The 44,883-nt window shown below is 58.8% G+C and carries 39 protein-coding genes; 24 read left to right on the forward strand and 15 right to left on the reverse strand.

From position 1 onward, the window contains the following. Window positions 1–100 precede the first annotated feature (100 nt). A complete protein-coding gene (locus J2D73_RS17825; protein ID WP_207883554.1) occupies window positions 101–2,212 on the reverse strand; it encodes a hypothetical protein in 2,112 nt (703 codons plus the stop codon). A gap of 335 nt (window positions 2,213–2,547) precedes the next feature. Between J2D73_RS17825 and pheS the strand changes: the two genes are divergently transcribed. The 6 genes from pheS (at window position 2,548) to J2D73_RS17855 (ending at window position 11,299) form a co-directional block, all read left to right on the forward strand. After that, on the forward strand, window positions 2,548–3,621 hold the full coding sequence (gene pheS / locus J2D73_RS17830; RefSeq protein ID WP_207883556.1) for a phenylalanine--tRNA ligase subunit alpha: 1,074 nt from the start codon (window positions 2,548–2,550) through the stop codon (window positions 3,619–3,621). A 3-nt stretch (window positions 3,622–3,624) separates the two neighbouring features. After that, on the forward strand, window positions 3,625–6,087 hold the full coding sequence (pheT, locus tag J2D73_RS17835; protein ID WP_207883558.1) for a phenylalanine--tRNA ligase subunit beta: 2,463 nt from the start codon (window positions 3,625–3,627) through the stop codon (window positions 6,085–6,087). An 88-nt stretch (window positions 6,088–6,175) separates the two neighbouring features. Further along, window positions 6,176–7,324: an ATP phosphoribosyltransferase regulatory subunit gene (locus J2D73_RS17840; RefSeq protein ID WP_207883561.1), complete on the forward strand. Its 1,149-nt coding sequence runs from the start codon at window positions 6,176–6,178 to the stop codon at window positions 7,322–7,324. A gap of 113 nt (window positions 7,325–7,437) precedes the next feature. Beyond that, complete coding sequence (locus J2D73_RS17845; protein WP_207883563.1) at window positions 7,438–8,727, forward strand: adenylosuccinate synthase; 1,290 nt, start codon at window positions 7,438–7,440, stop codon at window positions 8,725–8,727. 104 nt (window positions 8,728–8,831) lie between these two features. Next, the gene (locus J2D73_RS17850; protein WP_207883565.1) at window positions 8,832–10,820 is read left to right on the forward strand and encodes a hypothetical protein; all 1,989 of its coding nucleotides are present in this window, start codon (window positions 8,832–8,834) and stop codon (window positions 10,818–10,820) included. Next, window positions 10,817–11,299, forward strand: a complete 483-nt coding sequence (locus J2D73_RS17855) for a hypothetical protein (RefSeq protein ID WP_207883567.1) — start codon at window positions 10,817–10,819, stop codon at window positions 11,297–11,299. Before J2D73_RS17850 ends, J2D73_RS17855 begins: the two co-directional genes overlap by 4 nt. A 411-nt stretch (window positions 11,300–11,710) precedes the next feature. Here J2D73_RS17855 and J2D73_RS17860 read toward each other — a convergent pair whose 3' ends face one another. The 9 genes from J2D73_RS17860 to J2D73_RS17900 form a co-directional block, all read right to left on the reverse strand. Then, on the reverse strand, window positions 11,711–12,559 hold the full coding sequence (locus J2D73_RS17860) for a Tim44 domain-containing protein (protein WP_207883620.1): 849 nt from the start codon (window positions 12,557–12,559) through the stop codon (window positions 11,711–11,713). 188 nt (window positions 12,560–12,747) lie between these two features. Then, window positions 12,748–14,091 (reverse strand): TldD/PmbA family protein, encoded by a 1,344-nt coding sequence (locus tag J2D73_RS17865; protein ID WP_207883569.1) that lies wholly within the window; start codon window positions 14,089–14,091, stop codon window positions 12,748–12,750. Beyond that, window positions 14,088–15,353: a M16 family metallopeptidase gene (locus tag J2D73_RS17870; RefSeq protein ID WP_207883571.1), complete on the reverse strand. Its 1,266-nt coding sequence runs from the start codon at window positions 15,351–15,353 to the stop codon at window positions 14,088–14,090. The genes J2D73_RS17865 and J2D73_RS17870 overlap by 4 nt, the downstream gene beginning before the upstream one ends. Before the next feature lie 38 nt (window positions 15,354–15,391). Further along, window positions 15,392–16,792, reverse strand: a complete 1,401-nt coding sequence (gene thrC / locus J2D73_RS17875; protein WP_207883573.1) for a threonine synthase — start codon at window positions 16,790–16,792, stop codon at window positions 15,392–15,394. Window positions 16,793–16,841: 49 nt separating this feature from the next. Beyond that, window positions 16,842–18,047, reverse strand: coding sequence for an L-dopachrome tautomerase-related protein (locus J2D73_RS17880; RefSeq protein ID WP_207883574.1), 1,206 nt, complete (start codon window positions 18,045–18,047; stop codon window positions 16,842–16,844). Between the two features lie 286 nt (window positions 18,048–18,333). Beyond that, the gene (locus J2D73_RS17885) at window positions 18,334–19,620 is read right to left on the reverse strand and encodes an Hsp70 family protein (protein ID WP_207883576.1); all 1,287 of its coding nucleotides are present in this window, start codon (window positions 19,618–19,620) and stop codon (window positions 18,334–18,336) included. Window positions 19,621–19,674: 54 nt separating this feature from the next. Further along, complete coding sequence (locus J2D73_RS17890) at window positions 19,675–20,466, reverse strand: EAL domain-containing protein (RefSeq protein ID WP_207883578.1); 792 nt, start codon at window positions 20,464–20,466, stop codon at window positions 19,675–19,677. Window positions 20,467–20,657: 191 nt separating this feature from the next. Then, window positions 20,658–21,686, reverse strand: coding sequence for an isocitrate/isopropylmalate dehydrogenase family protein (locus tag J2D73_RS17895; RefSeq protein WP_207883580.1), 1,029 nt, complete (start codon window positions 21,684–21,686; stop codon window positions 20,658–20,660). Between the two features lie 73 nt (window positions 21,687–21,759). Continuing rightward, the gene (locus tag J2D73_RS17900; protein ID WP_207883581.1) at window positions 21,760–23,565 is read right to left on the reverse strand and encodes an aminopeptidase P family protein; all 1,806 of its coding nucleotides are present in this window, start codon (window positions 23,563–23,565) and stop codon (window positions 21,760–21,762) included. A gap of 250 nt (window positions 23,566–23,815) precedes the next feature. Here J2D73_RS17900 and pqqA point away from each other — a divergent pair, with 250 nt between their 5' ends. From pqqA to J2D73_RS17935, 7 genes are all read left to right on the forward strand, one after another. Continuing rightward, window positions 23,816–23,896 (forward strand): pyrroloquinoline quinone precursor peptide PqqA, encoded by an 81-nt coding sequence (gene pqqA, locus J2D73_RS17905; protein ID WP_010666882.1) that lies wholly within the window; start codon window positions 23,816–23,818, stop codon window positions 23,894–23,896. Window positions 23,897–23,974: 78 nt separating this feature from the next. Continuing rightward, complete coding sequence (gene pqqB / locus J2D73_RS17910) at window positions 23,975–24,877, forward strand: pyrroloquinoline quinone biosynthesis protein PqqB (RefSeq protein WP_207883583.1); 903 nt, start codon at window positions 23,975–23,977, stop codon at window positions 24,875–24,877. After that, window positions 24,874–25,611, forward strand: a complete 738-nt coding sequence (gene pqqC, locus J2D73_RS17915) for a pyrroloquinoline-quinone synthase PqqC (protein ID WP_207883585.1) — start codon at window positions 24,874–24,876, stop codon at window positions 25,609–25,611. The genes pqqB and pqqC overlap by 4 nt, the downstream gene beginning before the upstream one ends. Before the next feature lie 9 nt (window positions 25,612–25,620). Beyond that, a complete protein-coding gene (pqqD, locus tag J2D73_RS17920) occupies window positions 25,621–25,905 on the forward strand; it encodes a pyrroloquinoline quinone biosynthesis peptide chaperone PqqD (RefSeq protein ID WP_207883587.1) in 285 nt (94 codons plus the stop codon). Then, entirely contained in the window at window positions 25,902–26,987 is a 1,086-nt protein-coding gene (gene pqqE / locus J2D73_RS17925; protein WP_243430073.1) for a pyrroloquinoline quinone biosynthesis protein PqqE, read from the forward strand. The genes pqqD and pqqE overlap by 4 nt, the downstream gene beginning before the upstream one ends. A gap of 231 nt (window positions 26,988–27,218) precedes the next feature. Continuing rightward, window positions 27,219–27,560 (forward strand): helix-turn-helix domain-containing protein, encoded by a 342-nt coding sequence (locus J2D73_RS20910; protein ID WP_243430074.1) that lies wholly within the window; start codon window positions 27,219–27,221, stop codon window positions 27,558–27,560. Between the two features lie 93 nt (window positions 27,561–27,653). Continuing rightward, the gene (locus tag J2D73_RS17935; RefSeq protein ID WP_207883589.1) at window positions 27,654–29,072 is read left to right on the forward strand and encodes a glycine-rich domain-containing protein; all 1,419 of its coding nucleotides are present in this window, start codon (window positions 27,654–27,656) and stop codon (window positions 29,070–29,072) included. Window positions 29,073–29,237: 165 nt separating this feature from the next. Here the strand turns inward: J2D73_RS17935 and J2D73_RS17940 are convergent, their stop codons facing one another. Genes J2D73_RS17940 through J2D73_RS17955 form a run of 4 tightly spaced genes read right to left on the reverse strand, consistent with a single transcriptional unit; the run spans window position 29,238 to window position 33,506 of the window. Beyond that, on the reverse strand, window positions 29,238–29,816 hold the full coding sequence (locus tag J2D73_RS17940; RefSeq protein WP_207883591.1) for a DNA-3-methyladenine glycosylase I: 579 nt from the start codon (window positions 29,814–29,816) through the stop codon (window positions 29,238–29,240). Further along, window positions 29,813–30,316: a GNAT family N-acetyltransferase gene (locus tag J2D73_RS17945; protein ID WP_207883593.1), complete on the reverse strand. Its 504-nt coding sequence runs from the start codon at window positions 30,314–30,316 to the stop codon at window positions 29,813–29,815. Before J2D73_RS17945 ends, J2D73_RS17940 begins: the two co-directional genes overlap by 4 nt. Further along, window positions 30,316–31,227: a 50S ribosomal protein L11 methyltransferase gene (locus J2D73_RS17950; protein WP_207883595.1), complete on the reverse strand. Its 912-nt coding sequence runs from the start codon at window positions 31,225–31,227 to the stop codon at window positions 30,316–30,318. The genes J2D73_RS17945 and J2D73_RS17950 overlap by 1 nt, the downstream gene beginning before the upstream one ends. Before the next feature lie 59 nt (window positions 31,228–31,286). Continuing rightward, entirely contained in the window at window positions 31,287–33,506 is a 2,220-nt protein-coding gene (locus J2D73_RS17955) for a UvrD-helicase domain-containing protein (RefSeq protein WP_207883597.1), read from the reverse strand. 233 nt (window positions 33,507–33,739) lie between these two features. On the opposite strand from J2D73_RS17955, the gene lipA reads away from it, so the two are divergent. The 3 genes from lipA (at window position 33,740) to J2D73_RS17970 (ending at window position 36,678) form a co-directional block, all read left to right on the forward strand. Further along, the gene (lipA, locus tag J2D73_RS17960; RefSeq protein ID WP_207883599.1) at window positions 33,740–34,735 is read left to right on the forward strand and encodes a lipoyl synthase; all 996 of its coding nucleotides are present in this window, start codon (window positions 33,740–33,742) and stop codon (window positions 34,733–34,735) included. After that, window positions 34,735–35,211 carry a type II toxin-antitoxin system RatA family toxin gene (locus tag J2D73_RS17965; RefSeq protein WP_086642983.1) on the forward strand — a complete coding sequence of 159 codons (477 nt, stop codon included), beginning with the start codon at window positions 34,735–34,737 and terminating at the stop codon, window positions 35,209–35,211. Before lipA ends, J2D73_RS17965 begins: the two co-directional genes overlap by 1 nt. Window positions 35,212–35,331: 120 nt before the next feature. Further along, window positions 35,332–36,678: a hypothetical protein gene (locus J2D73_RS17970; protein WP_207883601.1), complete on the forward strand. Its 1,347-nt coding sequence runs from the start codon at window positions 35,332–35,334 to the stop codon at window positions 36,676–36,678. Between the two features lie 491 nt (window positions 36,679–37,169). Here J2D73_RS17970 and J2D73_RS17975 read toward each other — a convergent pair whose 3' ends face one another. Further along, window positions 37,170–38,090 (reverse strand): LysR family transcriptional regulator, encoded by a 921-nt coding sequence (locus J2D73_RS17975; protein WP_207883603.1) that lies wholly within the window; start codon window positions 38,088–38,090, stop codon window positions 37,170–37,172. Window positions 38,091–38,255: 165 nt separating this feature from the next. Between J2D73_RS17975 and J2D73_RS17980 the strand changes: the two genes are divergently transcribed. From J2D73_RS17980 to J2D73_RS18015, 8 genes are read left to right on the forward strand one after another with little or no spacing between them, the layout of a single operon-like run. Further along, window positions 38,256–38,717, forward strand: coding sequence for a lipocalin-like domain-containing protein (locus J2D73_RS17980; protein ID WP_207883605.1), 462 nt, complete (start codon window positions 38,256–38,258; stop codon window positions 38,715–38,717). A 17-nt stretch (window positions 38,718–38,734) separates the two neighbouring features. Next, complete coding sequence (gene citC / locus J2D73_RS17985) at window positions 38,735–39,787, forward strand: [citrate (pro-3S)-lyase] ligase (protein WP_207883607.1); 1,053 nt, start codon at window positions 38,735–38,737, stop codon at window positions 39,785–39,787. Beyond that, window positions 39,784–40,080: a citrate lyase acyl carrier protein gene (citD, locus tag J2D73_RS17990; protein WP_207883608.1), complete on the forward strand. Its 297-nt coding sequence runs from the start codon at window positions 39,784–39,786 to the stop codon at window positions 40,078–40,080. Before citC ends, citD begins: the two co-directional genes overlap by 4 nt. Continuing rightward, complete coding sequence (locus J2D73_RS17995; RefSeq protein WP_207883610.1) at window positions 40,077–40,943, forward strand: aldolase/citrate lyase family protein; 867 nt, start codon at window positions 40,077–40,079, stop codon at window positions 40,941–40,943. Before citD ends, J2D73_RS17995 begins: the two co-directional genes overlap by 4 nt. A gap of 11 nt (window positions 40,944–40,954) precedes the next feature. Continuing rightward, entirely contained in the window at window positions 40,955–42,472 is a 1,518-nt protein-coding gene (gene citF / locus J2D73_RS18000; protein WP_207883612.1) for a citrate lyase subunit alpha, read from the forward strand. Window positions 42,473–42,495: 23 nt separating this feature from the next. Then, window positions 42,496–43,029, forward strand: coding sequence for a citrate lyase holo-[acyl-carrier protein] synthase (gene citX / locus J2D73_RS18005; RefSeq protein WP_207883614.1), 534 nt, complete (start codon window positions 42,496–42,498; stop codon window positions 43,027–43,029). Then, window positions 43,026–43,904 (forward strand): triphosphoribosyl-dephospho-CoA synthase CitG, encoded by an 879-nt coding sequence (gene citG, locus J2D73_RS18010; RefSeq protein WP_207883616.1) that lies wholly within the window; start codon window positions 43,026–43,028, stop codon window positions 43,902–43,904. Before citX ends, citG begins: the two co-directional genes overlap by 4 nt. Beyond that, window positions 43,898–44,830 carry an AEC family transporter gene (locus tag J2D73_RS18015; protein WP_207883618.1) on the forward strand — a complete coding sequence of 311 codons (933 nt, stop codon included), beginning with the start codon at window positions 43,898–43,900 and terminating at the stop codon, window positions 44,828–44,830. The genes citG and J2D73_RS18015 overlap by 7 nt, the downstream gene beginning before the upstream one ends. The last annotated feature ends 53 nt before the right edge of the window (window positions 44,831–44,883 follow it).

The raw sequence follows: 44,883 nt of genomic DNA on the forward strand, positions 1-44,883 counted from the left end.
CGTCCACATCCAGAGCTTGAATCACATCAGACCGATTTTCCAAACAGGCTCTGAGGACGTACGGTAATACGCCCTCACTGGTTGTTTAATAGTTACAAATTTAATGCTTTACTGTGTCGCCGAGGGCGTCAGTCCAATTGGATCCGTTCCACCATACGGGAATGCCTTTAGTGGCAGATGAATTTGAGGTGGAGTAACAATCGGTGCAGTATTCCTGGTCGCCCACGGCTAAGCTGGATACAGGTAAAGTAGAGTAGGTCGCATTTCCAGCATTAATAGATCCGCTTGCTCGTATTGTCGCGGTTACCGCGAAAATCCCGGAGCTTCCAGTTGTGGAATTAATATGTATTGCGCCGTCCGTGCCGCCGTAAAGTGAGCCTGTCTGTGTTCCTGCGGTATTCGTGAACAGAAGTGACTTTCCGGATAGTATATTCGCGTCGGCGCTAAACTGAGCGCTGCCGGCGCCATTTATAGCGAAGCCGCAAATCTGGTACCCGCATAATGCGATACCGTTCGGGAAATTGCCGGGATTGAATTCCATATGTTCTTGTATGGTTCCATCCATGGATAATGTCGAACTGGCATGGCCATCGACCTGTACGCCGAGGTTTGTTGTGATATCGCTGTAATCATTAGTATTGGAGGCGTCATTTGTGTTGCGTGTGTTCCACAAAGTCACTCTCATATTGTGTGAATACGTGGGAAACGCGGAGTCAGCATCCCATCCTGGGCGATTGGACTGGTCGAATTCGGCAATGACCGACTGTGAGCCTGCTGCGTAGGCAGGCCCACCATAGCCAGCGGACGAAAAGGGGCGCGAGGAAATATTTGCCGAGTACCACTCACCTGCGATGTTGAGCATAGTTGCGTTGCCGCCGGCGAGATCCATGTCGTAGCTGTCCGCTGTGGGCGAGGTGCTTCCGCTGTACGCGACGGTTATGCCGTGCATATATGCGGTGTTGCCTGTGGTGTCATTATTCCAGAGATCGTACTCGATACCTTCGCAGCTACGCACCTGGTTGTTGGCGTTGCCTGTGGGATAATTGATATCCCCAGGGGATGCGCTCGGAGTAGGACCGGGAAGCGAGCATATGACGTTTTCGCCAAATGCTTTTGTGTAGACTCCAAACATGATCGCTGGTGCTTGAAAGTTAGACCACACGGTATCCAGCGCGGGAGTAGAACCGTCTATAGTGCTTGTTCCGGGAATTTGATTGGTTGTCGAGGCGGATGCGTTGAAAATACGCCAGCCGTCGGTGCTGATTGCGGTTACGAGCCCTGCGGAGTTCGTCGTGTAGCCCGTGAGTTGGCCTGCATAGGTTTTGATATATCCGCTTGACGAGCCCAGTTCGTTGGTCATCATCCTCACATGCGGATGGCTGATAATCCAGGTGGACCAAGACGAGGGAAGCGGATTTGCGAAGGTGGCGCCGGTTGCGGTAAATGTTGGTGTATGTGTCAGCCCATCCGGAGCTGTGACCGTACTGCCGGTGGTGACGAAAACCGGAGAATTGGTCCCGGCGAACGTGTAGCGCGCCACGGCGTCGAAATTGTCGTATGACGCAATGCCGTTCGCTCCATCAGGTCCTACGCCAGCTTCTGAACCGCGCATGTTCTCAGATTGCATGAACACGCCATCAACTACGCCCATGTCGTCTGGGCCATAGGGAACGTTGTGTACAAAGAGCGGAACGCCGTCGAATTCCTGCGACCCGCCGAGACGCAGATGTGTGGGAGGGAGGTAATCGTCATAGATTGCTGTTCCTGACGAGTCCGTCCCCATTTGCCACCGTTGGTTGGCCGCTATTTTCGGGTTGGCGTACTGTGTGCCTGTTCCGGAGTTTATCGCCCATGTCAGAGCCGAATTCCATCCGATAGTCGAACTGACGGATGCAGCGGTTGAGGTCGTCGAGAGTGGCGCTGTCACGTTGCCAGAGGCGTCGAGAGTGGCGACGCCGCCTGTGGAACCCTTTTGGGACAACGGTATGGCCGCGTTGGCGCTGGCGTTTGCCTGCGTCGCCGTACTCTGGGCCGTGGCGACGGCAGCGGCTGCTTGAGATTCGGCCGTAACCAGACCACCGAGCGTCTGGCCCGTTCCGGCGATAAGTGCGCTGGCGTTGATGGACGTGACTTGTAATGTCGAGGCCGCGCGGGCGGCGTCTGCAGGGGAAAGAAGAAGCGGCAGTCCTATCAATGCGGGCGCGACCCGCATTGATAGCGCCGTGGATGTCGTGAGCTTCACAATGTATCGGTATCTGAAAGGGGGCATCTCGTCGTCCATGATGTGCATTTCGGCATCACCTCCGGGACGTGCGGAAGGAGATCGCGAAACGGCAAAATCATACGCGTCCCGTCATCAGGCCCGGGGAACGACGGTGGACCACAGGGCGGGGCGGCAGAGCGCTTAGGTCGGCTATGCCTGTCGCGCGCCCCGGGCCGACGCAACGCGGCTTTTGGCCTCAGGGCTTTTCTCGGCGGCGCGGAGAGGCTATCCGCCCCTAGACACAGAACGAGGCCCGCGCGGGTCCACAGGCAAGCGAGGTCATAATGAGCGACGACGTAGACACACTTCGTCAGGAATGTCTGGCTGCGCTTTCCGCTGCTTCGAACGTCCGGGACTGGGACGCGGTGCGCGTTGGCGTTCTGGGCAAGTCGGGCAGGTTGACCGAACTGCTCAAACAACTCGGCCGTATGGATCCGGAGGCGCGCAAAGCGGCTGGCGTGCGGCTGAACAAATTGCGCGACGAACTGGGCAAGGCAATCGAGGCCCGTGGGCGGGAAATCGAGACCGAGGCGCTGAATGCGCGTCTGGCAGAGGAGCGCGTTGACGTCTCCCTGCCTGTTGGGTTGACCGAACGCGGCGGTGTCCACCCCGTCAGCCGCGCCATTGAAGAAATCACCGCGATTTTTGGCGCGATGGGGTTTTCCGTCGCCGAAGGGCCGGAAATCGAGACCGACTGGCATAATTTCTCGGCGCTCAACACCCCGGCGCATCACGCCGCGCGCACCGATCAGGACACGTTCTACCTGCCGCCGTCTCCGGGCGGCCCGAACGTCGAGCGGGTTCTGCGCACCCAGACTTCGGGCGTGCAGATACGCACGATGCTCGGACAGAAACCGCCGATACGCATCATCGCGCCCGGCCGCACCTATCGCGCGGATCACGACGCTACCCATTCGCCGATGTTCCATCAGTGCGAGGGGCTCGTTATCGATCGCGAGATTACGCTGGGGCACCTGAAGGGATGCCTGATCGAGTTTCTGCGCGTCTTCTTCGGCAAGCCCAATTTGCCGGTCCGTTTCAGGGCGTCCTATTTCCCGTTCACCGAGCCTTCGATGGAGGTCGATATCGGCTGGTCGCGCGCAACCGGCGAGATCGGCGAGGGAGAGGACTGGCTGGAAGTTCTCGGTTCCGGGATGGTCCATCCGCGCGTCCTCGCAAATTGCGGTCTCGACCCCAGCGAGTGGCAGGGGTTCGCCTTTGGCATGGGGGTCGAGCGTCTTGCCATGTTGAAGAACGGCATCCCGGATCTTCGATCGTTCTATGAAAGCGATGTGCGGTGGCTGCGCCATTACGGCGTCGATCCGCTGGCGCCGGCGATGCTGCATGAGGGGTTCTGATCGATGAAATTCACGCTCTCATGGCTGCGCGACCACCTGGACACGCGCGCCTCTGTCGACGAGCTCTGTTTGGCGCTTAACCGGATTGGCCTTGAGGTCGAGTCAGTCGAGCAACTTGGCGCGGCTTTGGCGCCGTTCCGCACGGCCCGCATCCTTCAGGCCGTTCAGCATCCCAATGCGGATCGTCTTCGCGTGTGTCAGGTCGACGCTGGTCCCGGCATCGGGGAGGTGCAGGTCGTTTGCGGCGCGCCGAATGCGCGCGAGGGGATATCTGTCATCTTCGCGCCTCCTGGCGCTTACGTCCCGGGCCTCGACATCACCATCAAGGCTGGCAAGATTCGCGGCGAGACCAGCAACGGCATGCTGTGTTCGCTGCGGGAGCTTGGTCTGGGCGAGGACACGGACGGCATCGCGGAGCTGCCTGCGGATACGCTGCCGGGCCAGTCCTATGCGGATTTCGCCAACCTGGACGACACAGTGATTGAGATCGCCGTGACGCCAAACCGTGGCGACGCGCTCTCCGTCCATGGCGTCGCCCGGGATCTCGCCGCGGCTGGCGTCGGGACGCTCAAGACGTTTCTCGCGGAGACGGTTGAGGGCGTTTTCGCATCTCCCGTCGAATGGGCGATCAGCTATCCCGAAGCATGCCCGTGGGTGCTGGGGCGGACCGTTCGTGGCGTCAAAAATGGCCCCAGCCCGGATTGGCTGCGCGAGAAGCTTGAGGCGATCGGCCTGCGATCCATTTCGCGTCTGGTGGACGTCACGAATTTGCTGTCGATCGACCTCGGTCGGCCGTTGCATGTCTTCGACGTGAACCGCATCAAGGGCGGCGTGCTGACGGTTTGCCGGGGCGGTGGAGAAACGATCCGCGCGCTTGATGGACGCGACTATATCGTGAACTCCGATGACTGCGTGATCGCCGATGGCGCTGGCGTTCAGTCCATCGCGGGCATCATGGGCGGAGAGGCGACGGAAGTGACCGACGCCACCACCGACGTCTTCATCGAATGCGCTATCTTCGATCCTGTGAAAATTGCACTGAGCGGACGGCGGCTAGGAATCCACTCCGACGCCCGTCACCGTTTCGAACGTGGCGTCGATCAGGCGCTGCCGGTCGCGGCGCTGGAAGCGGCGACGCGCCTTGTCATTGACCTGTGTGGCGGCGAGGCGAGCGAGGTCGTATCGGCGGGTACTCAGCCCGAGTGGCGGCGAGAGGCCAGCTTGCGGTTCAGGCGCGTCGCCGAACTCGGCGGCCTCGCCGTGCCGCCTGATGAGTGCGTGACGATCCTTGGGCATCTGGGGTTCGAGACGTTGCGGCGCGATGAGGACAGCGTGACGGTCGCTGTTCCCTCTTGGCGCAACGACGTGGCGCAGCCGGTTCTGCTGGATCCCGATCCGGGCCTTTCAGCGGAACGACAGGCGGAGCTTGTCGCCAAAGTGGCAGCGATTGAGCCGGAATGCGACCTGATCGAGGAAATCCTGCGTATTAAAGGGCTGGAAAACGTCGCACCGGTCGCGTTGCCAGCGCTATCGCCAGTGCCTGCTGCAGCGATAAGCCCTGCTCTGGGCCGCGTGGCGCGCGCCCGCCGCGTTCTTGCGTCACGCGGGTTGATGGAGACCATCGGGTTTTCCTTCATCTCGCACGAAGAGGCGCTACGTTTTGGCGGTGCGCCTGAAAGCCTGCGTCTGCTTAACCCGATTGCAGCGGATCTGGACCAGATGCGGCCGTCTCCGCTGCCCGGACTTCTTTCGGCGGCGAAGCGCAACGCGGCGCGAGGGTGGCAGGACGTGGCTTTGTTCGAGATCGGCGGAGCGTTCGACGAGAACGGACAGGCGACGGTTGCGGCGGCGCTTCGGGCCGGTCGTACCTCTCGGACGCCCGGCGGCGGCGGCGCGCCGATGACTTTCGCGGAGGCCAAGGCGGACGCGATCGATCTCGCTCTCTCGCTCGGCGTCGCGGCGGAAGCGCTGACGACGACGGCCGATGCGCCGTCCTATTACCATCCGGGTCGTTCCGGCGCGCTTCGCCTTGGTCCGAAGGCTGTGCTCGCCTGGTTCGGCGAGTTGCATCCGTCGGTGCTGAAGGAGGCGGGTGTCGACCTCCCCGTCACGGCCTGCGAGGTTTTCCTCGATCGCATCGCTGATCCGAAGCGTCGCCGCAAAAACGCACCTTCGCTGTCGCCGCTCCAGCCCGTTCGCCGTGACTTCGCTTTCCTTGCCGACAAGGAGACAGCCGTGGAGAGCGTTCTGCGCGCCGTACGCGGTGCAGAGCGGAACCTGATCGTGGGCGTGTCGCTTTTCGACGTCTATGAAGGGCCGAAAGTGCAGGAAGGATCGAAATCGGTTGGCGTCGAAGTGACGCTTCAGCCGCGTGACGCGAGCCTGACCGATGCGGATATCGAGGCTGTTGCGGCCCGGATCGTTGCGGCGGTCGCCAAGGCGACGGGCGCGACGCTTCGCTCCTGAGCCCAACTGTCCGCTCCCGCCCGCCATATTACATGGTCGGGCGTGCCTCGGGCATGACGTTTTCCTGATGCGGTGATATGACCCCGGCATGACGTTCGATCCGCCCCTATCCCCGGCGCTGCTCCCCGCCGGGTTCGTCGATCTCCTGCCCCCTGACGCCGAGGCGGAAGCGGAGGGCACGGAGATTCTGCTCGCCGTGTTCGGCGGGCATGGATACGAGCGGGTCGCGCCGCCCTTGCTGGAGTTCGAAGACTCTCTTCTGACGGCCTCAGGCGCGGCCGTGGCCGATCAGGCGTTTCGTCTGATGGACCCGGATACGCGGCGCATGATGGCGCTCCGACCCGACATTACCCCGCAGATCGCCCGCATCGCGGCCACGCGCCTCGATGGCGCTCCGCGCCCGCTTCGTCTTTCTTACGCTGGGCAGACGGTGGTTGTCGGTGGCGGCGTGGCGGGACAGAGCGAGCGCCAGATCGGGCAGGCCGGGATCGAGTTGATCGGTCCGGACAGCCCGGTGGCCGATGCAGAGGTCGTCTGCGTGGCGGCTGAGGCGCTTTCTCGACTTGGTGTGCCGGGGGTCTCTTTCGACCTCACGATGCCGCTTCTCGTGCCGTCGCTGATCGACGGACTTGGGTTGAGCGCAGCGGCGAGAACGACGCTGATGCATGCGCTTGATCGCAAGGATGCGGCCGCCGTGGCGCGTTACGCGGGATCGGCCGCGAACACGCTCATCGCTCTGCTTAGCGCAGCAGGGGAAGCCGATCAGGCGCTTGCCGCTCTGGACGCAGCGTCGTTGCCTGCGGCGGCGCGGGCTTACAGCGAGCGTCTGAAAGCGTCTGTTGAAGCCGTTCGCGTGCGATCGCCGGAACTGCGCCTGACGGTGGATCCCGTGGAGTTTCGCGGGTGGAAATACCACACCGGCGTTTGCGTCACGGTGTATGCAGCCGGTTCGCGCGAGGAATTGGGGCGCGGCGGGCGCTACCTGTGCAACGATAATGAGCCGGCTTGCGGTCTGACTTTTCGCCCTGGGGCGCTGTTTCGCGCTGCGCCGCGCAGAGCGAGGCCAGACCGTGTCTATCTTCCCTTCGGGACGGATTCCGCCTTCGCGCAGGCTGTGCGAAAAGGCGGACGCGTGACTGTAGCAGCTCTTGAGCCGCACGACCGTCCGGAAGAAGAGGCTCGGCGTCTATCCTGTTCTTATGTCGCGCGAGACGGTAACCTGCTTCCGATCGCCTGATCCCTTTCATTCAACCCTGTTGCGGCTGATCGTCGGCGTTTCTCCAGACGCTGGCGGCGCCGGTATCCACCCGGCCCTGAAGGGGCGGGAGCACATCTCGGAGAAACTGCGTCATGTCCAATGTCACCGTCATCGGCGCCCAGTGGGGTGACGAAGGAAAAGGCAAGATCGTCGATTGGCTGGCCAGCCGCGCCGATGTCGTCGTGCGCTTCCAGGGCGGTCACAACGCTGGCCATACGCTGGTCGTCGGGGATCAGGTCTACAAGCTGTCGCTGCTGCCGTCGGGGTTGGTGCGGGGCAAGATGGGCGTCATCGGCAACGGCGTCGTCGTCGATCCTGAAGCGCTGCTGACTGAAATCGACCGCGTGACGGCGCAGGGGCTGAACGTCACCCCGGAAACCCTGAAGATCGCAGAGAGCGCGCCGCTGATCCTGCCCGTACACGGTGCTCTCGATCGTGCGCGAGAGGCGGCTCGTGGTGATCGCAAGATCGGCACCACCGGGCGCGGGATCGGCCCTGCGTACGAAGACAAGGTTGCGCGCCGCGCGATCAGGCTTTGCGACCTGGCTGAACCTGAGACGCTGGACTGGAAGCTCGACGAGCTTTTGCTGCATCACAACACGCTTCTCGCAGGGCTGGGCGCCCCGACCTTTGAAAAGGCCGATTTGATCGCACATCTTGAACGCCTCACGCCTCGGGTTCTGCCTTTCATGGCCCCGGTCGCGGATTTTCTTGAGAGCGAACGGAAGGCCGGCCGTCGGATCCTGTTCGAGGGCGCGCAGGCGGTCATGCTCGACGTCGATCACGGCACGTACCCGTTCGTCACTAGTTCGAACACGGTCGCCTCGAACGCCGGCACAGGCTCGGGAATGGGACCGTCTGCGGCAGGTTTCGTGCTTGGCATCGCCAAGGCCTATACGACGCGCGTAGGCGAGGGGCCGTTCCCGAGTGAACTGCATGACGATGTCGGTCGTCGGCTCGGAGAGCGCGGACATGAATTCGGCACCGTGACAGGCCGTCCGCGTCGCTGCGGCTGGTTCGACGCCGTGCTTGTTCGTCATGCGGTTCGCGTTGGCGGGGTCGGCGGCCTTGCCCTGACAAAGCTGGACGTCCTAGACGGGCTGGAAGAAATTCGTGTTTGCGTCGGCTATGAACTGGACGGCGAAGTCATTAACCGCTTTCCGCCCGGCTCAGCAGCGCAGACGCGCATAAAGCCTGTCTATGAGACAATCGAAGGGTGGGCTGATTCGACGAAGGGCGCGCGGAGCTGGGTGGATCTTCCGGCGCAGGCCGTGAAATATGTTCGTCGCATTGAGGAGTTGGTCGAGGCTCCGGTGACGTTGCTTTCAACCAGTCCTGAGCGCGACGACACGATTCTGGTGCGCGACCCGTTTGACGCATGAAGTAATGCGCGGGTGAACGCTGCGGTGTTCGCTCCGTAGCATAAGCACTCTGTTAAGATCGCCGCCGTACAGTTCGTCGCGTTGTTAAAGACGCGAAGGGCGGTATGGCGGAGGACGATTTTAGCCCGGATGCAGGCGACGGCCGCGGCACCGATTCCGATCGCATCACAGTTGAAGATCGCTATGTGATCGACGCCACTCGGCGCCTGCCCGATCTGGCCGGGTGTCCGGCTTATGCGGTCAAAGATGCGCTTTCCGCACAGGCGTCTCTTGTCGCGCTCGCTCCACCGGCCTTTCAGCCAGCCCGCGCCGAAGCGTCACAGATGGCGCGCGTCCGCTCGCCCCATCTTCTCGCGGCCCATGCAGTGGATGAAACCAGCGGTTCGATCTGGATAATTTGCGACGCGCCAAACGGGGCGCCGCTCTCGCAGAACACGGGCTGGTCGGAAAGTGCGCTTCTCGAACGGGTGATACAGCCCATCGCCACGGTTCTGCATGCATATAACGCCACGGGAATAACGCACCGGGCAATTCGGCCTGACAACGTCTTCGATCCAGGGGGGCGGGCGCCCGTAAAGCTCGGACCTGGCCTTGCCGCTCCCCCTGCATTCCTTCAGCCAGGGCAATTCGAGCCGCTGTCGTCTTTGCTATGTTCGCCGGCGGCACGTGGGGCGGGCATGATCGCGGATGACGTATTTTCACTGGGCGCTCTTGCAGCCTGGTTGCTCGGTGGAGGTGGCGGGCTCCAGTCTCCGATATATTCAGATGCTGATATAGAAGAGCGTATTGTTCGAGGAAGTTTCGACGTCCTTGCCGGTCATCTTTCTCTTTCACCCGAGGTCGCCGCGATGCTGGCCGCGATGCTGGCGGATGACCCGGACGCCCGCCCGTCGCCAGCAGATTTATTGAATGTCTCGGAACGCAAAGCTTTTACAGCAAGAAAACAGGTTTCAGCAGGCGCTCCAATTCATATAGGGTCGGCACAGGTGCGGACGACCCGAGCGCTGGCGTGGCTCGGCGCTCGGAATCCTGTCGCGCTGGCCAATCTCGTGCGGCGTGGCGTAATCGAGCGCTGGTTGACGCATGAACTCGGGTTGACGGCGGTCGCCGCTCGGATGACCGCGATCGGCAAGAAACTGACGATCACGGAGGATGCCGCCCCGTCGCCGTCCGTCTTGATGGAGATCATCGCGGCTCTTGATCCAGGTTTGCCGTTGCACTGGCAGGGCGAATGGTTCTGGGCAGACGCCATCGGCATGATTGCGACTTCTTCACTCGTGCCCGGTGGTGGGCAGGTTGCGCCGGAATTTCCAAGATTGATATTGGAGGCGGCGCAAGGGGGCGCGCTATTGCGCTTTGCTCAAGCGACGTCGATTGCGAGCCAAAATGTCGCCGCGCAAACTGTTCATGCAGCCCTGCACAACGGGCGGGTGGAACGAGTAGCGGATATCGGCAGGCTGGCTTACTTGCTCAATCCGGGTCAGGCCTGTTTATCGCCGGATTGCGCAGGGAAACGGCTGTCGGCCGCGTGGGCGCTCTTGCAATGGTTAAATGGTGAATTCACACCGACGAACTCTGCGACGAGAGGGCTTCTCGATCGCCAGATGATGGCCTTTTTTCTGGCCCGAGGACATCGTAGCGGCTTGATTGAGCAGCTTGGGAACGAAAGCGGCGACGGTCATTCGCCGTGGTTGAAAGATTTGGCTCTTCTCGCGCAGATGCAATCAAGATACCAGGCCGGCCCCCTTTTGGGAATTGCGCGAAAAATTCTACCGCATCTGACGCCGACCCTGAAGTTGTGGCGAAATCGGACCACGCGAACCCGTCGTGGAGAGGAGCTGGCAGCTGCCGCAGAAAGCGGAGACCTTGCGCGCATGGCGGAGATTATCGCTGATCCGCGTTCGGTCGCAAAAGATCGCTCGGACTGGCTCGTCGCCCAAAACGAAATGCGTCGCTTGACGCAGGAGCAGACCGATTTGGGAAAAAAATTGCCTGACGTGCCTCCGATGCTTCGCGCGGAAATGCTGCAGGTGGCGACGGCCCTGGGCGCCCTTGCAGCCATTGGCTCGCTGTGTCTGGAAGTCATATCGTGACCGTGGCGGCGCGGGTAGGGCACTCCATGAAATGGATCCATGGGTTGGCCTGTGGCGCGGCCCTCGCATGGCTGCCGGGTTATTCGCTTTTGGTGGTAATTCTTTTTCTTCCTTTGATTATAGCATATTTTTTTGATCGATCGCAGGATCATGCCTTGGTTAGAATGATGTTGCCGTATGAGTTTGCGGCGACAATCAGCCCTATGCACCAATTATGGCTTTCAGAAGGGACGGTCGACACAGCGCTTCGTCTTCTGATGGACCCCGTTGTACTAATTACGGCATGGTTGTCTGCAGGACTGGGGTGGTTCGTTCTGGAAGCGGCTCTGCTCTTCGCCAAGCTTTCGAAGCAATACAAGTCCAGCAAAGAAAAAAATAAAATTACCCGCCGTCTCAATGAAATTTCTGACGAGTGGGATCATGACCCCCCCCTGTCTTTTGAAGGCGGGAAGGTCAAGCCGGAAGCTGGACGCAGATAACCTTCAAGGCAGGGATCTGGCTATGATCGCGCGGAAGGCGGAGTGCGTGTTGGAGTGACATGACGCAGCGAACTGAACGCATGAGTTTTTCTGAGTAAAAATCTCGTATCAGAGATAGGACGTCCAGGAAGATAAAACCTGTGCTTGCCCATGTCCCGAGCCCGCCCCCGATAGCTTTGTCTTCGGATGTGCTGCCGTTCTTCAAATACTCAAAACGAAAACTGTTGAAGCGGTGAGTTAGGACAGTTTTGCAGCGATCGCCTGAGCCTCTGGATTGGGAGCTTTACGTTTTAAGTTTCGTCGCAGATCTGGATAAGGCACGCTAGAGCCTGACGAAATAAGGCGTGGCAAACGCATAAAAGATTTAACAACTATCTTGCCTCCCGTAGGCTGCAGGATAGTTGCAAAAAATCACCGTGTTTGCTGAATCGCCGACAGAAGCCATGCACCGCCGCGTGACGGTCGAATGAATGTCCAAAGTTCGGTCAACGTCACCGGTTCGGTCGAACTGCCCTCGACCACGCGTCCGGTCATATCCGTCGTAAGATCGATCAGGCTGTAACGCATCGCTACGGTGGCGTAATCGTATCCATTTTCCGACCATGCTTCGGCAAGGTCGCCTTGGATGAACTGAACGTCAGAGACGATATTGCGCTCGCCACGGCTGGTCAGTCCGCTGAGTTGTTCGTTGAAGTAGCCAACCATTTCGGGCGTCGCCATGCCTTGCAGCGCACGAATATTCTGCTGGCTCCACGCAGATTGAATGTTGAGCAACAGCCTTTGGAAGGCCTGATAGTCCTCGGAGCTTATCTGGAGCGCGCCGCCGCCGCCGTTTCTGGTTGTTGAGAAGGGGGAGGCGCCAAAAGGGGATGGCGCCGAAGCACGACGGCCGACAAACTTTCCAAACAACCAACGCGCAATGATCACGAGTACGGCGATCTGGAACAGAAACCAGATAAAGCTGAAAAGACCGTGGATTCCTCCGAAGAAGCCGTGTCCTGTGATGAGGCCGAACAGTCCTGCGCCCAGCATCCCGCCAACAAACGCGCGGAGAAACGGATGTCGCGCGCCCATCATCGGGGCTGCGCCGCTCCTGTAGGGCGCGCCGTAGCCCGGAATGGCGGAGCCGGTGGAGGCAGGAGGCGCAATGGTGCGGTCCATAGGCATAGCCCCGGAAGGCGCTGTGCGAGTCGGCGCGGGCGCGGACCAAGTTCTGCCGCCTCGACTTCCCATTGATCCGCCGCCGCCCGGACGCGCCATTGACGGTGAGATGGACACCAGAACGAGAAGCGCTGCCGCGAGGGCGGAATTGCGGCGGGAAAAGGCGAACAGTGGAGGTCTCCTCAGGAATTAAACAGGGAACTTCGCGATCGCAGGGGCGCAAGCGTCCGATACAACGTTACGTCCTGTTCGCATGTAATGCGAACAGGACGTTTGCTCCTCGAAGCTCAGGCTCCGGCCACGCTCAGCGCGTCGATCCGCAGGGTAGGAGCGTCCGAGCCAAAGCGGAAACGAAGATCGTTGGCCAATCTTATACGGGCGAACATGTCCAAAAGATTGCCGGCGATTGTGAATTCGGCAATCGGTTCCGCCAGTTGCCCATCGCGGATCATGAAACCTGTGCCGCCACGGCTGTAGTCGCCGGTAATGCCGTTGATGGCGGAGCCCATCATCTCGGTGATGTAAAGGCCCTCCTGGATATCAGACATCAATGCTTCGGGCGTCTCCTGACCGGGCGCAAAGAACAGGTTCGTCAATCCCGGCGAGGGAGCCGAGGAAGCCCCTCGCGTAGCACGGCCATTGCTACGCAATCCCAGTTGCCTGCCGCTGCGGCTGTCCAGCACCCAGGTTTGCAGGACGCCATCTTCGACAAGCGACAGCTTCTCGCAGCGAAGGCCTTCGCCGTCGAACGGGCGAGAACGCGCGCCGCGCCTGCGCGTCGGATCGTCGATGACGGAGACGCCTTCTGCGAAGATACGCTCTCCCAGCTTCGTCTTGAGAAAGGACGTGCCGCGTGCGATCGAAGCCCCGTTGATCGCGCCGCTCAGATGCCCCAGGAAACTGTTTGCGACACGTGGGTCGAAGACGACGGGAAATGCGCCAGTGCGCGGTCGCGAAGGATTCAAACGGGCCACTGCCTTGCGGCCCGCGCTCGTGCCGACGGCGATTGGGTCGCCAAGATCGCTGAGATGTACGGCGGAATCGTAATCGTAATCCCGCTGCATGCCCGTACCTTCGCCCGCCAGAACGCTGATGGACATGGAATGGCTCGTGCGGGCGTAGTGACCGGCGACGCCAAGAGTGCTCGCCAGCGCCACTTCACTACGGCCCCAGCTTGCGCTGGCGCCTGACGTATTGGTTACGCCGTCAATGGCGCGCGCTGCGTCTTCGACTGCGCGCGCGCGGTCAAGAAGCGCATCGACCGTTGGCTCAGTTGCGTCGACAAGATCGAGGTCGTTCTGGTCGATACGCCCAATCAGCGCTGAACTGTCCGGCAAACCGGCATGGGCGTCCTCGGGGAGGACACGCGCCATCGCCAGAGCCTGCTCGACAAGAGCATCGAAGCCGGCAGGATCGAGGTTCGAGGTCGAGACGATGGCTGCGCGACGCCCAAGGAATACGCGCAGCCCAAGGTCAGTGGTCTCCGACCGCTCCAGTTCCTCAGTAGCGCCGTTGCGGACGCCTACGCCCAGCGACGTTCCGCCGATAAATACGGCGTCAGCCGCGTCGGCGCCGCCTTTCTTCGCGCGCGCGACAAGGTCACAGGCGAGGTCAAGAGGCGCATCGGTCATGCGGCGAGTTGCTCCTGAAGCGCGCCGAGCGAAAGCACGCCGCTTACGGGGCCGATGGAGGCCAGGGTTGGGTAGCCGCCGAATATTCGTGTCGCAACACGGCAGACGTCCGCCGCCGTCACGGCGTCGATCTTGCGTACTGTTTCGTCGATTGGGATGAGGCGGCCGAAAATCTGGAGTTGTCGAGCGATTTGCTCGCAGCGGCTACCGGTGCTTTCCAGCGACATAAGCAGGGAGGATTTGAGCTGCGCGCGCGCGCGGGCCAGTTCGCCTTCGCCGACCTCACGCTGGACCTTGCGGAGTTCAGCCATGGTGACGGGAAGAAGTTCGCTCGCCTCCTTCTCTCCCGTTCCGGCGTAGATGCCGAACAGGCCGCTGTCGAGGAAAGGTGCGTTAAAGGAATACACCGAATACACCAGCCCGCGCTTCTCGCGTATTTCCTGAAACAGCCGCGACGACATGCCGCCGCCGAGCAGGGTCGAGAGCAGGAGCGCCGGATAATAGTCGTCGTCGCCGTAGCCAACTGACGGAAAACCCAGCACGATATGGGCCTGATCGAGATCCTTTTCGCGGCGGAACTCGCCGCCGGTATAAAGGCCGGGCAGGCGCGTAGGCAGGCTTGAGGTAGGCAGATCCGCGAAATGCTGCGCGACGAGATCGACGACGCGCTCGTGCTCAAGATTGCCGGCGGCGGCGACCACGATATTTTCTGGCGTGTAATGCGTACGCATGTAGGACATCAGCGTCTCGCGGCTCATCTCGCGGATGAGATCCTCGGTGCCGAGCGTCGGCAGGCCCATGGGCTGCGCGGTAAACGCCGTTTCCTGAAAATGATCGAAGATGATGTCGTCGGGCGTGTCGTTGGCCTGTCCGATTTCCTGCAGAATGACGCCGCGCTCACGCTCCACCTCCTCGGCCTCGAACGAGGAGTGCGTCAGGATGTCGCCGATGATGTCGACGCCCAGAGCAAGGTCGCCCTTCAACAGCTTGACGTAATAAGCCGTCTGCTCCCGCGCCGTGTATGCGTTGATGTGCCCGCCGACATTCTCGATCTCTTCGGCGATCTGCACCGCCGAACGGGAGGCTGTGCCCTTGAACGCCATATGTTCCAGAAAGTGCGAGACGCCGTTTTCTTCCTGACGTTCGTTACGGGTTCCGGTGGCGACGTAAGCTCCGAATGACACCGTCTCGACGCGCTCCATGCGCTCGGTGACGACGGTCAGTCCGGAAGGCAGGCGGGTCTGTTGAATAGGGTCGGTCATGGTGATCCTGAAAGAAGCGGCGCGCCGCCTCGGGGAAATCAACGGGCGTTGTGCAGGGCGCCGATCCGCACGGCGTCTTCCACGACGTCAAGGCGATTGGGGACGACGCGATAACGCTCCTCCCGTTCGTAGAGATCGGCGAGCGCTGGAGGAAGCGCCGGGGTGACGCCGACAGCCGAACGCATCGCGTCGGGAAATTTCGCCGGGTGCGCGGTCGCCATGGCGACCATGGGGCAGCCTGCCTCCCGATATTTGCGGCCCGCAGCGACGCCGATCGCACTGTGCGGGTCGGCAAGGTAGAGGCTGTCTTTGTAGAGACGCTGAATCTCGGCTCCGGTCGCCTGATCGTCAAGGGCGAGGCCTGAAAACAGCTCCCGCGCGGAGGCCCACACTCCGTCAGGCACGTCCATCTTTCCTGTCGTCCTGAAACCGGACATCAGACGTTCGCATGCTGCGGCGTCGCGGTTCAGGAGTTCGAACAACAGGCGCTCGAAGTTCGAAGAGACCTGAATGTCCATTGACGGAGACAGGCTGGGCGCGACTTCTCGCGTGGACATGTCGTTCGCATTGAGAAAGCGGGTCAGGATGTCGTTCCGGTTTGAACCGACGCATAGGCGCCGTATCGGCAGCCCCATCTGACGCGCTGCCCATGCGGCGAGGACGTTCCCGAAATTGCCGGTCGGCACGGCGAACGACACCTCCCGGTCCGGCGCACCGAGCGCGAGGGCGGAGTATACGTAATAGGGAATCTGGGCTGCGATTCTCGCCCAGTTAATGGAGTTGACTGCGGAAAGGCGCATCTCCGTGCGGAACGGAGCGTCCGCGAACATGGCCTTCACCAGATCCTGACAGTCGTCGAACGTGCCTTCCACGGCGATATTCGCGATGTTGGCGTCGAGCACGGTCGTCATCTGCCGCCGTTGAACTTCGGACGTCCTTCCCTCCGGATGCAGGATCACGACGGTGAGGCGGTCGCGACCACGGCAAGCTTCGATCGCCGCCGACCCCGTGTCGCCAGAAGTCGCGCCGACGATGGTTACGCGTTCGTCACGCTCCGTCAGCACATGGTCGAACAGCCGCCCGAGCAACTGCATCGCCATATCTTTGAAAGCGAGCGTCGGTCCGTGAAACAGTTCCTGCACGAACAGGCCGTCCTCGACCTGCACCAGCGGCACGATGGCGGCATGGTCGAACCGCGCGTAGGCGTCGCGGCACAGCTCCAGAAGGGTCTCATGCGAGATGGAGCCTTCAGCGAAAGGCGCAATGACGCGGGCCGCCAGTTCCGGGTAGGGCAGGCCGCGCATGTCCCGCCATTCCTCGGCGGAAAACTGTGGCCAGCTTTCGGGCATGTAGAGCCCTCCGTCATCGGCGAGGCCAGCGAGGAGAACGTCGGAGAAGGAGCGAACTGGCGCGCGTCCGCGGGTGGAGAGATAACGCATGGCTCCAATATAACCCGTCTGGCCTCGCCCGCGAATAGGCGGCGACGTCCTATTTACGCAGGACGTCGGAGGTCGCGTCCGCCGGGGTGTGAAGAGCGTATACTGTTTCTGGCCACACGACCGCCGAGTGTCCCTGATGGAAACGCGGGGCGCGATCGAGTTGCGCCGCCGGAATGATGAGCCGCCCGTCAGGCGCGAGCGCAAGGCCGCCCGGCCATGTCAGACGGGGGTCGGTGATCAGATGATGAGGGATACGACCGGGCGTGTAACTGTCGACGCTGCCTGTAGCGACATCTGACCAGTAGAGCGTTCCGTCGTGACCAACCGCCAACCCTCCGAGGGCGCCGGTTTTGTACCAAAGGGTCGCCGCTTCCTGAAACGCCGCTCCGGTGGACGCGGGATCGTCGAGGAAAGCGGTGTTCACGCGATAGAGCGGTCCGCAATAGGCTTGAACATACAGCCATTTTCCATCGGGGCTGACGGCGATAAGGTTGGCGTCGATGGCGATGGGGCGTCCATCCGGCGCCGCAACGACGCCGTCCCTGGCCTGAATCGGCCGTCCTGCGGTCAGCGCAGGATGATGGTCCATGAAGCGTTGTGCGACGCCGCTTCCCAGATCGATGACGAGAAGACCTGCGACGCCGGAATCGAGTACGTATGCTGTCCGTCCATGGATAGCTATGCCGCCAAGCACGCTGCCCGGGCGCAGTGCAGCCGGATCGATGGACAATACGCGCGTGACGCTGTCGCTGTGCGTGTCGATCTCGACCAGCCGGGCGTCCGCGGTCGGCGGCTTTTCGCGGTCAGGGACGCCACTGTCCACGGCCCAGAGTTGTCCGTCCGGCGCGAGAGTTATTCCGGCCAAAGCCACGAAATGTTCGTCGACCGGGCCGTCTGCGGCGTTCCATGCAGCATTTGGGTACGCCGCAGGCATTTCGTTCTCGCGCGCGATGCTGAGCTGTGGGCCATTGCCGCCGAGCCAGCGTGGAGCCTGCAACGCCACGCGTCCATCTGGCAGGGCCACAACCACGTCCCAAAGCTGGGAGCTGGAGGTAAAAATAGGCGTGAGGTCTGCTGCCGCGGCCTCAGGCGCAATTGGCATAGGCACGGCATGGACGTCCGTTGGGAGTAGTATGGCTACTGCGGCGCTAGCCACGAGCGCCAGAGCGCCCGGAGAGCGGAAGGCTCGTGGGCGTGTGTCGGGCAGCCACAGGCTCGAAAGCCGCCTGATCGGAGACCGGCTGTTCGTGAGCATAGCGGCTTTAGCCGGGATGCTTCCGCATTGATCATGTTGAGGTGGCGAGATTCGCGCCAAGGCGCTCTGATCCAGATCGGCGAGCCTCGCACCGTTACGGCTGAAAAATCTCAGGTCTGAAGGACGCTGGTTCGAGGGGCCCCGCGCCATAAGGCGGTAGCGGAGGAGGGGGGAGCGAAGTCGGGCGGCGAGTCTCATGGCGGGCAATTTCGCCCGCGCCGTTCGGCCTTGGCAACCGTCGTCCGGCGCCAGTCACCGTTGTGCATAAGTCGGGCTTTCGGAATGGTTACGCGTGGTTCGCCAGAGCCAGCCCTTCCGCAACCGAGACGAACTCTCCGCCCAGTTCGACCTTCTCTTCCCCGAAACGACGCGTGAACATAGCCCGGACGGCGGGAACGAAGGACGTTCCGCCTGTCATGAACACTCTGTCTATACCATCCGAATCGATCTGGGCGCGGGCCAGAGCCCGGGAGACGCTGTCTTCAAATTGGGCAAGATCGGGGGCGATCCATTGCTCGAACGCCTCGCGCGTCACTTCCTGCTCGATGGAGAAATTTTTCTGACTGAAACGGAGAGTCGCGCGGTCGGAAGAGGATAGTGCGCTTTTGACGTCGGACACGGCGCGGTAAAGGGTCTGTCCATTCTGCTCGCGAACCAGTTCGATCAGTCGCGCAATCAGCTCCGGTTCGGCGGCGCCGCGCGCCACCTCCGCCATGTCGTTGAGAGTTTTGGGGGTGCGCATCAGCGACAGCCGGTGCCAGCGCGCCAGCGCGGTGTACCATTCGATGGGGACAGGCAACGGAGAGCCGCCCATGACGCGATAGACGCTGTCGCGACCGAGCAGAGGCGAGACCATGTTGTCGATGATCCGATAGTCGAACTGGTCTCCGGCAAGTCCCACGCCAGCGTGGCCCAGAGCTTCGGGAGGCTTCCCGGACGCCGGGTCGAAACGCATGACGGAGAAATCGCTTGTGCCGCCGCCGAAGTCGGCGACCAGCACGGTTGCGGGGCTGGTGAGACGTTGGGCGAATTTCCACCCGGCGGCTTCAGGCTCCAGAAGAGTGGAGACGTCGGTGAAGCCGGCCTGCGAGAAACTCTCGCGCAATCTGCGTTCACCCAGCGCGTCATCCGCGCCGTCTCCGACGAAGCGAATCGGTCGACCAACCGTCACGGCGCAAGAATCGGGGGAGACGCCAGCCTGGGCCATCAACTCACGCAGAAACGAGGCGATCAGACTTTCAAGGGTCATCCGCTGCCCGAATATCTGCGTCTCGCGAAAGCTCGCCTGCGCGAGATAGGACTTCATCGACATGATCAGCCGACTCTCGGCGGGATCGTCGAGATAGGCCTCGATGGCTTCAGCGCCTATCGCGCGCTCGAGGGTCGAGCGGCCTCGGCCTTCCTCATGCCAAAAGCATAGCAGAGTGCGGCATGTCTCTGCGGACGTTGCGTCCGGTCTTTTGAAGCTTGCGGTGCGTGTTGTGCCGTCGGGCTGACGTATGACGACGACGCTGTTCGTCGTGCCGAAGTCGATCCCGATCCGCGTCTTTTCAGAGAATGCGATGTCGTTCATGGGCGGCGGGGATAGAGAGCGTCATTCGCCCTGTCCAGTGTCGGCCTGGTGGCTTTAATCTTCGTCGTGCGCTTTGCCGCGGAACCCGTGGGTGGAGAGGAAGCAGGGCACAGTTTCGGCATGCCCTAGCGCCGTGCCCCGCCCTTCGGCGCAACCGATGTCCGTCAGGAAGGCGAGTGTCTCGGGGCAATCGACGCCGTCTGCGCGGGTAGCAAGTCCGAAGTCGGCGCCGAATCGGACGATGGCGCGGATGAGCGGCGGCTCGGCTTTCGCGACGGTATGAGGCCGCAGGAGAATCTGCCGGTCGAGTTTCAGAGCGCTCAGCAGACCGGTGAAAGCACGGTCTCGTAAGAGAGTGAGGCTGGTCACGCCTGCGCCCAGTCCGGCGAACACCAACCCCACACCGAGGTCGTGCAGGGCCGCCAAAGCGTAGAACAGGTCGTCGTTTTCAGACGCGAGCGTGTTCTCACCAAATTCGAGTTCAAGCCGTGAGGCGTCCAGCTTCGTGGCGGCGAGTGACGTCGCCAGATGAAGGATCAAGTCGTCAGGTGGCGTCTCAACGGAGTCGAGTGGTAACGCAAGACGGCAGTGAGCCGGTAGCCGCGCTGCGATGGAGCAGCCACTTTCAACTATGGACGCCCACAGCGCATCGCTCCGTTTTCGCCGTGCGCTACGCGCCGTCAGTCCGGCGATATCGAGGTGAAGGTCGGCGCCGCTAAGCGTCTTTGTATCCAGGGCAAATCGTGGGGCCAGCATCGGTGAAAGAAAACGATCTTCGGAACCGGTGGAGGTCATGCGGGTGAGGCGTCTACGCGATGATCCGGTGAGCCCGTGGGCGGTCTTCACTGACTTTAGGCTCCGTGTCGCTTATGTGGCGAAAGCCTGTCACGGAAGCGTAACCGTCAGGTAAATATGGCTTATTTTCATCTATTTGGCCGACCAGGGCTGATGATGGGGCAATCAGGCTCCGTATACGACGAAGCCGCGCCGACAGATGTCGACGCGGCTTCAAAGTGGCTTGGCCGTGGCGAAGAAGCTTAGGACACCGCCTGCTTCAGCGCTGCGGTCAGATCCTTCGTTCCGGCGGTGCCGCCCAGATCGCGGGTGCGAACTTCACCGGCGGTGATGACCTTGGCGATCGCGGCGTCGATGCGATCAGCCAGATCCTGCCGACCGACGTGGCGCAGCATCATGACGGCGGCAAGCAGGAGCGCCAGAGGATTCGCAACGCCCTTGCCCGCGATGTCAGGCGCGGAGCCGTGGACGGCCTCGAAGATCGCGGCCTTCTCGCTGATGTTTGCGCCCGGGGCCATGCCCAGACCGCCGACGAGGCCCGCCGTCAGGTCGGAGAGGATGTCGCCGAACAGGTTCGTCGTCACGATAACGTCGAACTGCCACGGGTTTGTGACGAGCTGCATCGCGCAGGCGTCGACGATACGCTCGTCAACCTCAACGCGGCCCTTGTACTCTTCGGCGACCTTCCGGCCCTCTTCGAGGAACAGGCCGCACATCTGCTTGATGATGTTGGCCTTGTGGACCAGCGTCACCTTCTTGCGGCCGTTTTTCAGGGCGTAGTCGAAGGCGAAACGGACGATGCGGTTGCACTCTTTGCGGGAGAGGAAGCCGCCGCTCATCGCGATGGCGCGCGGATCGCCGTCCAGAGGGATCACATGCTCGATCGCCGCATAGTAGCCTTCGAGGTTCTCGCGGACGATCACAAGGTCGATGTTCTCGAAGCGGCTGCCCGGAATGATCGACTTCGTCGGACGCAGGTTCGAATAAAGGCCGAACTCCTGACGCAGCGTGACGTTAATGGACTTGAAGCCGCCGCCTACCGGGGTGGTGAGCGGGCCTTTGATGGCCAGGCCTGTCTTGCGGATGCTTTCGATCGTCTGCTTCGGCAGGGGGTCGTTGACGGCGTCAACGCCGGCCATGCCCGCCAGGTGGGCTTCCCAAGCGAACGGCGCGTCGACCGCGTCGAGGATTTCGACCACCGAATCCATAATCTCGGGGCCGATGCCATCGCCGGCGATCAGCGTGGCGGGGATAGTCTTGGTGTTCGTCATCTATAAGCTCCCTTGCATCCGCCGCCTGTTCTGCCTTGCATCGCGTCGGAGCGCGATGCGCAATCGCGTGTTTTCACTTCCTCTTGATGGGAGAGCAGGCATGCGCGAGCCACGACCGTTCGTCGGATGGCAGAAGCGGCCCAACGCTCGCGAGGACGTGAGCGTGATACGCGTCGAGAATCCGGGCGTCTTCCTCACCAAGAACGTCGATGTCGATCAGACGCTGATCAAAGGGCGCGAGAGTCAGCGTTTCGAATGAAAGGAAGGCTTTGCCGTCCGGACCGATCTCCGGTTCGCAGACCAGAAGCAGGGTCTCGAGTCTGATCCCGAAGGCGCCGGGCCGGTAGTACCCGGGCTCGTTGGAGACGATCATGCCCGGGGCCAGCGCGATAGCGTTAGGCGCCTTTGCGATTCTCTGTGGCCCTTCGTGAACCGAAAGGTAGCTGCCGACGCCATGACCGGTTCCATGGTCAAAGTCGAGTCTGGCCTGCCACAATGCGTAACGCGCAAGCGAATCGAGCGCATGTCCCGTGGTTCCGACTGGGAATACGGCGCGCGCCAGCAGCAGGTTACCCTTGAGAACGCGGGTAAAGCAGGATTTGATCTCCGCTGGCGGCTCGTTCGGGCCGGTCCAGACCGTGCGCGTGATGTCGGTCGTGCCGTCCGGATACTGCCCGCCGCTATCGATCAGGTAGACCATGTCTGCGCCGATCGGTCGGCTGGACTCCGGCGTCACCCGATAATGCATGATCGCGCCGTTCGGCCCTACGCCGGAGATCGCAGTGAAAGAATCGTCGCGATATTCCGGCGCCTCTGCGCGAAAAGCCTGTAGGCGGGCCGCGGCGTCCAACTCCGTGGAGCCAACGGCGGAGCTTTCGAGCCAGTGCAGAAAACGGCAGACCGCCACCGCGTCGCGGACGTGAGCCGTCCGCGCGCCCTCCTGCTCGACGCGATTTTTACGCGCACGCGGCAATGCGCACGGGTCGGGAACGTCGACAGTCTTGGCTCCGGCGGCGGTAAGGGTTTGCTCGAACCAGACGGGCGTTCCGGCTGGATCGAGAGCGACCGTCTTGCCGGATAGTGCGGACAACGCTTCGGTCAACTCTTTCGGTGCACGGATGCCGACCTCATTACCAAGCCATTGGCGAATTTCCGGGCTGAACTTCCGCTCGTCGATGAACAGGTCGACCCGCCCGTCGCGGTGAAGCAACGCGGTGCTGAGGGTTACGGGCGTACTGGGCACGTCAGTGCCACGGATGTTGAGCAGCCACGCAATGGACGTCGTGTCGCTGATGACTGTGACATCGTGCCCTGAGGCGGCAAGCGCCTCCGCCAGTTCCGCCCGCTTTTCGGTGCTGCTGACTCCGGAGAATTCCAGTGGCTGGATAATGGCCGGGGAGAGCGGTTCCGCCGGGCGATCGGACCAGATAGCGTCGATCAGATTGCGGGACGTGGGGACGAGTTCGATGCAGCTGCTTTGCAAGGCATCGCGCGCGGCGCGGCTCATCACGCGCGGGTCGTACCCTATTCGGGCCAACTCGCCCGATTGAGTCTGGGAGGACAGCCAGTCACGGGGCGGGGTCTCCGTGATATGCTGCTTTTCCCAAACGGAGGCGTCGACCTCGTCATCCATCTGGGTGATGTAGCGACCATCGGAAAAAACGGCGGCGTGCTCCTTCAAAATCGCGGCAACGCCGGCGCTGCCGGTGAAGCCGCTGATCCACGCCAGTCGCTCGGCGCTGGCCGGTACGTATTCTCCCAGATACTCGTCGCTCCTTGGGACGATCAGCCCGTCGAGCCCCTCTTCAGCGATAATGGCTCGCAAGGCGGTGAGCCGACGGGCGAGTTCGGTGGTTCGGGCCGGTGAAGCGTCGGGCATGGCGGTGGGTCAACTCCTGGTGCGGCAACAAAACGAGGTCGGGCGGGAAAGCGCCCCGTGACAAGACCCTAGAGCAAAGGGGAGAGGCGTGGCGATGTGTCGGGTCTGACCGTCTTTTCGTTGAGGGTGCTGTGAGCTGTTGAGCGTGGGATTAAGGAGTATTCGACAGAGTTCACGACTTCGTGACGCCATGCCGACAGGCGGCGGATTATAGTTCGCCGGAGTCTAACTTCGAAGGAGGATCACAGCTATGGCATGGAACACACCGAAGATCACCGAAGTGCCCCTGGGCGCGGAGATCAACAGCTATGTTTGCGGTCAGAAGAAGTAAGACCCGAGCACAGCGTTTAAGGTTTGAAACGCCGTCGGCGCCTCGCGCTGGCGGCGTTTTACGTTTATAGCCACCGGCATGCTTAAAGTGATTGTGCTAGGGGCTGCCGCCGGAGGCGGTTTCCCTCAGTGGAACTCCAATGCTTCCTCCTGCAATCGCGCGCGGTCGGGCGATCCCGCCGCGCCAGCCAGAACACAGGCGTCAATCGCTTTTTCTGGCGATGGAGAGCGGTGGCATGTGGTGAACGCTTCTCCCGATATCCGGCAACAGATCAACTCAACGCTGGAGTTGCAGCCGAAGCATGGGCTGCGGTCTACCCCCATCGCCAGCGTGGTTCTGACTGGCGCGGAGGTCGACACCATTGCGGGGTTGTTGACGCTCCGTGAGCGCGAACCGTTTGATCTGTTTGCGACGGCTCAGGTTCTTGAACAAATCGACGCAAATCCCATTTTTGAAGCTTTGAACCGGGGGATCGTTGGCCGCCACGCCATGGCGCTCGACGAGCCTTTGACGTTGCAGACTCTTGAGGCTCGCCTGTTCGCGGCTCCGGGGAAAGTGCCGCTCTATGCTGAGAAGGGCGAAAATCCGGCGGCCGTGGTTGAAAATGGCGAGACGACCGGGCTGGAAATCACCGATGGAGATGTTCGGGTGTTTTACATACCGGGCTGCGCGCGTATGACCGATGCGCTTTGCGAGAGGGTCAGGGGCGCGGACCTTGTGATGTTCGATGGCACGCTTTGGCAGGATGACGAAATGATCCGTGCTGGTCTGGGGCGGAAGACGGGGCGCCGTATGGGGCATATGTCGGTGAGTGGACAGGATGGCGTGATCGACGCCTTCAGCGATCTCGATGTGAAACGCAAGGTTTTTATCCACATCAACAATTCGAATCCCATCCTGCTGGCGGACTCGCCTGAACGGACGCAAGTGGAAAGCAATGGTTGGGACGTGGCTTTTGATGGCATGAGGATCGAGTTGTGAGCGACAGGCTTCTGACCCCGGACGAACTCGAGGCGGCTCTTCGCGCCATCGGCGCCGAGCGCTATCACAACCTGCATCCGTTTCACCGCGCGTTGCATGACGGCAGGCTGAGCAAGGCGCAGGTGCAGGCCTGGGCGCTTAACCGGTATTATTATCAGGCCCGTATTCCGGCCAAGGACGCCACGTTGCTTGCCCGGTTGCCGACTGCGGAACTGCGGCGGGAGTGGCGCCGCCGCATCGAGGATCACGACGGCACGGAGCCCGGAACGGGCGGCGTCGCGCGCTGGCTGCGTCTGACCGACGGGTTGGGGTTGGACAGGAACTATGTTGAATCGCTGGACGGTCTTTTGCCCGGCACGCGCTTCGCCGTCGACGCCTACGTCCATTTCGTCGGAGAGCGTTCGATACTTGAGGCGATTGCGTCGTCTCTTACCGAACTCTTCTCGCCGAACATCATCAGCGAACGTGTGTCGGGAATGCTGCGAAATTACAGCTTCATCACTGAGGAAACACTCGCCTATTTCACGCCGCGTCTCACGCAGGCGCCACGTGATTCTGACTTCGCGCTTTTTTATGTGAAGGAGCATGCCCGGACGGTGGAACAGCAGCAGGCGGTAATGGACGCGTTGCGCTTCAAGTGCGGCGTGCTGTGGTCGATGCTGGACGCTCTGGATTATGCATATGTGACGCCCGGCTTTGTCCCGCCCGGCGCATTCGCGCCGCACGCAGGGTAGGTCCACACGATGAGCGCTGACCTGGAGGCCAGAATTCCCAGTTTTCTGCGGGGCGTTCGTTTGCAGCGCGACAGGGTTCGCGACCAGTGGATCGTGCAGGCGCCGGAGCGCGCTTTCATTGTAGATTCTATCGCGGCTTCTATTCTTCAGCGCGTTGACGGAGACGCAACGCTGGCGATGATCATTGACGCTCTGGCGACGGCTTACGATGCGCCTCGAGACGTGATTGCGCGTGATGTAATCGACATGGTTGAGGAGCTGACGGCGCGTCAGGTTCTCGTGTGCAAATCATGACAATTCCGTTTCCTATGAGTCTTCTGGCGGAGCTGACGCATCGCTGCCCGCTTCAGTGTCCGTATTGCTCCAATCCGCTCGCGCTTGAAAACGTCAGGAACGAGCTTCCGACGGACGTGTGGATGCGTGTCCTGGACGAAGCGGCGGATCTAGGTGTTCTTCAGGCGCATTTTTCCGGTGGCGAGCCAATGGCGCGCAAGGATCTTCCAGAACTGGTGCGAAGGGCGGCGAAAGCAGGTCTGTATGTGAACCTGATCACGTCAGGTATTCTTCTGGATGAGGCGTCTTTCATACCGCTGGTCGATGCGGGCGTGGATCATGTTCAGCTTTCATTTCAGGACGTCACGCCGGAAGGCGCAGATCTGATAGGGGGCATGAAAAACGCACAGGCGCGGAAGCTGGAGGCGGCGCGGGTGATTGTCGCTCAGGGCGTGCCGCTGACGTTGAATTTTGTTGTTCATCGTCTGAATGTGGAACGTATTCCGCAGATGTTCGATCTGGCGGAGGAATTGGGTGCGCGCCGGGTGGAAATCGCTCACACGCAGTATTACGGCTGGGGTTTGAAGAATCGCGCGACGCTCCTGCCAACGCGGGCGCAACTTGAGCAGAGCGAAAGGGACGTCGCTTCCGCGCGAGCGCGCTTCGGCGGGGAGATGGCGATAGACTTCGTCACGCCGGATTATTATGCGGACGAGCCCAAGCCGTGCATGGGTGGCTGGGGCCAGCGCTTCATCAACATCAGCCCAACCGGTCGTGTGCTGCCCTGTCACGCCGCGGAAACGATTCCGGGTGTCAGCTTCCCAACGGTTCTTGAGGATAGTCTTGAATCCATCTGGACAAAGTCAGATTTGTTCAACCGCTTTCGCGGCGTAGACTGGATGCCTGCGCCGTGCCGCACGTGCGACAGGCGAGAGGAAGACTGGGGTGGTTGCCGGTGTCAGGCTCTTGCCTTGCTGGGAGACGCGACCGCCACCGACCCGGTTTGTCGCCGCTCACCAGACAGAGGTCTGATCGACGCCGCGATCGCCGAGAGCGCCGATGCGCCGCTGGTTTATCGCCGTATGAGTAATCATAAATCTTAATAAAGGGATTTCTTGACTTCACGGTGTGTTGTGAGTTTCGTCGGATCATCCGACGAAACTGGGTTGGAAGCAGCGTAAAGCTGGCGCGGCTTTGCTGATGGCCGGTTGAGGGGACGCTGCCTTCTTTCAAGGGCAGCAAGGCGTCGTTCGCCTGTGGTTACGTGATCGGATGTTTCCGGCATTGTCCGCTATCGAACGTTTTTTCATCACTGCTCGTTAGGGACGTTCAATATGCAGGTGCGGTCGCGTTTGGCCGCTCCGGGCATAGCTGATTTTATCGGGAATAATCGCTGCCTGGACGTCAGCAGCATGTGCGCGGAATTTGGGGCGACCCGAAGGTTGCGGTCATTTCATTTCGCCGGAAAGATTCAGATGATTGAAGTTTCTTCCAATGATATTTTTAAAAAATACTGTTCTGTTAAGCAATTTTGTGAAATATTTGGTATTGGTAGAACGTCTTGCTACAAGTTGCTCGCAGAGGGAAAAATTTCGGCGGTCAAGTTCGGAGACAGAACGCTGATTGAGATTGCTCAGGCCGAGAAATATTTCAAGAACCTCCCTCTGTACTGCTAATAAATATTTCCAAGAATTTCTGCGGTGCCGGTTATGCTGGCCTTAATCACGATTTCCATAAAATTTTCCTTTTATAGTGGATTTAAAGACACCATGGATCGCGTAATCGTTTATCCAGGTCAGGTGATATCCGATACTGACACGCTTATCGCTCAACGCAACACTGAAATTGCTATAGGAAACGCACTTAGCGCAACAATCGGAACGGCGGGGCCTTTTGCCGTCGGGTTCGCTGCGACGTGCAGCGGGCAGGATCTTGTCGTTACTGTTGCGAGTGGGCACATCAACGAAGTCACCGTTATTGACGCTGATGCATATGGATCTCTGGCGGCGGACAGCGCGCAGGTTGTCCGGCAATATGTGAGCTCCGGAGCCTCCTTCACGCTCAGCGCTACGAGCGCAGCCCAGACGTTTTATATTTCTGCAACGTTGTCATCAGCAGATACGAACGCAACGTTGTTGCGTTATGTCGATGCGTCGGACGACAGTCTGACGCTTGCGGGACAGAATGGAGACGGCGCTTCACAGGCGACGATCAGGGCGGCGGTCGCTACTCTGGAGGTTACGACAGCGCCCCCGGTTGATGGCGGCATTCTGATCTGGAGCGTTGTGCTGCCTGCGAATGCGACTGCGGTGACGCAGTCCATGATTTCTCTGGCCAATAGTGCGCTGTTTTATCCCACCATTCCGCAATTGGCGCCAAAAGATTCGCCGCTGTTCACTGGTTCGCCGCGTGCGCCGACGCCGACTGCAGGCGATCAGTCCACTTTACTGGCCACGACCGCTTTCGTTGGGTCCTGGGCTTCCGGAAATCTTTTGAGCATTCAGTCTTATGTCGGTCCGTCTGCGACGGCGGGCGGTGCGAATACATTTTCGCTCAGCGTTCAGTCGCGCTGCAAGAGGGTCATCATTGCTATGTCGGCAGGCGGCGGCGGGGGCGGCGGTTGTCCGACCTGTACTGCTACGCAGGCGGGAATCGGCGGCGGCGGCGGCGCCGGCGCTTATGCTTTGCTGGCGATCGACCCGTCGCTTGTCTCGTTCCCCCTGACCGTATCGCTTGGTTGCGGTGGTCGGGGCGGGCAGTCTTCCGCAGGCGCGATGAGCGGTAACAGTGGTGGTCCTTCGTCCATAGGCAGCTTCGTAACGCTCGGCGGCGGTTTCGGGGGCGTGATTGGCACAGGATCCGGAGAGGCTGTGATCGGCGGTGCGGGCGTGGGCGGAAACCCGCAGGTTGTTACGACATCAGGCGTCACCGTTATCGTATCGTCCAAGGGACAGGGCGGGCAGTCAGGGCTTGCTGTTGGCATTTCCGAAAATTATTTCTTCGGATATGGCGGTATGGGAGGCAATCGTTCTCCCTATAGTGGCGGAGAGGAAGCTGGAGCGGGCCAGACCGGTAATGCGGGCGAATTGGGTTCGGGCGGCTCCGGCGCTTGCGTGTCTCCGGGCACAACTTATCAGAATGGCGGTGATGGAGGGAGCGGGTGGATGGTCGTCATGCAGTATGGATGACGCGGCCTCGTTTGGGATTTGGCTGACGTAAGCTATGTTTTCCTGTGTGCCCAGTTAGCACGCAGTCTGGAGTGTAGTTCAAGCTGTTCCGGGGAGCGTTGTTTTGAGGCGGATTATCGAACTGACAACTCAAGTCGGGTCGCGATAGTTTCAAAAAAAATGCGCCTAGGCGTGCTTCACGCGGTTTGCTTCGCAGCGAAAGCAGTTCGGGTCATGGTCGTCCACCATGCCCACGGCCTGCATCCACGCATAGACGACCACCGGTCCGACGAAGCGGAACCCGCGCGCTTTCAACGCCTTCGACATAGCAACGGATGCGGGCGACTGGGCAAGGACGACGCCCGTCCTGTTTACAATTGGCGCGTCGGGAACCATGCCCCATGTGAAAGCGGCGAAATCCTCGCCTTTCTCGCGCATGGCGAGATAGGCCTGCGCGTTGCCGATCGCGGCCTCTATCTTCGCCCGCGCGCGGATGACGCCGGGATCGCCCATCAGGCGTTCGACATCCTCAGGCCCGAAGCGCGCTACGATCTCTGGATCGAAACCACGAAAGGCCGCGCGCAGGGTTTCCCGGCGGCGAAGCACGATGAGCCATGACAGCCCAGCCTGAAACCCTTCGAGCATGAGGGTTTCCCATAGCGCCCGGCTGTCCCGCACCGGCTCGCCCCACTCCTCGTCGTGATAGACGCGCAGAAGGTCGTTCGTTTCCGCCCACCGGCAACGAAAAGGGGCGGGAGCGGTCATGGCGTCGACAGGCGGCGATACATGAACAGAAGATCCAGCCAGCCACCGAACTTCGTTCCGACCTCGGGCATTACCCCGGCGTGCTCGAAGCCGCAGCGTTCATGGAGCGCGATTGACGCCGCATTGTCCGCAGTAATCGCGGCCACCATCACGTGAAGTCCGGCTCGTTGCGCTTCGGCGATCAGCGTGTCCAGCAGTGCGCGCCCCACGCCTTTGCCCTGTGATTCCGGGTGGACGTAGACGGAATGTTCGACCGTATGGACGTAACCTTCGTAAGGGCGGAACGCTCCGTATGACGCGAAGCCAAGGGTCTTTCCGTTTTCTTCTGCAATAATTACGGGAAATCCGTCACGCTGTCGCTGTTCGAACCAGGAGAGGCGCTGTTCCAGCGTCATCGGCGTGGAGACCCAAATGGCGGTTGTCTCGTTGATCGCCTGATTGGTCAGCCACAGGATGTCGGCGACATCCTCGGTCGTCGCTGGTCGCGTCGTGACGGTCATCAGGGTTTCCTGTCGTAGGGTTTGCGGAGGATCAGCGTGCCCCAGTCGCCCTCGCGCAGGTGCTTCTCAAGAACCAGCCCCTGTCGCCGGTGAGCAGCGAGCACCATGCGGACCTGCTTGTTCAGCAACCCGGCGAGAATGGCGATGCCGCCGGGCGCCAGATTGGCCGCCAGGCTATGGGCCATCAGGCAGAGCGGGCGGGCGAGGATGTTGGCGAACACCAGATCGTATGGCGCCGCGTGGCGGATCGCTGGCGTGGACCACCCGTTGCCGAGGCGGCAGGTGACGCGGCGTGACAACTGGTTGCGCGCGGCGTTTTCCGCCGAGACGCGCACCGACCATGGATCGATGTCGGTCGCCAGAACCGGTCGCTTCAGCAGCGCGGCGGCGCCCATGGCGAGAATGCCGGAGCCGCAGCCGAGATCGAGAATGCGGCGGGGTTTGCGATATGCGATCAGCTCCAGTGCGCGAAGGCACCCGCGCGTGGAGCCGTGCTCCCCCGACCCGAAGGCGACGCCCGCGTCGAGCGTGATGGTGATGCGCCCGGCCTCTGGGGCGGTATCAAGGTGCGATCCCTGCACGAGGAAACGCTCTCCCACCGGTTGGGCTGGAAAGGATTCATAGGTGCGCGCCAGCCACCCTTCAGTCTCGGTGCGCGTCCGCTCCAGCGTGGCGTCTTCACCGCTGGTCAGCGCCGCGATCGCCAGAGCCGACGCGAGTTCCTCTTCGCCATACCCCACGTCCTTCACGCCCTCGACGCGCCAGAAGCGTTCAGCCTCGTCGACTTCGAAGATGCCGACAGTCGTGCAGATCATGCCGATGGCGCTCTCATACGCCTCGACAGACGCCTCGTGGACAGTCACGGCGATGGTCTCAAGCTCGGTCGCGTGCCGCCGGCGCGTGACAGTCATGGAAGGCTCCTTGCTGGTGAACGGGACAATGATCAGGCGAATTACACGAAAAACAGCGTTTAGTCGGGCGCGAGTTCGAGGTACGACGCCATGACGCGGCGGGACCCGGATTTTTCGAACGCAACCTCGGCTGCGCCGCGATCGGCGTCTATCACGACGCCATAGCCGAATTTCTGGTGAAACACGCGTGAGCCTATTTCAAGCGTCGGTGCTTCGGCGGCCAGCGCCTCCGCCAGCTTGCGGCGTTTGGCGACAAGCGGGGACAGGGATGTGGATCCGCCGTCCGAAAAAACGCTGGTGCTGAAATAGCCGCTGTAATCGCGTCGGGCCTGCCGGGAGGCGACCTCGCCTTCGCGCTCGACATACTCGTCAGGCAATTCGTCGAGGAAGCGGCTTGGCGTTGATTCCTGCCAGTTCGCGTAGATACGCCGGTTGGCCGCGTGCAAGATGATCGCCCGATGGCGGGCGCGAGTGACGCCCACGTAGGCGAGGCGGCGCTCTTCCTCCAGCCCCTTTTCGCCGCCCTCATCGAGCGTGCGCTGGGAGGGAAAGACGCCTTCCTCCCAGCCGGGGAGAAACACCGTGTCGAATTCGAGGCCTTTCGCGCCGTGCAGGGTCATCACGGAGACGCGGGCTTCTTCCGCCGCGCCTTCCGCGTCCATGACGAGCGCAACATGCTCCAGAAATTCACCCAGCGATCCGAAATCCGCCAGCGCACGTACAAGTTCCTTGAGGTTTTCCAGACGGCCGGGCGCTTCAGGAGACGTGTCGTTGCGCCACATGTCGAGATAGCCGCTTTCTTCAAGCAGCGCGCCGACCGCGACCACGTGGCCCTCGCGCTCCACCAGTGTCCGCGCCTCGTCGAGCCTGTCGAGCAGGGCTGCGATGTTTTCGGCCGTCTTGCCGCGCATCGCACCGCCGCCGATCAGGTCGCGCGCCGCCTGCGTCAACCCCATGCGGGCAGGGCGGGCGGCGGCGTGCAGCTTCTGTAACGCCGCTGGTCCGACGCCACGTTTCGGCGTGTTGACGATGCGCTCGAACGCCAGATCGTCCGCCGGGTGGTGCATGACGCGCATATAGGCCATTGCGTCGCGAATTTCGGCGCGTTCGTAGAAACGCAGGCCGCCGACGATACGATAGGGGATGCCGGTCTGGACCAGCCGTTCCTCGAAGGCGCGGGTCTGGAACCCTGCGCGAACGAGAATGGCGAATTCGCCGAGCGCGTGCCCGTCGCGTCGCCAGGCTTCGATACGTTCACATACGGTTCGCGCTTCGGCGTCGGAATCCCATACGCCGACAATGCGAACCGGTTCGCCTTCGGCGTCGTCGCGTCCGGGACGAAGGGTCTTGCCCAGACGTCCGTCGTTATGGGCGATCAGCCCGGACGCGGCGCCAAGAATCTGGGCTGTGGAGCGGTAGTTGCGTTCGAGGCGCACGATCTTCGCGCCGGGAAAGTCGGTCTCGAAGCGCAGGATGTTTTCGACCTCGGCGCCGCGCCAGGAATAGATCGACTGATCGTCGTCTCCGACGCAACAGATGTTGGACGATCCGTCCGGGCGCTTGGCGAGCAGACGGAGCCAGAGATACTGGATCGTATTGGTGTCCTGATACTCGTCCACCAGAATATAGCGGAAAGAGCGTTGATATTGTTCCAGCACGTCGGGGCGCGAGCGAAGGATCTCCGTCATATGGAGCATCAGGTCGCCGAAATCGCAGGCGTTGAGTTCCCGCAGCCGCGTCTGGTAGGCGGCGTAGATCGCCCGCGCGTTGCCGTCGGCGTATTCCGTATCTTCGGAGGGCGTAACCCGCTCGGGCGTCAGGCCGCGGTCCTTCCAGCGATGGATGACGCCAAGGAGGCCTGGCAGGGGCCATCTTTTCACGTCGACGCGCCATGGCTCGACGACCTGCTTCAGCAGGCGGAGCTGGTCGTCGGTGTCGAGGATCGTGAATGAACTTGTCAGTCCGACATAATCGGCGTGACGCCTCAACATACGCGCGCACAACGCGTGGAACGTGCCGAGCCAGAGCCCTTCGACCGGCTCCCCCAGCAACGTCGCGATGCGTTCGCGCATTTCGCGCGACGCCTTGTTGGTGAAGGTGACGGCGAGAATCTGCCACGGCTTCGCTCGTCCCGACAGGAGGATATGGGCGAAGCGGGTGGTCAGGACGCGCGTCTTGCCGGTTCCCGCGCCTGCGAGGACGAGCAGCGGCCCTTCCGTCGTTTCAATGGCGGCGCGTTGTTCCGGGTTCAGGCGATCGAGATGGGATGGCGTAGTCACCCAGACACTATAGAATGGCCGAAGGCGGGAGCCAAACGACGTGAGCGCGCTCGGCCAAGCGCTCAAGCTTGCGTGCGCGGCCTTGCGTCCGAGCGCTGTCGGACGGCGGAATTCCGCGGTTTGTGAGCGTCTGGCGCGCGGCGGCGCGGTCTTGCGGTCCAGTCGGCGCTTGACGATCGACGCCCGCCGCCGCACTTCTCAGTCTGGACTGGCGTTGCGGCAACTGGGGTCTCATGAGCACTCGCGTTCTGATCGATCATCGTAAGAGCGGCGCTGGCGCGCGGCATCCCGAGAAGGCGCATCGGCCCGACAATCCGATTGCGCGTAAGCCGGACTGGATACGGGTCAAGGCGCCGAATCATCCGACCTACCACGAGACACGCAAGCTGATGCGTGACAACAAGCTCGTGACGGTCTGTGAAGAGGCTGCGTGCCCGAACATCGGCGAATGCTGGACGCAACGTCACGCGACCATGATGATCATGGGCGAGATCTGCACGCGCGCCTGCGCTTTTTGCAACGTCACGACCGGCCTGCCGAACGCGCTGGATCATGACGAGCCGCAGCGGGTGGCCGATGCGGTCGCCAAGCTCGGTCTGCGCCATGTCGTCATCACCTCTGTCGACCGCGACGATCTGCGCGATGGTGGAGCAGAGCATTTCGCCCAGGTGATCGCGGCAATACGCCTTGCGTCGCCGGAAACGACGATCGAGATTCTGACCCCTGACTTCCTGCGCAAGCCCGGCGCGCTGGAAGTGGTCGTCGCGGCGAAGCCGGACGTGTTCAACCACAACATCGAGACGGTGCCGCGTCTGTATCCGACCATCCGCCCAGGCGCCCGCTATTATCAGTCGCTGCGCCTGCTCGATCGCGTCAAGCAGATCGATCCGTCGATTTTCACGAAGTCCGGCCTGATGCTCGGGCTTGGCGAAGAGAAGATGGAACTGGCGCAGGTGATGGACGATTTCCGCATCGCGGACGTCGATTTCATCACGATGGGTCAGTATCTGCAGCCCACAGTGAAGCATGCGGCCGTCGCCCGGTTCGTGACGCCCGATGAGTTTGGCGAGTACGCGACGATGGCGCGGGTAAAAGGCTTCCTGCAGGTCAGCGCGACCCCGTTAACGCGCTCTTCCTATCACGCCGACGCGGATTTCGCCGCCCTGCGCTCTGCACGCGAGGCGCTGCTCCGTGACAGGAAGACAGCGCCGGGGGTGGACGCTGTCTGATGCCTACGCATGCCGAGCGGCGGGTTCTTAATTACACCCCTGAAGAAGTTTTCGACCTTGTTGCGGATGTTGGGCGCTATCCGCAGTTTCTTCCATGGTGCGTCAATGTGCGCGTGCGTACACGCACGACGAGCGAGCTTGTCGCGGATCTGACCGTTGGTTTCGGGCCGTTTCGTGAGACGTTCACGTCGCGTGTGTCGCTTGACCGGCCAAAATGTATCCGAGTGACCTATGAGAAGGGGCCATTTCGGTATTTGAACAACGTCTGGACATTTTCGCCCGATCCGAACGGTTGTTTGGTCGATTTCTTTGTCGACTTCGAATTTCGTTCGAGATTGTTGCAGGCGGCGATCGGCGTGGTGTTCAACGAGGCTGTACGCTTGATGGTCTCGGCATTCATTCGTCGTGCGCGAGAGGTTTATGGACCGTCGCGGTTCACCGGCCCTTCGGCAGTGGGCGCTCCAGTCTCCCGTTGAGATCATTAATCTTCTGAATCTGACGATTGTAACGCAATTACAATAGCAGCTTACGATAATGTGTCGTTAAAATGCGCACCGAGTTGTGAAAACGGTCCGACAGACAGCGGGAGAGACAGGATGGTCAGCACGATCGGCGGCAGTTCCGCGTGGGGAACCATCAATGCAGGGCCGCGAAAGGTAGGGGCTCTGGAAGCGGCCTTCACGCCTGGAATGACGTTGACGACCGCACCGGACTGTAAGGCCATTGTCGAGCGCATCATCAAACATAAGAGCGTGATGGCGGAGCGTGGCGACATTAATCAACGCATCATCGACTATTGTGATTATTCTTCGCAGGTATTTAGCATTATCGGGTTCGCGAGCTTTTTCGGCAAGACCCCGGATCAGGTGGCCACGGCATTCAATATGTCCTCATCCGGCCTAGGAGTCTTTACAGCATTCGAAGATGCATACACTCGCGTTCGTGGGTACTGCAAAGGCGGATGGGCTCACGCCACGATCTATGGCGACGCCAAAATATATATTCCCAACCCTTATCTCAGCATGGAGCCGTACAAGGGAGCGCAGTCTTCAACGCCATACAACACCATTTCGTATTTCAAGCGTCGTTCGAAGCGACAGACGGCAAGTTCTCTGGCGTCGCTGTTAAGTATTTTTCTGCGCCCAAAAACTGTCGTCGACGTCGCGCAGTTGACCAAGGCGATACTGTCGCTCACGAGTACTTCCGTAAAACGCTATAAACTTCACAATATCCAGTTAGATGCGGGTGAAGATAAAAAACTGAAAGACTCCTTGAATAACGTAAAGGAATCAAAGACAAAAAAAATCTTCAAAAAGACGGCTGATTTCTTCGCCGGAGCTTCCCCGCATGGCGCTGGCCTCGTCTACGGGCAGGGGGTGGATATCAGCACCGTCGCCAAACAGGTCGGCGGAGGTGTGCAGATTGCGGCCAGCACATATAAATCTCTCGATAAACTCTCCCCGGATTGGCTGAAATTCTTCAAAAAAATCTTCGATCAGGAAAATCACAACAGCCCGGTTCCGTCGGATGAATCGACGAATATCTACGTGGCTGCGGCTTACATTCATTTTCGTGCGACGATCGAACAGGCTGGGTTCAATCACGATCTGGACCAGAACACGACCGGGGCTGCGCGTCGGCATATTCCTCAGCAATCCCAGCAGGAGGCGCAATACCTGGCTCGCAACAAGGGTGCTGGAGGGCTTCTGACGCGGCATTTCGCGAAAACAGCCTATCAGGCGCAGCGACGTGATGTCGTGGAGCAGGCGGGGGCGAGTTACGCCAAAGAAGAGGCCGGGCGGGCCGATGCCGGGCCAGCCACCCGCATTATCAAGACGGTGTTCAGTTCCACCTATGGCAGTCAGGGACATCAATATGATTGGCTGGCTTTGATCGACGAACCTGAAGGTTGGTTGGCGCTAGCCAACAAGCTTTCGATTTGAAGGGTGAAGCGGGTAGTTTTAGGTCCGTGTAGCGGAGGAGATCTAAAGTAGGCCCAATGGGGTAGTGTCGACACCGACTGTCTGCGCTGCTGTAATGTAGAGCGGCGCGAATACTATGTCGCGCGCGGATACGATGAAATCCAACGCCTAATGGCATTCTTCACGGACAAAGTTATACGCCGGGGTGGGGCTCGCGGATTGCAATTACGACGCTCCATGTAGTTTTGTGGATCAAGGCAATGGCATCGACTGGCGCAAGGAACTTGATGAGTTAAACGGAATAGAGCCTTCGATACAAAACTGAAAATTTGCGAGTAAATTACCAGAGAAGTGTGAAGTAAAGACGTCACGCTCGTAGCAAGGTCGTGCTCAGTCGCTCCGACGATATCCTTCTAATGCATCGTCGAACGCGACACGAAAGATACCGAGGCAACTGCTTCTCATGCATTTGCCTCATTCCAATTATCATCCGAGCTTGGAGAAAGTTGTTTCTAAGTGTCACCACTTTGAATTGCATCTCTTATATAGACACGTAATTCGTCAAGAAGTAATCTTACGCTCAATTTTACATAGTCGCGGGACGGAAGAACGGCATACAAAGAAACAGCTTCCCCTGTATAGGCAGGAAGAACATGTACAAGGCTTCCGGATTTAAGGCTGTCTTGTGCATCCCAAAGTAATTTGTAGGCAATTCCTTTGCCGGAAATTGCCCAATCGTGAATTATTTCCGCGCTAGTACTACTCAATTTTGGAGTAACATTTACTACCTGCGAATGGGTATCACTTTCTAACGCCCATTGGCTGATGGGTTCCATCGTCTTATACCGACGCAGACAGAGGCACGTATGCAATTCCAAGTCTTGTGGCGTGACCGGTGCTCCAAATTTTTGAATATAGTCAGGTGACGCGCAAAGAACTCTAAAAGTGGATGCGATTTTTGTAACTATTGCACTTGGAGATTCAGGTAGTCCGACGCGAATAATTATATCAAGGTAATCGTCGAAATTATAAGATCCTTCGGATGCGACAGCCAAATTCAGTAAAAGCTCCGGGTGTTTTTCGCCAAATTTAGCGATGAAGGGCGCTAACTTATTCCTCCCGAGTTCGAGAGGGGCCCCGATAGAAAGCGCGCCTCTTAGAAGCTGATCGGATGTCATTATTTCAGCTTCGAGACGCTCCGCTCCAGTCACTAGTTTAAGGCCGCCGTCGTAGTATAGCTGGCCGGCGTCACTCAAATGAAAGTGCCTGGTGTTTCGGATTATCAGAGTCACGCCGAGGCGTTCTTCAATCCGCCTTAACCTGCGGGAAACAGCTGCGGGCGAGACGCCAAATCTACCAGCTGAAACAGTCACACCGCCTGCTTCCACCAACTGCACAAAGAAGCTCAAATCGGTCACGTCGTCCAAAGCCATAAATGCACCCTCCCGCCTGACAAACTTGAAGCTTCTTTAACCACTAGGAGAGTGAAAATTTAATTGCGTCCAACGCAACATGTATTTGCGTCACAGCACTGTGGCAAAAGATGTCTGGCTGAGTAAGGTGCGTGCCAACCGGAACAGAATGCACAGGCGGTGAGCATGAGCGTCTCCCTTCAGACATCTGCGAGCAACGAGATGTCGCTTGAAAGAGCGATAATTGGGACGTGGCAGTTGGTGTCGTACCAGGTTGAACTGCAAGCCACCGGCGAATTTATAGACGCTATGGGCGAGGAGCCTCGAGGTCGGGTGATTTTTACGGCTGACGGGTGGGTGGCGTTTAACCTGGAGGGGACTGGCCGCGAGCCAGCTAGGTCAGATCAAGACCGCGCGCACCTCATGAACACGCTGGTTGCATACATCGGCCGGTATCGGATTGAGGGAAAGCAGTGGGTGACGACTGTCCAGACTGCATGGGCGCCTGAATGGGTGGGAACGGAGCAACGACGGACGGTTAAAATTTCTGGAAATATCGCTGAGGTAGTCACGCCGTGGCGGAAGATGCCAAACTGGGCGGCCGATCAGATGTCCAGAAGTATCATTAAATTTTCTCGAGCGACGTGAAGACATCGAATTAGCTCATGATAACAAGAGGCGATCCTCGAATAGATGTGGTGGATGGCGAAAGGCTGGAATCCGTCCGGCCTCAGCTTGAAGCGTTTCTGTCCACAAATCACCTGAAATTAGATAGCGGCGTAAACACTTTCGTTGTTGCGTACGATCACGGTGACGGACGCATTGTGGGCTGCGCCGGCCTCGATCGAAATATAGTCAAGTGCGTCGGCGTAGATGAGTCATTTCGCGGATCGGGTTTGAGTCTGAAGATAGGAACTGAAGTCGTCAAATTTGGTCTTGGTGATGGGTATGATGATTTCTTTCTGTACACAAAATACGAAAATTCGCGACTATTTCGCGGGTGGGGATTTTCTCCGATTATCGAAATTCCTGAACAGGTCTCGTTTATGGAGTTTAACCCGGCCAGGTTATCCAGTTATCTCGCTAAGCTGAGTTTAGAAAAAAAATCGGGATCTCGGATCGGCAGTGTGGTGATGAATGCTAATCCGTTCACAAACGGTCACCGTTATCTGGTTGAGCAGGCGAGTAAGGAATGTGATTGGGTGCACGTGTTTCTTGTGAAAGAAAATGCGTCGCTTATACCGTACGATGATCGGCTGATGTTGGTTCGCGCAGGTATATCTGACCTTCCAAATGTAATCGTACACGCAGGTTCAAACTACATAATATCGCGGGCAACCTTTCCGCAGTATTTTCTAAAAAATGCCGCAGAGATCAATGAACAAGCATCAGCAGTTGACGCGCTTCTATTTCGGAAATACATCGCGCCAACTCTTGATATAGATGTTCGATATGTAGGCACTGAGCCAATAGATAAGACTACGGCGATGTATAATCGTGTGTTGATGAAGTATTTGTACACTTATCCTTACGATAGCCGCCCGATAAAGTTAAAGGAAATAAAGAGGCTGGAATACGGGGACACGATAGTGTCGGCAACGGCAGTCAGAGCGCTTCTAAGCAAAAGGAACTTTGATGAAATTAAAAAAATAGTCCCTGAAACAACTTTGTCATTTTTAAGAAATTTCGATACGCTGCGAGAGGATCGAGCTGCATGAAGATAATAAAAAAAGGGATGGCTGGGACGTTGGAATCCAGCGATGTTCTTGTCGTTATTTCACCAAATAACGATATCGGATTGAAACTTGTTTTACAAAGCAAGGTTGAAAAGCAATTCGGGTCGGCGATCAGAATGTGTGTGAAAAATACTTTAGCAATGTGCGGGGTGAGCGACGCGGTCATCGAAGTAAGGGACCAGGGCGCCTTGGAATGTGTAATCAAGGCCCGCGTCGAAGCAGCAGCATATAGAGCAGCGGGTGAAACCAACTCAAGGTTTGAGGTGCCGTCATGAAACTTCGTCGCAGCATGATGTTCATTCCCGGTGATAATGCAGGAATGTTGTCGAATTCATATATCTATAAGCCTGATTCTGTGATGTTCGACCTCGAAGATGCGGTCAGCCTGACAGAGAAGGATTCCGCGAGACTGTTAGTATTTAACACGCTCAAAGCGAATTTATACACAGGGATCGAAACCGTTGTACGCATCAATGGGGTGGAGACACCTTTTTGGGAGCAAGATCTCGATATGGCGGTCAGAGGGGGCGTCGAGGTCATCCGCCTGCCTAAAACTGAAAATGTTTCAGAAGTAAGAGAAATAGAAAAAAAATTAGAAATAATAGAAAAAAATTGTGGGCGAAATGTAGGGGAAACAAAAATAATTGCGGCAATTGAATCGGCAATAGGAGTCGTAAATTCTGTCGCCATAGCGGCCTGCACACCAAGAATGGTTGCCATTGCATTGGCTGGATTTGACTATCTGGTCGATATGCAGACGTCGCGTAGTTCCGGCAGTGAGCCTGAATTATTTTATGCTCGCGCGGCAGTTTTACATGCGGCTCGGGCTGCGAAGATAGACGCATTCGATGTTGCTTACGGGGATGTCAATGACGAAGAAGGATTTTTGCGCGAAGTGAAAATCGCAAAAAATTTAGGATTTAATGGGAAATCTCTGATTCATCCGCGTCAGATTGAACTTCTTCATAAGGCTTACGCGCCCCCAAAAGAAGCCGTCGACCATGCAGAAAAAGTTATTCAGGCTGCAAAAGACGCACGGGAGAAGGGATTAGGAGTTGTATCTCTGGATGGCAAAATGATTGATCCGCCTGTCATACACGAAGCGGAGCGTGTTCTTCTACTGGCACAAAACTCTTAAGGCTTATTGACATGGCATATGATAAGCAACGCGCTGACGTTTATGCGCAAGAACACTCACTGCAAAAATTCGAGGGGGTTTTTGAGAATTCTCCCCAATTGAAAAAGAAATCTGACAAACGTCACAGAAAATTACTTCCTTCACTTGAAGATGCTGTCAAAGCGTCTGGGTTATGCGACGGCGGAACCATATCCTTCCATCATGCCTTTCGCGAAGGCGACAAAGTCGTCATGCAGGTAGTAAAAGTCCTGTCTGACATGGGGTTCAAGAATTTGACCATTGCGTCCAGTTCGCTCCTGAACTGTCACGACGGTCTTGTCGAATACATAAGATCCGGCGTGATCACGCGGATATTTACGTCTGGTTTGCGTGGGGAGTTGGGAGAGGCGATTTCGAATGGATTGATGGACGTCCCAGTTCAGGTGCACTCACACGGAGGACGAGTCCATCTCATTCAAACAAGGGAAATTTCGATCGATGTTGCGTTTCTTGGGGTTGCTTCAGCAGACGAATTTGGCAACGCAAATGGCAGCCACGGCGAATTGAGTTGCGGCTCTCTGGGGTACGCAAAGGTGGACGCCCAATATGCAAAGTACGTTATCGCGTTAACACAGGAACTGGTCGATTTTCCAAATTACCCTGCCAGCCTTTCCCAAGACGAAGTTGATGCGGTTGTAGCGACTGAAGCGGTTGGCGACCCATCTCTCATTAGCGTTGGGGCTGCGCGCCTTACAAAAAATCCTCGTGACTTGCTTCTTGCACGCATTGCGGCGTCGGTTATTGAGAACTCTCCGTCATTTAAAGACGGTTTTTCATTGCAAACGGGATCGGGCGGCGCTGCTACGGCCACCACCATTTTTCTAGGCGAAAAAATGGTGGAGAAAAATATCAAGGCTAGCTTCGCGCTTGGTGGGATAACTGGTCCGATCGTTGATCTTCTCAATAAAGGCATGATCGGCGCGATCGCGGACGTACAATCGTTTGATGTCGTTGCAGCTCAATCACTGAGAGACAATACGGCGCATACTGAAATTTCAGCTAACGAGTATGCAAACGCGTCATCGAAAGGCGCATATGTAGATCGGGTTGATGTAGTGTTACTGAGCGCACTCGAGGTTGATACGGCGTTTAACGTGAACGTTCTGACGGGCTCGGATGGGGTCCTGCGGGGAGCGTCTGGCGGGCACTGCGATGTCGCGGCGGCCGCAAATTTGACGGTGATAGTCACGCCTTTATTGCGTGCCCGCATGCCGTGCGTGGTGGACACGGTCAACACGGTAGTAACTCCGGGGGAGACGGTTGACGTCGTCGTCACGGATCATGGCATTGCGGTCAATCCGAATAATCCTGATCTTGAGAAAAGACTGCACGATGCGAAATTGCCTATCATGAAAATCGAGGAACTGCGTGATCTTGCGATCAAGCGGGCAGGAGCCCCGTCGCCGATCGAGTACACCGATAAGGTTGTGGCTGTGGTGCGCTATCGCGATGGTAGTGTCGTGGACGTAGTCCGTCAGGTGGCGCAATAATACGTTTCTCGGAGATACCCTGGATGATCAAGGGCCCGAGCAGGTTGAATTTGATTTTGCAAGCTCGAGAGGAGAGGGCCGAAAGGCAGGCGCTTCTTCTTGAGCAATTCGGGTTACCTATCATATCCGCAACAATCGTATCGCCCGGTCCTCATAAGAACAGCGAACTAATTTCCAATCTTTTCGCTGAATGTAATAATTGGATTTATAAATTTTTCGGCGATCGGGACATGGAAATCGTGCAGTGTGACGTCACTTATTCCGATGCGGGACCCGATAGTCAGTTTTTGATCCAGGGCGGAAGTTTAGCCCAAATTAAACGAATAACGGTGGCGATTGAGGACAGTCATGCTCTCGGGCGTTTGTGGGATATCGATGTCATAGGGCCTGGTATGACGGTAGTATCCCGTGCGCAATTTGATTTGCCACCACGAAAGTGCTTGTTATGCGCCGAAAATGCACACGAATGTTCCCGCGGACGTGTGCATTCGTTCCATGCGTTGAATGAGCGCATGCATGCAATTTACGCCGACTTCAAATCGTGCGGTCGGCAATGAATGTTCTCCAGTTTACATCGAATCTGGCGCGAAGTTGCCTTCTGAGCGAGATTAACCTGACTCCGAAGCCTGGGCTCGTTGATCGAGAAAACTGTGGTGCTCACACAGATATGGATTATGGTCTATTCATCGACAGCATTGAGGCAATTTCGCCGTTCTTCGGGAGTTTTTTTTCTTGCGGTGAACGCACCCGTGGAGCGTCCGCGTCAGATACACTGAGTCTGCTTAGAACGTGTGGACTGACGTGTGAGCGAGCGATGTTTTCGGCAACCGGGGGCGTTAACACTCACAAAGGCGCAATTTTCTCATTGGCGCTTTTGTGTGGTGCAGTTGGTCGTCTTGCAAACACGAAGTTGCAATGCCACGGGTTCGATATTTGTAACGAGGTATCAACTCTATGTTCCGGAATTGTTGCGCGGGATCTTGGGAACGCAAGACACAAAATCAACAAGACTGCGGGTGAAATAATTTATTTGCGTTACGGATTTGCGGGAGCGCGTGGAGAGGCTGAATCCGGTTTCGCTACAGTTCGGAAGCATTCTCTACCAACATATAATTACGCTATTCTGAATGGCGCTTGTAAAGAAGACGCTGCCTTGGGCGCCTTGTTGAGCTTGATGGCGCATAACGAAGACACGAATGTGATTTGTAGATCTGGTCTTTCTGGATTGAAATTTGTTCAGGCGAAAGCGTCTGATATCCTGAATACATTCTATTCAGGAAATTTCCTTAAATTCCGGAGCGAGCTGCGCGATTTAGACGATGTGTTCGTCGCTAGGCGCATCAGCCCGGGCGGTAGTGCGGATTTGCTGTCGGTCACGCTGTTTCTTGCGCACATCGAGGCAATTTCGCCGGAAAGAGAGAGATTATGCTAGAGACGATATGTGGAGCTATTTTTCCGGTCGTTCTATCGATGATGCTTGGGTACCTTGGCGCGCGGCTAGGGATGTTCAACAGAGAACACGCGACCGCCATCAATCGGATGGTAATTAAGTTTGCTCTTCCTATGGACCTATTTGTGGGTATTTCAAGAATTGATCGGAATCAAATTCTAAATTCGGGAGGTTTCGCATCGATTATTATAGGGTGGATGGTAGGCAGCTTTTTTCTCACTTACTTATTTTCTCGTTTCGTATTCAAGCGCTCGATCTCTCTTGCAACCCTACAAGCGCTCGCGGTGGGTAATCCATCAGTTCCTTTTGTGGGCTCAGCTGTCCTTGGGTTCCTTTTTGGAGGAAAGAGCGCTCTTGCGGTCTCTGTCGCCAGTCTTGCCATTAACGTAATATTGATTCCGGTAGTATTTTTCCTTCTCGCTGGCGATAACAAGGAAACCATGGGTGATTCAGAAAATTGGATTTCTCATTTGATTTCGGCGTTTAGGCAACCCGTTGTAGTGGCGCCTATGGCCGCCTTTTTTTGGGTTTTGTCGGGTATTCCCATTCCGAAATTAATCGACACTTCATTTATTATGCTTGGAAAAACGACCGGCGGCGCAGCAATGTTTGCCGCTGGAATTTTACTGTGCTTAATGAAGCCCATTTTGAACAAGATGGTGATAACATCGGTCGCGATTCGTAATGTTATTGTCCCTGCTGTCGCGTGGGGTTTGGCGATAGCGGCCCACTTACCCTCCTTCTACTTAGGCGAGACGGTCCTGACATTCGCCATGCCATCGGCGTCAGTTATTGTAATTCTATCCAGTCAAATAAACAAGGGAGAACGCGAAGCTGCGTCGACTGTGTTTTTTTCGACGATCGTGGCAATTGTTACTATGGGGGTGTTAATCGCGCTAACGGCTTAGAGCCTGTTTAGAAAATCACGGGTGAGCATTTCTGCGCATGAGATTGGCGCCCA

Origin of the sequence: Acetobacter sacchari, from assembly GCF_017377715.1 — a bacterium.
GTDB classification, from domain to species: Bacteria; Pseudomonadota; Alphaproteobacteria; order Acetobacterales; family Acetobacteraceae; genus Acetobacter; species Acetobacter sacchari.

Bases quoted from the DNA above. Each gene is read 5' to 3' on its own strand.
- J2D73_RS17825 (WP_207883554.1), bottom strand. From the start codon at position 2,212: ATGCGGGTCGCGCCCGCATTGATAGGACTGCCGCTTCTTCTTTCCCCT.
- pheS (WP_207883556.1), top strand. From the start codon at position 2,548: ATGAGCGACGACGTAGACACACTTCGTCAGGAATGTCTGGCTGCGCTT.
- pheT (WP_207883558.1), top strand. From the start codon at position 3,625: ATGAAATTCACGCTCTCATGGCTGCGCGACCACCTGGACACGCGCGCC.
- J2D73_RS17840 (WP_207883561.1), top strand. From the start codon at position 6,176: ATGACGTTCGATCCGCCCCTATCCCCGGCGCTGCTCCCCGCCGGGTTC.
- J2D73_RS17845 (WP_207883563.1), top strand. From the start codon at position 7,438: ATGTCCAATGTCACCGTCATCGGCGCCCAGTGGGGTGACGAAGGAAAA.
- J2D73_RS17850 (WP_207883565.1), top strand. From the start codon at position 8,832: ATGGCGGAGGACGATTTTAGCCCGGATGCAGGCGACGGCCGCGGCACC.
- J2D73_RS17860 (WP_207883620.1), bottom strand. From the start codon at position 12,559: ATGGCGCGTCCGGGCGGCGGCGGATCAATGGGAAGTCGAGGCGGCAGA.
- J2D73_RS17865 (WP_207883569.1), bottom strand. From the start codon at position 14,091: ATGACCGATGCGCCTCTTGACCTCGCCTGTGACCTTGTCGCGCGCGCG.
- J2D73_RS17870 (WP_207883571.1), bottom strand. From the start codon at position 15,353: ATGACCGACCCTATTCAACAGACCCGCCTGCCTTCCGGACTGACCGTC.
- thrC (WP_207883573.1), bottom strand. From the start codon at position 16,792: ATGCGTTATCTCTCCACCCGCGGACGCGCGCCAGTTCGCTCCTTCTCC.
- J2D73_RS17880 (WP_207883574.1), bottom strand. From the start codon at position 18,047: ATGCTCACGAACAGCCGGTCTCCGATCAGGCGGCTTTCGAGCCTGTGG.
- J2D73_RS17885 (WP_207883576.1), bottom strand. From the start codon at position 19,620: ATGAACGACATCGCATTCTCTGAAAAGACGCGGATCGGGATCGACTTC.
- J2D73_RS17895 (WP_207883580.1), bottom strand. From the start codon at position 21,686: ATGACGAACACCAAGACTATCCCCGCCACGCTGATCGCCGGCGATGGC.
- J2D73_RS17900 (WP_207883581.1), bottom strand. From the start codon at position 23,565: ATGCCCGACGCTTCACCGGCCCGAACCACCGAACTCGCCCGTCGGCTC.
- pqqA (WP_010666882.1), top strand. From the start codon at position 23,816: ATGGCATGGAACACACCGAAGATCACCGAAGTGCCCCTGGGCGCGGAG.
- pqqB (WP_207883583.1), top strand. From the start codon at position 23,975: ATGCTTAAAGTGATTGTGCTAGGGGCTGCCGCCGGAGGCGGTTTCCCT.
- pqqD (WP_207883587.1), top strand. From the start codon at position 25,621: ATGAGCGCTGACCTGGAGGCCAGAATTCCCAGTTTTCTGCGGGGCGTT.
- pqqE (WP_243430073.1), top strand. From the start codon at position 25,902: ATGACAATTCCGTTTCCTATGAGTCTTCTGGCGGAGCTGACGCATCGC.
- J2D73_RS20910 (WP_243430074.1), top strand. From the start codon at position 27,219: ATGCAGGTGCGGTCGCGTTTGGCCGCTCCGGGCATAGCTGATTTTATC.
- J2D73_RS17935 (WP_207883589.1), top strand. From the start codon at position 27,654: ATGGATCGCGTAATCGTTTATCCAGGTCAGGTGATATCCGATACTGAC.
- J2D73_RS17940 (WP_207883591.1), bottom strand. From the start codon at position 29,816: ATGACCGCTCCCGCCCCTTTTCGTTGCCGGTGGGCGGAAACGAACGAC.
- J2D73_RS17945 (WP_207883593.1), bottom strand. From the start codon at position 30,316: ATGACCGTCACGACGCGACCAGCGACGACCGAGGATGTCGCCGACATC.
- J2D73_RS17950 (WP_207883595.1), bottom strand. From the start codon at position 31,227: ATGACTGTCACGCGCCGGCGGCACGCGACCGAGCTTGAGACCATCGCC.
- lipA (WP_207883599.1), top strand. From the start codon at position 33,740: ATGAGCACTCGCGTTCTGATCGATCATCGTAAGAGCGGCGCTGGCGCG.
- J2D73_RS17965 (WP_086642983.1), top strand. From the start codon at position 34,735: ATGCCTACGCATGCCGAGCGGCGGGTTCTTAATTACACCCCTGAAGAA.
- J2D73_RS17970 (WP_207883601.1), top strand. From the start codon at position 35,332: ATGGTCAGCACGATCGGCGGCAGTTCCGCGTGGGGAACCATCAATGCA.
- J2D73_RS17975 (WP_207883603.1), bottom strand. From the start codon at position 38,090: ATGGCTTTGGACGACGTGACCGATTTGAGCTTCTTTGTGCAGTTGGTG.
- J2D73_RS17980 (WP_207883605.1), top strand. From the start codon at position 38,256: ATGAGCGTCTCCCTTCAGACATCTGCGAGCAACGAGATGTCGCTTGAA.
- citC (WP_207883607.1), top strand. From the start codon at position 38,735: ATGATAACAAGAGGCGATCCTCGAATAGATGTGGTGGATGGCGAAAGG.
- citD (WP_207883608.1), top strand. From the start codon at position 39,784: ATGAAGATAATAAAAAAAGGGATGGCTGGGACGTTGGAATCCAGCGAT.
- J2D73_RS17995 (WP_207883610.1), top strand. From the start codon at position 40,077: ATGAAACTTCGTCGCAGCATGATGTTCATTCCCGGTGATAATGCAGGA.
- citF (WP_207883612.1), top strand. From the start codon at position 40,955: ATGGCATATGATAAGCAACGCGCTGACGTTTATGCGCAAGAACACTCA.
- citX (WP_207883614.1), top strand. From the start codon at position 42,496: ATGATCAAGGGCCCGAGCAGGTTGAATTTGATTTTGCAAGCTCGAGAG.
- citG (WP_207883616.1), top strand. From the start codon at position 43,026: ATGAATGTTCTCCAGTTTACATCGAATCTGGCGCGAAGTTGCCTTCTG.
- J2D73_RS18015 (WP_207883618.1), top strand. From the start codon at position 43,898: ATGCTAGAGACGATATGTGGAGCTATTTTTCCGGTCGTTCTATCGATG.